The sequence below is a fragment of the Aliirhizobium sp. YIM B11859 genome (assembly GCF_057163345.1).
Genome location: NZ_JBXHAY010000004.1, coordinates 455,174 through 512,423 on the forward strand (window position 1 = coordinate 455,174; position 57,250 = coordinate 512,423).

Here is a 57,250-nt window from a genome sequence, read left to right on the forward strand (position 1 = left end):
CGGCCTTCGGTGGATGTCATCACCGGTACGATCAAGGCGAACTTCCCGACCCGTATCTCCTTCCAGGTGACGTCGAAGATCGACAGCCGCACGATCCTGGGCGAGCAGGGCGCAGAACATCTGCTCGGCCAGGGCGACATGCTGCACATGAAAGGTGGCGGGCGGATTGCCCGTGTCCACGGCCCGTTCGTTTCGGATTACGAGGTGGAGAAGGTCGTCGCGCATCTGAAGACACAAGGCCAGCCGTCCTATCTCGGTAGCGTCACCGAGGATGAGGAAGGCGAAGGTGTCGACGAGGAAGAAGACGCAGCCGTCTTCGACCAGACGTCGATGGGTGCTGAAGACAATGGCGACGATCTTTATGAACGAGCCGTCAAGATCGTCCAGCGCGACAAGAAGTGCTCGACATCCTACATCCAGCGACGCCTGTCGATCGGCTACAACCGCGCTGCCTCGCTGGTGGAACGGATGGAGCAGGAAGGTCTTGTCGGCGCACCGAACCATGTCGGAAAACGCGAGATCCTCGGCCAACAGGCGGTGCGCGCTAGCGACGAATAATGCAGGGATAGCCGCCGCTCAGGCGGCCTTCCACTTCATCAGCGATTGTTCGAGCAGTGACAGCAGATCGAAGACGATGATCGCAAGGGCGGCAACCAGAAGCGCGCCCTGCAGGATGAAGGCGAGATTATTCGACTGAAGCCCCGCGATGATTACTTCGCCAAGTGTCTTCGCAGCGACCGTCGAGCCGATCGTCGCCGTGCCGAATCCGATCACGGTGGAAATTTTTATGCCGCCGACGATCATCGGCAGGCTGAGTGGCAGTTCTATCTGACGGAAGATCTGAGAGGCGGTCATGCCGCTGCCTCTGGCCGCATCGGTAATGTTTGGCGGCACGGTCGTCAGCGCCGTCATCGTATTCTCGAAAACCGGCAGAAGAGCGTAAAGGAACAGGGCAATCAGCGTCGGTCCGTTTCCGAAACCCATCGCCGGCACTGCCAGGGCCAGCACGGCGACCGGCGGAAAGGTCTGGCCGATATTGACGATCGTACGGGCAAGCGGCAGGAATTCGGCACCGAAAGGGCGGGTGACGAGTATGGCCAGCAGCACGGCGATGATCGTGGCGAGCGCGGTCGCAAACAGCACCATGCGCACATGCAGGAGCGTTAGCGACGCCAGGCTGCCCTGGTTGTAGATCGTCGGTGCATTGGTCTGCACCAGCGGTTTGAAAGCAAAGGCGAAACTCTCGGGCGATTTAAGAAAGCCGATCAGCAGGGCCAGAAGAACAAGTCGGGGAATAAGGCGCAAGAGGTTCATTGCGGCCTGACTGCCTGACCGAGCAGGGTCTGCAGGCGCACCCGACCGAGCGGTGTGCCGTCATCGGCAACGACGGGCAGGGCGTCGCTGCCGCTCCACATCAACGCCGCCAATGCGTCCTGCAGGGTTCTGTCGCCGGTGATTGATTGTCCCTGAGCCTCCCCGGGCTCGATGACCGATGCGACCGTCCCAAGTGAAAGAAGTCGGAACGGGCGATCGAACGTGCCGACCAACCCTTCGACGAAGGGCGTCGCAGGTGCCTTGAGGAGATCGAGCGGGCGCCCGTATTGCAGAAGCTTGCCCTTGTCCATCACGGCAATGCTATCCCCGAGGTGAAAGGCCTCGTTGATATCATGCGTGACGATGACGACCGTCGTGCCGAAACGTTTCTGGATCGCGAGCAACTCGTCCTGAGCCTTGCCGCGCAGGACCGGATCAAGTGCACCAAAAGGTTCATCCATGAGGAGGATCTTCGGTTCGGCAGCGAGCGCGCGGGCAACGCCGACGCGCTGCTGCTGACCGCCGGAGAGCTGATGCGGATAGCGATTGGCGAACACCGCCGGATCAAGCTGGAAAAGGTCGAGCAGTTCCTCGACCTTGGCATCGACGCGTGCTTTTTTCCATTTTAGCAGGCGCGGCACGGTCGCGATATTGTCGGCCACGGTCCTATGGGGGAACAGACCATGCCCCTGGATGGCGTAGCCGATGCGCCGACGAAGTACGTGACCGGGAATTTGACGCGTGTCCTCGCCGGCGAGCAGGATTGTGCCCTCGTCCTGGGGAACAAGCTGATTGATCATCCGCAAAAGCGTGGTCTTTCCCGATCCGGACGTGCCGACGAGAACGGCAATCGAACCCTCCGGCACGACAAGGGAGACATTATCGACGACCGCCTTTCCGGCGTAGGATTTTGTCAGTGACTGGATGTCGATCATGTGGAAAGCGTCTCCGTGCCTGGAGAGGTGCTGAAATCAACCAACGCATCGAGGACGATGGCGGCAACGAAAGACATGGCAACGGTCGGCAACGCGCCGAGCAGAACGAGATCCATCGCCGCCTGGCCCAGACCCTGGAAAACGAAGACGCCCATACCGCCGCCGCCGATCAGGGCGGCGATGGTTGCCATGCCGATATTCTGGATGAGCACGATGCGGATTGCGGCAAGAAGGCTCGGGAAGGTCAACGGGAACTCGATCGATACAAGCCGCTGCAGATCGGTCATTCCGGCGCCGCGAGCTGCATCATTTGCCTCGCGAGGCACGCTCTCCAGTCCGGCAACGGTATTGGCGACGACCGGCAGAAGTGAATAGAGGACGAGCGCGAGAAAGGCCGGCGCGGCGCCGATCCCGGAGATGCCCAGGGCCGAGGCTCCCGGCAGATGGGTCGCGATCCAGCCGAGCGGCAGGATCAGCAGACCGAATAACGCAATCGATGGTATGGTCTGGAGAATGTTGAGCGTGCTGAGCACTGCCGCCCGCAACGGGCGAACCCGATGGCAGATGACGCCCAGCGGCAGGCCAATCACGAAAGCGGAAAACATGGAGCCGAGCGCCAGCATGGAATGCCGGGACAGTTCCGCCCAGAAAGCGTCGGATCGGTTGGCGTATTCCTTCATCACGGAGATGTCGGACAGGATGCCGGTGGCAAATATGCCGGCGATCACCGCCGAGGCGGTGAGCAGAAGCAACAATCGTCCTGTGGCCGTGGGCTTGAGCTTGGCGATCACGTCGACGGCTGCAAGCGACAAGCCGAACAGCAACAGCCAGAAGCCTGAACCGGGTGAAACGCGTGCATAGGCATTGCCGGCCGGTAGTTGCGCATGCGCCGCCCAACCGAGCGCGAGAATGCTTGTTATCAGAGCAGCCGTCGCGATTGCCAGTTTGGCAGCCGATGGAAAGCGAACGATCAGGCAGAAGGCAACGGCGAGCAGCGCTACCGTTACCACCAGGCCGGTCCCAGAGGGCAGCGCTTCCATCAGTGACCTGCCTTGGCCCTGAAGTATGCGGTTCGGCTTGACCACGACAAAGGGCAAGGCAAGCGTTGCGACGAGGATGAGGGGCGCCATCAGCACACCCGTTTTTTCCAGTCCTATCCGCAACGCTGCCGACCTTTCACATGCCGTCCATGGCTGGACCTCAAGGATTACTTGAGGAAGCCATTTTTCTTGAGGAAGTCCTCGGCGACGGCCTTGGGCGGCTCACCGCCAACCTGAACGCGGCCGTTGAGATCCTGCAGGGTCACGAGGTCGAGCTTTTCGAATACCGGTTTCAGAAGTTCCGCGATCTTCGGGTTCTTGGCCAGCGTATCCTGACGAATGATCGGTGCCGGCTGATAAACCGGCTGAACCTTCTTGTCGTCTTCCAGCACGACGAGGCCGGAGGGGGCAATTCCGCCATCTGTGCCGTAGACCATCGCCGCATTGGCGCCATTGGTCTGGTTGGCCGCAGCAGCAATCGTTGCGGCTGTGTCGCCACCCGAAAGCGTGATGAGCTGCTCAGGCTTTAGCTTGAAGCCATAGGTCGTCTGGAAGGCGGGAAGGGCTGCCGCCGAATTGACGAATTCCGAGGATGCCGCAAGCACGATCTTGCCACCGCCCGCAATGAACTTGCCGAAGTCCGACAGCGTTTTCAGATTGTCTGCCTGTGCAACGTCCTGGCGGACGGCGATGCCCCAGGTGTTGTTGGCCGGCGAGGGCGTCAGCCAGACGATCTTGTTGGCGTCGAGATCAAGCTTCTTCACCGTTTCATAGGCTTTTGCCGCATCCTTCCAGGCCGGGTCATCTGCCTTTTCGAAGAAGAATGCGCCGTTGCCTGTATATTCCGGATAGATGTCGATTTCACCGGCAGTGATCGCCTTGCGCAGAACCGGCGTGGTGCCGAGCTGGATCCGGTCGGTGGCCTCGATATTGTTGGCCTTCAGCACCGACAGGATGATGTTGCCGATAACACCGCCCTCGGTATCGATCTTCGACGAGACGACAACCTGGGCCGAGGCTGCCGTGGCGGATAGCGAAAAGGCGAGTAACAGGCCTGCAAGTTTCTTGGAGAGCGACATCAGGGTTTCCCTAGACTTGTGCCGGTCTTTTCGCCGGCGCGTGTTGGAGCGATACCGGCACAATAGGTAGTGCGAGCAGACAAAGTGTCGAGAACGTTTCAACTCACGGAAGGGCGTTTGAGGAAAAACTGTATTCCTTCGACCTTTTCAAGCCGCGGCTGAGCGCCGCAATCCGACAAGCGGCAATACACCGCTACAGCGTGTGATAGCGCCGATTGAAATAGACCAGGCCCTGGCTTTCTTCCGTCTGCCGGATTGCCTCCACCTCGCAGATCAGGATGTCATGGCTATTGCCATCGGTGACGCTGCGAATCCGGCAATCGATCGAGACAAGCGCGCCGTCGAGCGCCGGTGCCCCGGTCGCTAGCGTCGACCAGCTTGCCCCGGCAAAACGTTCATCGGCAGGCGTCTTGCCGCCGAACAGCCGGCTGAGCGGTTCATGCGCGCCGGCAAGCACGTTGATGCAGACGACGCCATTGCCGGTGACCGCGGAATGGGTCGAGGAAGATTTGTTAAGGCAGACCAGCATCGTCGGCGGGCTGTCGCTGACGCTGCAGACGGCGGTCGCGGCAAAACCTGCCCGGCCGGCCGGACCATCCGTCGTGACAATATTGACCGCCGCTCCGAGCTTCGACATCGCATCGCGAAAATCCGTGCGCACGTCCGAGGCAGCGGCTTCAGTCTTGCGAGCGTCCGCCAGGCTTGAAGGTGTGACTTGCTGGTTCATCATACGCCTCCCCGCGCGCTGTTATTCGTTGCGTTCAGATAAGGAACGACCGTCTGATTGAAGCTTTGCGGCTCCACCACGTTGACCGCATGGGCGCCGAAATCGAAGAGAGCAAGTTCTGCATTCGGCAGATGCCGTGCCAGATGTTGCGAGCGGCTATAGGGTACCAACAGATCATCCTTCGTTGCGATCACCAGCGTCGGCACGGTGATCTCGCCAAGCCTCGCATCGATATCGAATGATCTCAGCGCCTTGATCCTGCGAAGAATATTCTGCCGCCCCTGGAAATGTCGAAGGCCGTGGACTTCTTCATCGGCCAGTCTTGCGGAATTTTCTGCCATCCAGATCGCCGGATAGAGAAAAAGCGGCTGCGCCCTGATGAAAGCTTCCACTCCGGTGTTTTCCAGAAGCGCGATGCGGGTGTCGAAGCAGCGGCCGGAATGCGGATCGGCCTTGCTCCAGGCATTGATGAGGATCAGCCTGTCGATCATACCGGGGCGGCGGAGCGCGATGTCGAGCCCGATCAGGCCGCCGAGCGCGTGTCCCATGAAGCTGAAATGTTGGAGGCCGAGCTTGTCTGCGATCTCCATCACGTCATCCGCCATGGCTGAAATGCCGCCATCTTCGGGCGCTTCGCCACCGGTGCGGCCGCAGCCGCGATGGTCGTAGGTGACGATGCGGACGAAGGGAGAAAGCGCTTCTATCTGGGGTGCCCAATAGGCGCCGGATCCGCCGAGGCCGGAAGACAGGATAAGTGTCGGCGCGGCATCATCCGTCCGGCCGTGGATGTCGAAATGCATGGCTTGCCTCTGGATGGAAAGGGCAGGGGCTTTCCCCTGCCACCGTTCACTTGCCGATATGGGCGATGGTGGCAATTTCCACCAGCGCATCGGGCTTCACCAGACCGCACTGGACGCAGAAGCGGGCCGGTTTGTCACCAGGGAAATACTCCGCATAGACCGCGTTAAGAGCCTGATAATTGGCCCAGTCGGTGAGGAAGATATGGTTCATCGTGACATCCTCCATCGTGCCGCCTGCGGTCTCTATGACGGACTTGATGACCTCCAGGACGTGGCGGGTCTGGGCGGCGGCATCGCCGACATGGACGACATGATTGTTCTTGTCGAATGGCAGGGTACCAGAGACATAAAGAACGCCGTTGGCAAGCGTTCCCGGCGAATAGGGCGCGAGAGGCTTCTGGGTTCCTTCCGGCACGACGATCGACTTCGGCATTCTGGCTTCTCCTCTTTGGTGTGTGTGTGTCAGGCGTCGACGGGTGCGGCCTGGGAAATGACGGCGCAGAAATCATTGACGGTGGCGACCCAGCCGAAGAACTTCTCGACATTGTAGACAGTCGCCTGCTGGATGAAGTCGGGGCCGAGATGATGGGTGGCATCCTCCAGCATCACGCCGAAATATTCGAGGTGGAAGGCGTCGCGCAGCGAGCTTTCGACGCAGACATTGGTGGCGATACCGACGAAGACGAGGTTGCGGATGCCGCGGGCGCGCAGAACGCTGTCCATATTGGTGTTGAAAAAACCGCTATAGCGGGTCTTCGGAACCAGGATGTCGCCCGGCTGCGGCTGCAGCTCGTCGACGATCGCGTAGTCCCAGGTGCCCTTGGCGAGAAGCTTGCCCTGCATGTCCGGATTGGCACGCATGTGTTTGAGCGCATTCGACTTGTGCCAGTTGGGCGAGCCCGGGCCGCCGGCCTCGACATAATCCTTGTCCCAGCCGTTCTGGAAATAGATGACCGGCACGCCGGCGGCGCGGGCGGCATCGAGCGTCTTCTTGATATTGGCGATCGTGCCCTTGGCGCCGGAAATGTCGAAACCGGCGAGATCGACATAACCGCCTTCGGTCGAATAGGCATTTTGCATGTCAACGACGACAACCGCAGTTTCCGATGGCTTCAAGGCGATCGGTTCGGGACGGGCGGGCAGGGTGACGCTCTGCAGCTTCTCGGTCGGGCTCAGATATCCTGCAACGGCGCTCATTCGGCTGCCTCCAATGCCTGGGTTACGTGCTTTCGGCTTTTCATCAGCGGCTGGACATATTTGCCGAATTTTTCCACGCCCTCGACGAAGTCGTCGAAGGTCAGCATCACGCCGCCGGTGCCCGGAACCTCGGCCATTTCGTCGAGCATGGCCGCGACTTCTTCATAGGAGCCGATCAGCGTGCCCATGTTGATGTTGACGGCGGACACCGGGTTCGACATGTGGCGGACATTGGTGTCGGACCCGGATTTGGTATCGGCTGCACTCTGCAGGCCGAGCCATTTGATGGCTTCCTCATCGGCGCCAGCCTTGTAGTGCTCCCACTTCGCCCAGGCATCCCCGGATTTTTCTTCCGCCAGGATCATCGTCAGGACGAAGGAGCGGACGTCGCGGCCGGTCTTTTCGGTCGCGGCCATCAGTCGCTGGTTGGTGGGGGCAAACGCCGTCGGTGTGTTGATCCCGACGCCGAAGCAGAAACTGTAATCGGCAAATTGTGCCGAAAATGCCATGCCGGCATTGGACGAGCCAGCGCAGATCAGCTTCACGTCACCTTCCGGCACCGGCTTCATGCGGCAATCGTCCATCTGGAAATATTTGCCCTTGAGGTCGGACTGGCCGGTTGTCAGTAGCTCCTTGAGCACTGTCGTATATTCGGAAAGATAGGCGTAACGGTCGCCGAAATAGTCGTCGCCCGGCCAAAGGCCCATCTGGCTGTATTCGGGGCGTTGCCAGCCGGTAACGAGATTGATGCCGAAGCGGCCACCGGAAATGCTGTCGATCGTCGTTGCCATGCGGGCGACGATTGCCGGCGGCATGACCAGCGTCGCGGTGGTGCCGAACAGCTTGATCTTCGAGGTGACGGCGGCAAGCCCCGCCATCAGCGTGAAGGATTCCAGATTGTAATCCCAGAACTCGGTCTTGCCGCCGAAACCGCGCAGCTTGATCATCGAAAGCGCGAAATCAAAGCCGTATTGCTCGGCCTTCAACGTGATTTCCTTGTTGAGCTCGAAGCTCGGCTTGTATTGCGGGGCGTTCTCCGAAAGGAGCCAGCCGTTGTTCCCGATCGGAATGAAGACACCAACTTCCATGTGGACCCCCTGTTCTGTCATCGTCGCGATCTGCGGTGCAGATTTGCGTTTTGATAAGCAGAATTCGTGCCAGATGGAGTTAGGTGAACTTTTTCAATGCACTAGCGGGTTGTGGTAAGTATGACTTTTATAGAGCGGGAAAATTTTGACCATTTGATAAAATAATGCCTGCCGATTGGGCAGCCGCATGATCAAAAACTGGCGCGGTACTCGGGTTTCGAAGTCCCGCCAGAGAGCTGCTTTCTACAAAATCCGGCCACGATTGAGGATGTCCGCGGGATCGAGCATGTGCTTCATCCGCGTCATCAGCGCGATTTCTTCCGGGCGACGGCTGCGCGACAGATACGGGCGTTTCAGCACGCCGATACCGTGTTCGGCGGAAATGCTGCCTTCGGAGAGGCCTACGACGTCATAGACGGCCTTCACGGCATTGCCGAGATCGTCGTCCTTGTGCGAAGGCAGGATCGCCAGATGCAGATTGCTGTCGGCCATATGCCCATAGGCGATCAGCGTCGCGCCATTGCCATGTGCTGCGATCTGCCGCCGCATTTCGCCGATCGCATCATCCATGCGGTTCATCGGCAGGCTGATATCGAACTGGGCGCTGCCGGGAATAAGCCGGTCGAATTCGTAATTGGCCTCGCGATAGGCCCAGAATTTCTGCCGGTCCTGCAGCGACTGGGATATCAGCGCATCGGAGATCAGGCCCTCTTCCAGCAGCGCGCCGAGCGCCTCGGTAAACCTGTCCTGCGCCGCCTGATCGTCGCCGAGAGCCGCCTCGATCAGTAGCGTGAGTTCCGTCCGTGGTTCGAACGGTTCGGGCAGGGACGTGTATTGTTCGGTCACTTCCATATATTCGCGCCACATGCCCTCGAAGGTCATCAGCTGGCCGGGGAACTGGCGGTCGAGAGCCGCCAGCGCCTTTGCCGCATCGGCGACGCTCGCTGCGGCACACAGGGCCGTCTGCAGCGCCGGCGGGGCGGGGACCAGGGCCAGGCAGACGCGGGTGATGACGCCGAGCGTGCCTTCGCTGCCGATCATCATCTGCGGCCAGTCATAGCCGGTATTGTTCTTCATCAGCTTGTTGAGGCCGTTGAGAACGGTGCCATCCGAAAGGACGGCCTCTATGCCGAGGACATTGCGGCGGGTCACGCCATAACGCAGCGCCTGCACACCACCGGCATTGGTCGCCACATTGCCGCCGATCGTGCATGTACCGCGCGCCCCGAGATCGACGCCATAATGCAGACCTGCCTCCCTTGCGGCGTCTTGGACCTGATAGAGGGGCGTGCCGGCGAGAACCGTCATCGTGCGGCTGGCTATGTCTATTTCCTCGATACCCTGCAGCCGTTCCAGCGACAGGGCGATTTCGCCGGCCTGGGGATGCGCGCCACCTGCCAATCCGGTCAATCCTCCCTGAACCACGATCGGCTGCCCCGCCTTCGAGCAGAGCGCGAGAACCTTCGATATCTCCTCGGTGGAGGCGGGAATGACCAGAAGGGCCGGGCTGAGTGGCGGGATCTCGGCTGCGTCGGACCAGTAACGCTGCGCGATGGCATCGCCTTCCCGCACGAAATTGTCGCCCACCATGGCCCGCAGCTGCGCCTTCAGATTCATTCCATTCTCCTGTATTCACACCGCTCGGCGCGAAAGCGCCTTTGTCCTCCGCTTTACGACGAATGCCCGATGCAAGTCGATCGAAAGGCAGTTCGCCGCAGGCGAACCATTCGCTATCATGGGGGCGACGATTCTGGGATAATTTACGTGCCATGCGCTACAATCTTGCGGATTTGCCTATTCGCCGGCTGATCGGGCCGGTGACAAGAGCCACCGCGGTGACCACCCGCCTGGACGAGCGCGTGTCGCATTCGTCCGTTGGAGCAGGCTGGATTGAGCGTTCGCATTTCACCGACGCGGCAGCGTCGCTCTGGATCGACGGGGAACTGGTGCATCTGGAAGACCTCGTCCTGCACGATGCGGCGATGGGCATTCGTGCGCCGACCCATGAATTGACGATCGCTTACGATATCCTGCGAACCCGCCGCCGGATCATGGAATATGAGCCCGGATGGGCGCTCAGCCGGGACGGGTTGCGCCGGTTATGCGGCGTAAGAGGTGAGCCTATGCCGGACGCGGCGGTAGAGATCCCGGTGATTGAGAATGACGAGGAAACCGGTTCGGAGGGCGAACCTCAGGATCCGCTGGCCGAGTACCTGGCGGAGATCGACGCGGTAGTCGCAAGAAGCGAGGCTGCGATTTCGCGCGCCCTTGCGCCGGGTGCTGCGAGCCACAGGAAAGACCGGGAGCCGTTTCTGTACGAGCCTGACTGGGACGAGGATGAGCGTCTCGATGAATGGCTGGTGGTGCTGGACGATAGCGCCGATCTGCCGCCGGTGCTGAGGGTCGCACTTCTGATCGACGCCTGGAGCCAGCTTCAGGTTCTTCAGCACGCGCCATGGCTCGGCCGCCTGCTTGCCGCGTCGCTTCTGAGACGGGAGGGTGTCACCTCCGCTCACCTTCCGACAATCAATCTTGGCCTGAAGCAGGTCGGCCGCGAGGAGAGGGCAAGCAGGGACCGCAATACCCGCCTTGTCGCTGTCCTCGACGCAATTTCCGAAGCGGGTGAGACGGGATTGAAGGAGCATGACCGCCTCGTGCTTGCCAGACAGCAAATGCAGCACCGGATCACGGGTCGTCGGCAATCGTCGAAACTGCCGCAACTGGTCGATCTGGTCCTGTCCCGTCCGATGGTGTCGTCAGGCATGATTGCGCGGTCGCTCTCGGTGACGCCACAGGGGGCTCTGAAGATTGCATCGGAACTGCATCTGCGAGAACTGACCGGGCGCGGCAGGTTCCGCGCCTGGGGTATTATCTGACGCCGCAGATCTGTCCCCTCTCGCGTATCAGGACGAGGGTAGAAACGCGTTGGTAAAATACGTTCCGAAATCCGGTTTTGTTTCTAGCGCTGTACCACCGGGGCCCTTGAGAATACCGGATTTGTAGGCATAGGTGCCGATCGCCTCGAATTTCGATGGGTCGATCTCACCGATCTTGCCTGCGGTGCTCAGCAGATATCCGCCGTCGATCAGCGCCTGAAGCGATGCGCGGATGAATTTGCGGTCGGTGAGCGCATCGCTATTGGCGGACATCAGCAGATCGGTTGCCTCATCGGGATGCTCGACTGCATAGCGGTAACCCAGGCGGGTGGCCTGCAGGAAAGCCCTTGCATCCGTCGGGTTTTGATCGAGATACGCACGGCTTGAGCCGATCAGCGTCGTGTGCTCGTCAGGAACACCGAAATCGGCATAGCGGAAAGCGCGCTGGTTCAATCCCTCCATGTCCGCCTTGACGCCCTCCCATGTGTAGACTTCCAGTGTGAAGTCGACGGCGCCGTTCTCGAGCGCCTGATAGGCGGATGTGCCGAGCGTGACCGTTTCAAACTCTCCTTTGCCGCCGTCGTTGCGGATGATCGAGGAGATTAACGCGTTTTCCCATGCCGAACCGAACCCGCCGTAGGTCTTGCCGTCGAGATCGCGCGGTCGGTTGATATCCTTGCGACCTCCCTTGAAGACGACGCGACCGGTCTCTGTCTGCACCACTGCATAGGTGCCGACGAGATCGGCGCCGGCAGAGCGCTGGGTCAAAAGCCCGATTGAGCCGAGAATGCCGAAATTGGCAACCCCGTTGGCAACCAGGGTGCCGGCCGATGTATCCGTGTAGGGCAGGATTTCGACCTCGAGCCCGGCCTCCCGATAGAAGCCCTTGTCGCGGGCGACGAAGAGACCGATGTGATTGGTATTGGGGGTCCAGTCCAGCGCGACCGACACCTTGGAGGACGTCTCGGCACGCAGCGGCGTAATCTGCGCAGCAAGCGCGGCAAATGCCGCCAGAGTGGCGCGACGGCTCAGTAACAACGGGCTCATGGCATTTGTCCTTCCTGAAGTTGATTGGCGGGCGAGAGAAGTGTCGCGAGTATCGAAGCCTCAAGCTTGGCAGTCTCGGCGTAGGTCGTGGCCACGCCGAAGCGCGGGCGTGAAGGCGTGATGTCTACTGTGCGGACAATGCGTGCCGGGCGCGGTGAAAGAAGATGGATGCAGTCGGAGAGCATCACGGCCTCACGGACATCGTGGGTGATGAGGATCACGGTCCAGCGATGTTTCAACCACATCGCCTCGAGCCAGATTTGCATCTGGTTGCGGGTCAGCGCATCAAGTGCACCGAAGGGTTCGTCCAGCAGGAGTATCGGTCTGTCTTGCACGACGGTGCGCAGGAGCGCTGCGCGCTGGCGCATGCCGCCGGACAGCGCATGGGGATAATGTCCCTCGAAGCCATAGAGGCCGAACTCCTCAAGCAAGGGTTCGACCTTTTGCCGTGCCTGCCGGCGACCCATGCCCTGAACCTCGAGGCCAAGTGTCACATTGTCCAGAATTGATCTCCATGGCATCAGCGCATCGCGCTGCGGCATGAAGGCGAATGGGCTGGCGGCTGACGAAAGTGTCCTTCCGTCGAAGAGAACATTCCCATGCTCGGCTTTTGTCGCGCCGGTCAGGACTTTGAAGATCGTCGATTTTCCCGCGCCCGACGGACCGAGGATCGAGACAAATTCGCCAGCCACGATATTCATGGAGATCTCGGTCAGGACCTCGATGTCGCCATAGCGCAACGAAATATCTTCCAGCGAGAGAAGCGGGGGCGTCATCGTTCCTGTCTCTCCGAAGGGTCAATCCAGGGGGCGGCCAGCCGCTGGACCAGCCGGGTTGCACCGAAGAGGATCAGTGTCAGCATCGAGCTCACCAACACCGCGGCCAGCACAAGATCGGGACGGAAATTATTCTTCGCGTTCAGCATGTAGATGCCGAGACCTCTGGCGGCACCGGCATATTCGGCGAAAATGGCCGCGACCACTGCATAGGTGATCGAAATCCGCAGGCCGGCGAAGAAGTAGGGCAGAGCGGACGGCAGTCGTGCCAACCGAAAGCGTTTCCAGCGCGATGCACCCATGGATGCAAGCAGATCCTCGATCTCCCGCTCGGTTGCCGCATAACCCTCGCACAGTGCGACCAGCATCGGAAAAAACGTGACGAGCGCGACGAGCAGGATTTTGGGCAGGAGGCCGAAGCCGAACCAGAGGACGACGAGCGGTGCGATGGCGACCAGCGGCAGGGTCTGGCTGATGACCAGGATCGGAAACAGCATTCGTCGCAGGAGTGGAGAGAAGTCGACGAATATTGACAATACGAAGGCGGCGAGAATCGACAGAGAAAATCCGAGTGCCGTCGCCCGGATCGTCGGGATCGTATTGGCCCATAGCGCTTCGCGATTTGTCCAGGCTTGCAGAACAACCTGAGACGGTGCCGGCAGAGTGCCGGTGCCTATGCCCGACAGGTGGCAATAGATTTCCCACGTTGCAGCGAGACCGCAGAGCGCGATCATCGCCGGCAGAGCCCGGACTATCGGATTGCTGGACATGCGCTTGCGCATGCCGAAAGATGGTAACGACATGGATCTGTCCGGACGCTTTTGCTTAGACCCTGGACGGGCTGTTGGCCGACACGGTCAAGTCTATCGTCACGTGCCCCTGGGGTGGCCCGAACCGCACGAAAGCCTCGCCGATGGTTGCAAAAACCGGCGCTGCGTCGCCGCGCAGCTTGGTGCAGAAGTTTTTCGACCTGTCGAAGACGCCGGACGCCTTGATGAAATCGATGCAGCCATAAATCTCGTCCATATGCTGGTCGATGCCGAGCGTGTAGAGCGAAAATTGCGCGGCGGCCGGCTGGCCGGAGGATGGAATACTGGAAACTGCCGCCAGCGCCTGAGCCTTGCGCTCCTCGAGCGGCGGCATCGGGCCGTTCATCTCCGGCACCTGGCAGATAGGATCGTCAGGTTCCCCGGGGCAACCGCGCGAAAGAGTGGCATGCAGGACGCAATGCTTGCCGGTTATTGCGGCCGCAACGAACAGATCGCGCATGGCGGCAAAGACGATATCAGGCGTGCCGACAAGCAGCGTCGAGATATCGTCCGTCTCGATTCGCAGCTTTTCCCGATAGGGATCGAGTGCCGAAAGAGAGCCTAGAATGACGCCGACGAAATCGTCGGACATCGGGTAAAGAGAAATCTGCGCGCCGGAAAACATCGCTTGAACCTCGCTCCGCTGGCATTATCCAGATCAGCTTGAAGGGTCCGTGATCATGGCGATCGCATCTCAGCCCCGGCAATACGGAGCACCCCTGTTTCATTCTTGATAGACCAGAGCGGATGAGATTGGCAAGAGCTATGGTGTTGAATGTGGTGGTGAGGCGGAGTAGGACTATCGCAGTCATGCTCCTTGTTTCAAAACATTGAATTTACCCGCAATGCCCGCCAGACCCCAAATCCGCAGAAAGAATGATCCTGAGCGGACCAAGGCTGATATCCTCGATGTCGCCACGGAGGAGTTTGCAACGCGGGGCCTTGCCGGCGGTCGCATTGATGCGATTGCCGAAAAGACCCGAACCTCGAAGCGGATGATCTATTATTATTTCGGCGGCAAGGAAGATCTCTATCTGGCAGTGCTCGAGAGATCCTACCGGCAGATTCGGACGATCGAGGCAGATCTCGAACTGGATTACCTTGCGCCCGACGAGGCGTTGCGTGTGCTGATCTCTGAAACCTTCGACTACGACGAGGCGCATCCCGATTTCATCCGCCTGGTCAGCAGCGAGAACATCAATTACGCCGCACATATGCGTCGATCGGAAACGCTTCGCGACCTCAACGTGTCGATTATCAACACGCTTGCGACGATCTTAGCTCGGGGAGCGGCAGAGGGAATTTTCCGGCGCGAAGTCGACCCCATCGACGTGCATATGCTGATCAGCGCCTTCTGTTTTTTCAGGGTTTCAAACCGTCACACGTTCGGAACGATCTTCCGGCGTGACCTGTCAGAGCCGGCACTGATGGGGCTCCACAGGCGGATGATTGCTGATACCGTGCTCAGCTATCTCATGACGCCGGATGTGGTTTCGTCCGGCTCGGAGCGCTGATAGTGCGCGGGCGAACGGCTTGACACAGCTTCTTCCTGTTGCCGGGCGTTTGCCGCATTGGCGATATCCGTTGTTTTTGACGATTGCTGAATCGCCCGACCCTGCTTAAACCAAGGGGATGACAGACGGGGACAAAGCATGACAGACGGCAGATATTTTTCTTCGGTCGGCGGCCTGCCGCCGCAGACACAGCTTCTTTCCAGCAAGGCGGTTTTTACCACGTCCTATGCCGTCATTCCCGGCACGGTGATGAGCGATATCGTCACCAGTGTTCTGCCGCATTGGGAAAAGACCCGCGCCTGGATCCTCAGTCGGCCGCTCACCGGCTTTGCCGAAACCTTCTCGCAATACATCGTCGAGGTTTTGCCGGGTGGCGGCAGCACGCGGCCTGAGCCTGATGTCAGGGCCTCGGCGGCAATCTTCGTCGTCACCGGTGAATTGAGCATCGAATTCGACGGTCAGCGCCACGCGTTGCGTGAAGGCTCGTTCGCCTATCTGCCGGCCGGTTCACCCTGGACGCTGCGCGGTGAAGGTGAGGGGCCCTGCCGGTTTCACTGGGTGCGCAAGGCCTTCAAGGTCGTTGATGGGCTGGAGGCTCCGCCGGCAATCTTCACCCATGAAGACGAATGCGTGATGGACCCGATGCCGGACACCGATGGTCGGTGGGCAACGACGCGTTTCATCGATCCGTCGGACGTGCGCTACGACATGCATCTGAATATCGTCACCTTCGAACCGGGCGCAATCATCCCCTTCATGGAAACCCACATCATGGAGCACGGCCTCTACGTGCTGGAGGGCAAAGCGGTCTATCGGCTCAACCAGGATTGGGTCGAGGTCGAAGCCGGCGATTACATGTGGCTGCGCTCCTATTGCCCGCAAGCCTGTTATGCGGGTGGCCCCGGGCGTTTCCGCTACCTGTTGTACAAGGACGTCAATCGTCACGCCGATCTTTGGTAGGCAATGAAGGGCGCGGCATCCGTTGCGCCTTTTATGATCCATGTCGGGTCATAGTGGTGCCGGTTTAAGCCTTGTCTCCAACTTATAATATCTCTACGGTCGTCATGTATGACAAGGTCGGTTTACGCCGGCTATGGACGGTCCTGGGGAGGATTTATGCTGAAAAGACTGTTGCTGACGGGCGCTGCGGGTGGCGTTGGTCGGGGCATACGCCCGTTGTTGTCGCAACTGGCGGAAACGGTGGTGCTGTCGGATATCGGCGATGTGGCCGAGATCGGGCCAAGAGAGACTTTCATTCGATGCGACCTCTCCGATGCAACAGGCGTTTCCCGTCTTTTAGACGGTGTCGATGGCGTCATCCATCTCGGCGGGATTTCGGTAGAGCGCAGCTTCGATCTTATCCTGCAGGGCAATATTATCGGCCAATATAATCTTTACGAGGCGGCCCGGCATAATGGCAAACCGCGCATCGTTTTTGCCAGCTCCAACCATGTCGTCGGGTATTACCGCAGCGACGACTATATCGACAACACTGTCTATCCACGTCCGGATTCGCTCTACGGCGTGTCGAAGGTATTCGGCGAGGCAATCGCCAGCATGTATTACGATAAGTTCGGCCAGGAGACATTGTCCCTGCGCATCGGTTCCTGTTTCGAAAGGCCGCTCAATCCGCGCATGCTGTCGACATGGCTGAGCTATCGCGATTTCGTCTCGCTTTGCGGGCGGGCTTTCTCGACGCCGCAGCTGGCGCATACGATCGTTTACGGCGCCTCGGCCAACGAGAAGCGCTGGTGGGACAATAGCAATGCGGCTTTTCTCGACTGGCAACCGGAGGATAGTTCGGCGCAGTGGAGCGCCGAAATTCAGGCAGCCGCGGGTCCTCAGGACCCCACGGATCCCGCTGTCATCTACCAGGGTGGGGCGTTTGCCGGCGCTGGCCATCCGGATGATAATTGATACTGTCAAACGCCGTATACTTTCACCATCTATGTCTCGGCCGGCCGTCCGGCCGATGTGGGAAGGATTTTTCAATGACCATCCATAAAAATCTCATCGCCGGCGAATGGGTCGGCAGCAACGGCTCGGAAAACATCAATCCGTCCGATACGAACGATGTCGTCGGGCTTTACGCCGAAGCCACCGCCGACGAGGTGCGTCAGGCAATTGCCGCAGCAAAAGCTGCCTTTCCGACGTGGTCTCGCTCCGGGATCATGGAGCGCCATGCGATTCTGAAAAAGGCGTCAGACGAAATTATCGCCCGCAAGCAGGAGCTTGGCGAACTGCTCGCCCGCGAAGAGGGCAAGACGCTGGCCGAAGGCATTGGGGAGGTGACGCGGGCGGCTCAGATCTTCGATTTCTTTTCCGGCGAGACGCTACGTCTTTCGGGGGAAATGCTGCCATCGGCACGGCCGGGCATCGGTGTCGAGATTACCCGGGAGCCGCTTGGCGTCATCGGCATCATCACGCCGTGGAATTTTCCGATCGCCATTCCTGCCTGGAAGATTGCTCCGGCCCTTTGTTACGGCAATACCGTGGTGTTCAAGCCGGCCGAGCTCGTGCCCGGCTGCTCCTGGGCGATTGTCGATATTCTGCATCGTGCGGGGCTGCCCAAGGGCGTACTCAATCTGGTTATGGGGCCGGGCTCTGTCGTCGGCCAGGCGATGCTGGACAGCCCAGATCTCGCCGGCATCACCTTCACCGGTTCGACCGGCACGGGCAAGCGTGTGGCACTTTCTTCGCTTGATCATAACCGCAAGTTCCAGCTGGAAATGGGCGGCAAGAACCCGATGATCGTGCTCGACGATGCGGATCTTGATGTGGCTGTCGAAGCCGCGGCCAATTCCGGTTTCTTCTCCACCGGCCAGCGCTGCACCGCATCGTCACGGCTGATCGTCACCGAAGGCATTCACGACAAATTCGTCGCCGCCTTGACCGACAGGTTGAAAAAGGTCCGTGTCGGCCATGCGCTGCAGCCCGAGACCCATATCGGCCCGGTCGTCGATGCCCGTCAGTTGAAGCAGGATACCGATTATATCGACATCGGTGTGAAGGAAGGGGCGAAACTGGCTTTCGGCGGCGAACGGCTTGAGCTGGCGACACCGGGTTTCTACCTGCAGCCTACACTGTTCACCGAGGCGACCAACCAGATGCGCATTTCGCGCGAGGAGATTTTCGGGCCGGTTGCAAGCGTCATCCGCGTCAAGGACTATGATGAAGCGCTGTCCGTTGCCAATGATACGCCCTTCGGGCTGTCAGCGGGTATCGCCACCACCAGCCTCAAATATGCGACCCATTTCAAACGCAATTCCGAGGCGGGTATGGTTATGGTCAACCTTGCAACGGCGGGTGTCGATTTTCACGTGCCGTTCGGCGGTCGAAAGGCTTCATCCTTCGGGTCGCGGGAGCAGGGTAAATATGCCGCCGAATTTTTCACCGTGGTGAAGACAGCCTATACTCTGGCCTGATCGCATTCTGACCGTCCCTGTGAAAGCCCGAAACGCCAAGATCTGAGCTTTTGATCCGTTCATGGTCGAAAACCCGTGGACGGATCGGAAGGACGCGTTATGTGTCCATCCGATATCAGCGAAGGCAAGGCAGGGAATGGTAGTTCAGCGCGTCAGTTTTTATATCCTGCTTGTTCTGGTCACATTGGCCTTCATAGCCGTTCTGATTCCGTTTTATTCGGCGGTGTTCTGGGCGGTGGTTTTTGCGATCATATTCTTCCCGCTTTATTCACGGCTTGAGCGAATGTTGGGCGGTCGTCGCAATCTTGCCGCCGCGCTGACCGTGCTGATCTGCTTATGTCTCGTCATCCTGCCGGGTCTGGCAATCCTGAGTTCGCTGATCCAGGAGGGCGCGTCGGTCTATCAGAGGATCGCAAGCGGCGAGATCGATGTCGGCCGGATGGCCAACGAGGTGGTCGGTGCCATGCCCGCCTTCATTCAGGAACGTGTTCGCGGCTTCGAGACTTTGGGCTTCGAACAGGTACGCGAACAGTTTTCCTCGTCGCTTATGCAGGGCGGCAGTTTTTTTGCCGGCCGCGCGCTGACCTTCGGGCAAAGCACACTCGAATTCTTCGTCGCCTTCGGCCTGATGCTTTACCTGCTCTTTTTCCTGTTTCGTGACGGCCGGTCGCTGGCATCCTCGATCCGCAATGCCGCACCACTGAGCGATGATCACACGAGCCAGTTCATGGCGAAGTTTGCCTCGGTGGTTCGGGCGACGGTCAGGGGGAATATCATCATCGCCATCGCGCAGGGTGCGATCGGTGGCATCACATTCTGGTTCCTCGGTGTTCAGCCAGCCCTGCTCTGGGGCGTGCTGATGGTGATCCTGTCACTGGTGCCGGCGGTGGGAGCAGCGCTGGTGTGGGTGCCGACGGCGATTTACCTGGCCGTCACCGGCGATGTCGTGAAGGCCGCAGTGATTGTAGCGGTAGGGGTGTTCGTCATCGGGCTGATCGACAATATCCTCCGTCCGCCGCTGGTCGGCAAGGAAACGAAGCTGCCTGACTACGTCGTTCTGATCTCGACGGTCGGCGGGATTGCACTGGTCGGCGTGAACGGCTTCGTCATCGGGCCACTCATCGCAGCGCTCTTCATTTCCGCGTGGTCGCTTTTCGCCAGGGAAAGGCACGGCGGCAGCCAATTGCCGGAGTGAGAGCGGCTTGGCGAATTATGGTCGGACTATGGTCCTGCCAAGGCATTCGCAAAGGTCTTACGGCGGAACTAAGGTTGGGCTCGACGGTTGCTTGACTGTATGTTTTCCGTTGGCTCCCGCTCAGAAGGAGGCTGCCATTCATTCCCGTCGACCGATCGCTACCGCATCCGCCCTGGCCTTCATCGGCGTGGTTGCCGTATTTGCGGTTTCTCCGGCGACCGCGCGCAATGGTGGCCATGGCGGTCGTGGCGGGTCGGACAGTGGCGACAACGGTGGACGGAACAGCAAGGCGGAGCCGACGGGCCGAAATATGACGCCGTCGAATGCCGGTGGCGGAACAAGGCATCAACGTCGGACGGCAGATAAGTTCGGTGTCGATAGCGGTGCGATCACTGTCAGGCATCAAAACGGTATTGCCGAGGAGGTCAATGCCAGAGGTCGCTACGTGATGCGTGACCCACAGGGCAGGACGATCGTCAATCGGGTTGCCACCGCTGCCGATGTCGATCGTCTGAAATCCCTGGCCGATTAAAGCAGGCGGCACGGCGATCTTTACGCGACGGGGCGGATGGAGCCTTTTCTGACGGCGTCGTTCCAGGCGATGGCGGCGGCCGTTCTGTTGCTGACATCGAGCTTGGCGAAAATTCGCGTCATGTGATGTTTCACGGTCTTTTCATGCAGGTCGAGTTCGACAGCGATCGATTTGTTGCTCAGCCCGGCGGCGGCAAGCTCCAAGACCTCGCGTTCGCGCGTCGTCAGATCGCGCATGCCGGCGATCTGTTCCGAAACTTCTGGGGTTGCCGGTTCTGACAGCAGCTTGGCCGATAACGAAGGGGCGACATAACCTTCGCCGGCTGCAATCGAATGAAGGATCTCGGCTAGCGATGTGGAGCCGATACCCTTCAGTACGTAGCCCTTGGCGCCATCCTGCAGGGCACGTCGAATGTCGTCGCTGGTCTCCGACACCGTGAGCATGACGATATTCTGGCTGGGGCGCTCGGTAAGAATCGGAGCAATGGCGTCCAACCCGCCGCCCGGCATCGAGATGTCCATCAACAGGATATCGGGCTGATGGCGCTGGACGATGCTGATTGCATCGTCGCGGCTTCCGCCTTCAGCAACGATGTCGAAACCAAGTTCGGTGAGCGTACGCGTCACACCCTCCCTGAATAATGGGTGATCGTCACATACGGCGACCCGCAGATCATTCATCAAGATTTCTCCGTTTCACTCATCCTGAGCGACATCGTCACCTTCGTACCTGCCGTGTTTGACAGGATTGCAAATTCGCCGCCAAGGCTTTCGATCCGCTCGCGCAGTCCGGCAATACCGAGGCTTGTGGGCTTTACGGAGGCAGGGTCGAAACCTGGCCCTCTGTCGACGACGCAGACGGCCACGCAACCGTCTTCCAAACGTTGCGAGACCTGCTGACCAGCCCCAGCAGCGTGTTTGAAACCGTTGTTCAAGGTTTCCTGTACGAACCTGTAGATACAGATTTTTTCGGCCGTGGACGGCTGCCAGTCCGTCGTCGACAATGACAGATCAACCTTGATGCCGGTTTGGTCCCGGTAGCGGTGTACGGCCAGCAAGATGATCTCATTCAGGGCTGCCGTTTCGATTTCGGGAAGGATCAGGTCATTGCAGATGCTGCGGATCTCGCGCATGGCCTCCTGCAGGCTCATCTTGATGGAGGCGACTTCCGCCTCGCGTTTTTCCGGAAAAGATCTGGCGCCGAGCATGGCCGGGCTATCTATCCGCAATGATGCATAAGCGATGAGCTGAGCCGGACCATCATGGAGGTCGGCACCGAGCCGCCTCAGGAAACGTTCGTTGAGTGCCGCCGTTCGCTGGCTCGCCTTGTGGGCGCGTTCGTGCAGCGTCCGGTTCTGTTTGAGAAGCTGGGACAGTTCGCCGACCCGGGTATTGAGCTGGCCTCGTTGAAGCTCGATCAGGCGGCTGCCCCGCAGGACGACAAGCCAGAGCAGCGCGAAGATCGCGGCGATTACCGCAGCAACGGCAAGCCAGGCACGAAGCCTGGCGCTATGAAGGCTGCGTTCGAAATCTGTCGCCACTTCGTAGAATTCCGAAACGGCCACTACCTCGCCTGACCAGGGCTGCAATATCGGATTGTAGATTTCAAGAAGCGGCGGCGGAGCATCGCCCAAGGCTGCAGCTTCCTCCGGGTCGATCTGGTTGAACTCCGATACCATATGGCCGGCAAAAGCCGTCTTGAGGTTTTCGCTCGGCGGTCGTTTTCGGCCCATCAGCCTTTTATCGTTGGCGTAGAGGATGGTTCCGTCCTTGCGCCACAGACGGAAAGAGACGAGACGACGGCCAAGGGCGCCCTGGGAGAGCGTTTCGTCGAGCGCCCGTTCGATCGATCCGTCGAGCTTCTCGGTGGTCGTCATGTCCGGCAGGATCGGGGCGATTATGCTGTCGACGTAAAGTGCCGTCGAGGCGGCGGAATTTCGGGTGACGGCTTCTTCGATCAGGCTCGCGACGAAGGCACCCACAAGCATCGTGGCGATGATCGACACGAGCCCGCCGGCCAGCAGAAACTGCCGGGCGAGCGACTGTCCGTTCCAATGGGCAACAAGGTTGGGCAGGCGCACGAAAGCCTCGGTGGGTGCAATAGACGTATGTAATTAAGGCTCGGCTTCAAAGCGTCAATGGCAATTTCCGGCCTATCCAGAGGTCAATTGGCAGGGGAGGCTTTTTACTGCGGAGACAATGCCGATGTTCGACCGCGGGGTGATAAACCTTGCACGATTTCAAAAAAAAAGCATCCGGAGCGACCCGGACGCTTTTTCTGTTGCGGCATTCAGACTGTACGCGCTGCCGTATAGCGGTTCACGGGCGTCGATAGGCCGAGGTTTTCTCGTAGTGTTGATCCCTCGTATTCTTCGCGGAAAAGCCCGCGCCGACGCAATTCCGGCACGACCAGTTCGACGAAATCGGTGAGGCTTGCCGGAAGCGTCGGGAACATCAGGATGAACCCGTCCGCCGCACGCGCCTCGAACCACTCCTCCATGAAATCGGCAATTTCTTTCGGTGTGCCGGTGATCCCGTTGCCGGTGCTCTTTTCCGCGTAGTGGCGGATCAGGTGGCCGAGCGTATGCCCCTGCCGGATAAAATCGGTCAACTCTTCGAACAACGCCTTGGAACCCTTGGGCTGCTGCGGCAGGCGCTCCATGGGAAAAGGCGCGTCGAGTGCGGCGCCGGAGAGATCTGTTTCGAGAAATTCGCCAAGCATCCAGCGACCAACATCAGGGTGCAGGTTGTCGATGAGGAAATCGACCTTGGCCTGCGCCTCGGCCCTGGTCTCGCCGACATTGATGACGATCCCCGGCATCATCTTCAGATCATCCTGCCTGCGGCCGTATTTCTCCATCCGCCCTTTGACGTTGCGGTAGAACGCGCCGTTGCGCTCGATGCTGGAGGCGAGGCTGAAGACGATCTCGGAGGTCCGGGCTGCGAGCTCCATCCCCGCTTCCGAGCCGCCGGCCTGGGCAATGACGGGACGGCCCTGCGGCGTCGAAGCGATGTTCAGCGGGCCGCGAACCTGAAAATGCTTGCCCTTGTGATCGAGCGTATGCAGCTTGTCCTTGTCGTAATAGATGCCGCTTTGGCGATCGAGCAACAAAGCATCCTGTTCGAAACTATCCCACAGGCCGAAGACGACGTCGACAAACTCCTCGCCGCGCTCGTAGCGGATAGCATGGGGATCAAGTCCCTGGCGATTGAAATTGTAGCCGGTTTCGTCATGATCGGAAGTGACGACGTTCCAGCAGGCGCGGCCACCGCTCAGGTGATCGATCGACGAGAAGATGCGGGCAATATTGAAGGGTTCGTAATAGCTGGTGGACGCGGTGGCGACGAAGCCCAGCTTTTCCGTCATCGCCGCCAGTGCGGTAATGAGTGTCAGCGGTTCAAATCGGTTCATCTTGGTCGGGGACCGGGAAAGAGCTTCCGCGTCGCCGATCGCGGCCGCCGGAGAATCCGCCACGAACATGAAGTCGAGTTTTGCCGCTTCTGAGACGCGGGCGACGTTGAGAAGATGGTCTATTCGGTTGGCGCCGTTGACGTCTGCGGCGGGATGAAGCCAGCTCGCCGGATTGAATCCGAATGTATAGACGAAGGTTCCAAGCTTCAGTTTGTCTTCGCGGGCCATGGCCTGCCGCCTCCTCTGTGTTTCGTCGTTCAGCTTGCCTGTGAGGGCGTGAAGCGGGCGGTGAGTGTATGGCTTCCACCGGGATAGGTCAGGCGCACCGTTGTGACGGACTGGTCGAGCCGCCAGGTCTGCCGTTCGACAACCATCACCGGGCTCCCAGGCGCGATCTGCAGATGAGATGCCTCGGTCGTGTCGGCGCCGCGCGCGTCGATACGATGCTCGGCGGCGCTCCAGGGCACGTGATCAAGCAACCATGGACCCGGCGACAGAATTTCGAATGTTTCGGCCTCGGCTTCGGGCACGACATCGAGATTGATCAGCCGTTGCTCGATGCAGAAAGGTGTGTCGTCGGCATAATGCAGGCAGGTGACATCGGCGATGGTCTTCTTGCGGGAAAGGCCTAGCCGTTCGGCTTCCTGCCGGTCCGCCGACCTGATATTTCGCGCCAGAATGCAATGGCTATATGTTTTGCCTGCGGTCTTGACCTCCTCGCGGATGTCGTAAATTTCGAGAATGGCGCTTTGTGCCTTCTGCGGCAGTACCACGCTACCGATCTTGCGCCGGCGCTGTACAAGGCCGGCACGCGCCAGTTGCGTCACCACTTTGTTGACGGTCATGCGGGAGCATTCGTATTGCAGGGCCAGCAACTGCTCGGACGGCACCTTATGGCCCGGAGGCCAGCGGCCGGTCAGGATGTTCTGCTCAATCTCGGAGAGGATCCGCTGATGAAGCGAGACCGGTGCCTCCGATGCACTGCTGACCGTGACCGCTGCCTCACTCATGCGAGCATGCTGGCTCCCCTGTCGAGATAGGTATCGAGGAACTGCTCCAGCCGCGGAGGGCGCGGCTTGGCGAAAAGCTCTGCCGGCGGACCGGAAAACAGCAACCGGCCATGATCAAGAAAGCTGATCTGCTGGCCGACACTTGCGGCAAAACCAATCTCGTGGGTAACGACCACCATGGTCATGCCTTCGGAAGCCAGGTCGCGCATGACGTTCAGAACTTCGCCGGTCAATTCCGGGTCGAGCGCCGATGTCGGTTCGTCGAACAGCATGATCTTCGGTTCGAGTGCCAGTGCGCGGGCGATCGCCACACGTTGCTGCTGGCCGCCGGAAAGCTGGGAGGGGTAGTGGCCTGCGCGGTTTTCCAGACCAACCTTCTTCAACTGCGCCATGGCGCGGTCCTCTGCCTCAGCCTTCGGCACCTTGCGAACGATCTTCAGCGCCTCTGCGACATTGCCGAGCGCCGTCATATGTGGCCACAGATTGAACTGCTGGAAGACCATGCCGGTCTTGGCGCGCACGGCGCGGACCTGTGCTGCCGGCAATCGTTCACGACGTCCGTCCGCATCCTCGAAAAAGCCGAGTGCCTCGCCGTTGATGGTGATCATGCCGCTGGTCGATTCCTCGAGATAGGCAAGGCAACGCAACAGCGTGCTCTTGCCGGAGCCGGAAGGACCGATCAGGCAGGAAACCTTGCCTTCGGGAATATCGAGATTGATGTCCTGCAGCACGGTGGTTTCCCCGAACCGCTTGACGAGTTTGCGGATGGCGATAGCGGGTAGGGTCATGCTTTTGAAAACCTCAATCGGGAAAGACGCTTCTCGGCCTTGCGGCCAAGCCGGTCGGTCAATTCAACGATGATCCAATAGGTGACGGCGAGCACGAAGATCGCCTCCAGGAAGGCGTATTGCTGCGAGCCGATGGCGCTGACCGTGGCGGTCAGTTCCGGCACGGTGATGATCGACAGCACGGCGGACTCCTTCAACAGGATGATGGCGAGATTGACCGCGGGCGGCAGGACGATCAGCGCCATTTCCGGGATCTGGATGCGGCCGATGGTCTGCAACCGTGTCATGCCGAGGCATTCGGCGGCTTCCACATGGCCGACCGGTACCGATCCGTAACCGGCCCGGAAAACCTCGCTGTAATAGGCGGCGCTGTAGACCGTTAGGCCGATCAGGCCGCACGGTATGGGGTCCAGCATAAGACCGACGAACGGGCCGCCGTAATAAAGAAGGAAGATCTGGATCAGGAACGGCGTGCCACGCAATACTTCCACGACAGTGCCGAGCGTTGCGTTGACGATCGTTCCGCCGAACCGGCGGGCTGTCGCCACGATGAACCCGACGAACACGCCGGCAATTACACCGGCGACCCAAAGCCAAAGGGTGACGAAGAGGCCGCTGCCGATTTCCGGCAATTTGTCGATGATGACCTGCGGATCGAACATCATGCCATTGTTCCCTTCAGGGACTTTTCGGCATAACGGCCGGCAAGCGCGATCGCGGAATTGATGACGAAGTAGATGAGCGCGGCACTGGCAAAAATCGGGATCGGCTGGTAGGTGCTGGAGGATAGATCCTGGGCCATCTTGGTAATCTCGATGATGCCGACGACGGATACGAGTGATGATGACTTGAGGATCATGATCGCCTCGTTGACCAGTGCCGGAAACGTCAGCCTGAGGGCAATCGGTATGCGGATGCGGATAAACGTCTGGACACCGTTGAATCCGGCCACATCTGCAGCCTCGATCAGGCCGCGCGGGACGCTTTCGAAGCCGCCACGCAGATTTTCTGCCTGATAGGCGGCAGTGCAGAGCGACAGGCCGACGATGGCTGCGACGATGCCTGGGACATTAATGCCGATCACGGGCAGAAGCGTGTAGATCAAAAGAAGCTGGACCAGTAGCGGAACGCCGCGGAAAAAGCTGATGAACAGCCGCGCAGGAAGGATGTAGATCGACTTTCCGGATTGAAGCGCGGCCGATAGCAGCATGGCGATCAGGAAGCCGATCGCGATCGACACGAGGCTGATGCCAAGCGTCGAGAGTGCTGCCTCAAGCAGAAGCGTAAAAAGTTTCAGCGTCATCGGCTACGCATCACGTGTCATCGGCGCTCGGTAACCGGCGCCATGAAGGAGGAAGGGGATGCGCCCTGCGCACCCCCGGCGTGACGAACAGGCTCAGAATGCCGGATCAGGGACGGAGTCCGGCGTGTCGAAGGCGGTGCCGAACCACTTTTCCTGCAGCTTGGCCAGCCGACCATCCTTCTTCATCGCGATGACCTCATTGTCGATATAATCGACAAGCGTCTTGTGATCGTCGTCCTTGGTGCCGATGAAGCCGAAATAGGTCTTCTTGCCGAAGGCCGGGGTTACCACTTCGAAGGCGCCGTTGCGCTGCTTGGCAACGAAAGCGATGTTCGGCAGCGAGTTGGCGACGGCAACAACGCGACCGGCGGCGAGGTCCGCATAGGCATCGTTGAAGGACACGTATTCGCGGACATTGACCTTTTCCGGCAGCGTTGCCGAATATTCCTGAAGCTGCGCGAGCTGTGCGGTCGCCTTGCCGACGCCGACGGCCTTTCCGGCAATGTCGGCGGGCTTGGTGATCGAGCTGTCACCGGCCTTTTTGAGGATCGCGACTGAAGCTTCGGCGATCGGGGCTGTCATGCGGTAACGCGCGATACGGGCCTTGGTGATCGTCGCCGGACCGGCGACGACATCGAACTTGCCAGCTTCAAGGCTCGGCAGAACGCTGTCCCACGGCAGTTCGACCCATTCGATCTTGACGCCAAGATCCTTGCCGAGCGCTTCGAAGAAGTCGACGTTGAGCCCCTTGTGCTCACCGGCATCGATGAAATCGAAGGGAGCGAAGGCGGTTTCCGTTCCGACCTTGAGAACGCCGGCTGCCTTGACCTTGGCAAGCACGTCTTCGGCATGGGCCGAGAGCGATGTCGTCAACAGCATGGCGCCGACGGCCGCGGCCTTCATCAGTTGTCTCTTGAGCATTGGTGATTTCTCCGCTTTGTACTATTCTGTTATCCGCAATGCGGCTGTTCCCATTCATGCGTCGGCAGGTTTGTCCTGCCCTTCTCATTTTGACTATACAAATTACCTATGTTCTTTGCTTGGTCAACTAGGGGGCACTGGTGATTTTTTAATCGCATCGAAGGCACGTGGGGCTGGATGTGCGGATTATTCGGGTCTGCGAGCGAATTAATCGTGTCCGAGGATTTCCCCGACCGTTTTTGCTACTTTATCCAGGGACGCTTCCCGTCTCCAGGCCAATGCAAGTGGCATATCATAACGAGGCGGCAGCGGAAGGGAGGCGACATGCGCTTCCATTCCAAGGATCGCCGAGCGCGGCAAGAGCGACAGATAACCGTGATCGACCACCAGATTGGCGATGACCGGTATCGAATCGATTTCCACCACATTGAGGCCGGCGCGCTGCTCGACTGTCAGCAGATCATCGGCAAGCATGCCGAATTTCTGTCTCAAGCCGCTCTTGAGGCTTGGCAGGGCGAGACGTGCAGAGACGAGCAGCTTGCCGATATCGCCATGACAGGCCTGTACGATATCCGGCGATCCGACGAGAGCAAGCGGCGACCGTGAGATGATGTTCCGGGCGAGCGGATCTGGGATTTCCTCGGTATCGAGCAAGACCAGATCATGCTGGCGCCGGTCGAGACCGGTCAGCAGTTCGTCGGCGCTGCTGCTCGATATATAGAGCGCCGAGCGCGGCTGGAGCCGAGGCCATTCGGCCGCCAGTGCGGCCAGATCGACGGCAATCTGGCTCTCCCATCCCAGCGGCGTGACGGCACCCAGCCGGATGCGGCGGCCCGTCTGGCGAAAACGTTCGTCCGATTGCTCCGACATATGCCGCCAGAGGGTGCAGAGTTTCTGCGAAACGACCAGGGCGACCGCCCCCTCTTTGGTGAAGGTCACACCGGATGCCGATCTTTCGAGAAGCGTGGTGCCGATCTGTTTCTCCAGTGCATTGATCTGACGGGTCAATTGCGGCTGCCCCATGCCCAGTTCATTGGCAGCCGCGCGTATGCTGCCGGTACGCCCCACGATGGTGAAACGGGACAATGCGAGCAGCGACGCGGCGGGCATGGATGTTGCTGTCCGTTTTCCGAGACCGGCCAGTTGATCCACCAGATCGGCTGCGTCTTTCAGTTGGTGATTGATGCGGCGCCCTTCCAGTGTCGGCATCAGTCGGCTGCCGGCCTTGCTGGTGAGCGGGATCGCCAGATGTGTCTGGACACGTGACAACGCACCCGAAACGGTTGCTGCAGGCCGTTGAAGCACACGCGCGGCCTGTCTGACATTGCCGAGCGACAGAACGTGATGAACGATGACCAGCGTCGCAGTATCCAAGGGAGATCTTTCACATTCCGTGCGACCGCCAGCGGATGACGATCGTTCGAGATATGGGATATCCCGGACAACGGTAAAATTCCATACAGTCGCTGAAGAAGCGGAAGCTTGGCAAACGGCAGGAGGGAAGGCATGTCGGATTTCGACCTTGTTCTCAAAGGCACGCTGGTTCTGCCGGATCGTATGGTCCCAGGCGGTTTCGTTGCCGTCCGCGACGGGTTGGTTGCCGAGATCGGACAGGGCGCGATCCCATCGGCAAGGGAGAGCCACGATCTGGGCGCCTCGCTTATTTTGCCTGGTGCGATCGACGCGCAGGTGCACTCGCTGTCGCAGAAAAACCAGGAGGACTTCATCTGGTCGACGCGCTCGGCGGCGGCAGGTGGCGTTACAACGATCGTCGACATGCCCTATGACGAGGGCAATCTCGTCTGTTCTGCACAAGCCGTGCGCAGCAAGATCGCCCACGCAGGCGAGCAGGCGCGCGTTGACTTCGCGCTCTACGGGACTGTCGATCCGCAGGAAGGCGCAAGGCGTATTCTCGAACAGGTCGAAGCCGGTGTTGCCGCCTTCAAGTTCTCGACTTTCGGTACCGATCCCAAACGCTTTCCGCGCATTTTCGCACCATTGATGGCCGAATGTTTTGCGACGATCGCGCCGACCGGACTGACGGCCGGCGTGCACAACGAGAACGACGAATATGTCCGCTGGGCGATGGAGAAGGTGAAGGCGTCGGGCATTACCGATTACCGCGCCCATGAAATGTCGCGTCCGCCGCTGACCGAACTTCTTGCGATGACCGAGATCTATGAGATCGGTGCAGCAACGGGCTGCCCGGCACATGTGGTCCATTGTTCGCTCGGCCGCGGTTACGAAATCGCTGCTGGCTATAGGGCGCAGGGGCATCGGGCGACTGTGGAATGCCTGATCCACTATCTGACACTGGATTGCGATACCGATGCGAAGCGGCTCGGCGGACGCTCGAAATGCAACCCACCCATTCGTCCGCGGGCCGAAGTGGAAAAGCTCTGGCGACATCTGGTGGCCGGCAATGTCACGCTGCTCTCCACCGATCACGTCAGCTGGTCGCTCGACCGCAAGACCAACCCGGACATGCTGGCCAATGCATCCGGCCTGCCGGGGCTTGAGGCGATGATGCCGTTATTCGTCAAGGGTGCGCTGGAACGCGGCGTGCCGCTCACATGGGCGGCGAAGCTGATGGCCCGCAATCCTGCCCGGCATTTCCGGATTGACCATATCAAGGGCGCGCTCGAAGTGGGCAAACATGCCGATATTGCCGTGCTGACAAGGGAGGAGCATGTCTTTGACGCGTCGAAGACCGGCAACAATGTCGTCGGCTGGTCGCCCTATGACGGAATGATCTTGCCTTACAAGGTGGCTGGAACCTATCTTCGCGGGGTACTCGCCTATGACGGATCGAAAGTGCTTTCCGAGCCCGGCTCCGGCCGCTTCGTCCGTCCTCCCGCCAGCCATTCGTTGCAGGACAATACCGTATGAAATCCAATATTGCCGTCAATGCCGATCGGATCGCCGCTGACATCGACGCCCTTGCCGCCATTACCGAACCCGACAAGCCCTGGACGCGCCGCGCCTTTACCCCGATGTTTCTGAAGGGGCGCGCCTATGTCGAGAGAGTTTTTCGCGAGGCGGGCCTGGAAACCCGTATCGATGCTGCTGGAAACCTGATCGGTCACCGCAAGGGCAGCGTCGACGGCAAGGGCACGCTGATGCTCGGCTCGCATAGCGACACTGTGCCGAATGGTGGACGTTTCGACGGAATTGCCGGTGTCATCGCGGGGCTGGAAGTGGCGCGGGCATTGCGTGATGCCGGCATTGAATTGCAGCACGATCTGGAAATCACCGATTTCCTTGCAGAGGAAGTGTCGATCTTCGGGGTCTCCTGTATCGGCAGCCGTGGCATGATCGGCGTGCGCCCAGACGAATGGCTGGAGCGCATGGCCGACGCAGGTGAAGGGCGGATCGATCTTGCGGAAGGTATCCGCAGCGTCGGCGGTGACCCGGCGCAGGCGGGCGGCCGAACCGATATCAAGGCCTTCCTTGAACTTCATATCGAACAGGGAACGGTGCTGGAAAGCGAAAAAGTCGATATCGGCATCGTCGGTGCGATCACCGGCATTTCCCGCTTCGAGATATTGATCGAGGGGCGTGCCGACCATGCCGGGACAACACCAATGAATTCCCGTTACGACGCGCTGGGGGCGGCGTCCTGCGTCGTGCTCGGGATCGAACGAATTGCCAGGAAATTGGCGCTTGGTCCGAGCTATTTTGCCGGCACGGTCGGCGAATTCTCGATGGAGCCGAACGCGGCCAATGTTGTGCCCTCGCATGTCCGCATGCTGATCGATGCCCGTGCGGTCGATCCAAGCGTTATGGACGAATTCGTCGCTTCGGTTTCTGTCTTGTGCGCCGAGACGGCCGCCGAGCGGCGCGTGACAATCGCCGAACCGCGCAGGGTATCCAATGCCGCGCCGACGCCAATGTCCGAGATGATGACCGATCTTCTTACATCATGTGCTGCCCGTATTGGCGCGACCACCCGTCCGATGGTGTCGGGCGCTGGCCATGACGCCGCCTTCCTGTCCAAGGTTGCGCCGGCAGCGATGATCTTCATCGCCAGCAAGGATGGCCGCAGTCACGCTGCGGAGGAATGGTCGGAGAATGACGCGATCACGCTCGGCGCAGCCGTTCTTTACGAGACGGTTCTCGATCTGGACCAGAAATAGGGAGAAACAGCATGGGCCGCATATTGACGGAAAAGGATGTCGAGGCTGCGGTCCTTGGAGGATCGGTTTACGCCGCTGGCGGCGGCGGATGGTCGGATCATGGCCGCATGCTGGGATATGCGGCTGTCTCGATCGGTAAACCTGAACTGATCAGCATCGACGAACTCGATGACAATGACTGGGTTGCGACAGCCGCCGCAATCGGCGCACCGGCCTCGACCACCGCCTGGGAAATGCAGGGCGTCGATTACGTAAAGGCAGTGCAGCTTTTGCAGGACGCGTTGGGAGAAAAGGTCTCGGCGCTGATGATCGGCCAGAACGGCAAGTCGTCGACGCTGAATGGCTGGCTGCCGTCTGCCATCCTCGGCACCAAGGTGCTGGATGCGGTGGGGGACGTCCGCGCCCATCCAACCGGTGACATGGGATCGATCGGCATGGCAAATTCGCCGGAGCAGATGATCCAGACTGCGGTCGGCGGCAATCGCGCCGAAAACAGCTATATCGAACTGGTCATCCGCGGTGCGACAGCCAAGGTCTCGCCGGTGCTGCGCACGGCATCCGATATGTCCGGCGGCTTCATTGCCTCCTGCCGCAATCCGCTCCGCGCCTCCTATGTTCGGCGGCATGCGGCGCTTGGCGGAATCAGCCTGGCGCTGACGCTCGGGGAAGCGATCATCCAGGCTGAAGCGAAGGGTGGTCACGCGATCATCGATGCAATCGTCAAGGTCACGGGCGGCGCAATCATTGCCGAGGGCGAGGTGACCGCCAAGACGGTCGTCTATACCAAGGAAGCTTTCGACGTCGGCACGCTGACGGTCGGGCGTGGCGACAAGGCGGTGACCATGCATGTGATGAATGAATATATGGCCGTGGACGACGCCAGTGGAAACCGGCTCGCCACTTTCCCCGACATTATCGCGACGCTGTCACCCGAAGGAGAGCCGATGAGTGTCGGCCAGCTTAAGGTCGGCATGTCAGTGTTTCTCTTGCATGTGCCGAAGACGATCATTCCGTTGTCGTCGAGCGTCAAGGACCCGTCCGTCTATCCGATCTGCGAGAAAGCGCTCGGGATCAGCATCGCCGATTACGCGCTGGCCTGAGGAGAGCCGTTATGCCGAAGCCCAATCCGCGTCATCCGAACTTTCCGATCCCCGGCGGGCCAGAATTGCGTGCCAGAGGGTGGCGGCAGGAGGCACTTCTCAGGCTTCTCGAAAACGTCCTTTCGGTCGGCGAGGACCCGGATAACCTCATCGTCTATGCCGCGCTCGGCAAGGCTGCGCGAAACTGGGCGGCACATCAGGCGATCGTCAAGGCGCTGAAGACGATGGACGAGGACCAGACACTGATCATCCAGTCCGGCAAGCCGGTAGGACTGCTCAGGACCCATGCCAGGGCGCCGCTCGTCATCATGGCCAACTGCAACATCGTCGGCCAATGGGCGAAGGCGGAATATTTCTACGATCTTCAGGAAAAGGGGCTGATCTGCTGGGGCGGGCTGACGGCCGGTGCCTGGCAGTATATCGGCAGCCAGGGGGTCATCCAGGGCACCTATGAGATCTTCATGCGGATAGCCGCAAAACGTTTCGGCGGCACGCTTGCCGGTCGTTTTGTTCTGACTGCGGGTCTCGGAGGCATGGGCGGAGCACAACCGCTAGCCGGCCGGATGGCGGGGGCCGCCATCCTCGTGGTCGATATCGATCCCGAGCGGGTGACCAAGCGCAAGGCGATCGGCTTTCTCGACGAGGTGGCACCGGATCTCGATGCCGCACTTGCCATGATCGATGCGGCAGTGACCGAAAAACGTGCGGTCTCGATAGGTCTCGTCGGGAATGCTGCGGATATCTATCCGCAGATCGTCAAACGCGGCATCGTCCCGGATATCGTCTCCGACCAGACTTCAGCGCATGATCTCGTCTACGGCTATGTGCCGAAGGGCATGAGCCTTGAAGAGGTCCGCCGGTTGCGCAAGGAAGGGCAGGGACAGTTGATGGCGGCAAGCCGTGCCTCGATAGCCGATCATGTCCGCGCGATGCTGACCCTGCAGGAAAAGGGCGCCGAGGTGTTCGATAATGGCAATCTGATCCGCACGCAGGCCAAGCAAGGTGGCGTTGAAAACGCCTTCGATATCCCGATCTTCACCGAAGCCTATCTGCGACCGTTATTCTGCCAGGCGATCGGTCCGTTCCGCTGGATGGCCTTGTCCGGTGAAGAGAGCGATATCACCCGGATCGATGATCTCGTGCTCGATCTTTTTCCGGATAATTACATCGTTACCAATTGGATTAGGCTGGCGCGGGAGAATGTACCCTTCGAAGGGCTTCCGGCGCGTATCGCCTGGCTCGGCCATGGGGAGCGCACGAAGTTGGCGCTCGCGGTCAACGAGCTGGTGGCGAAGGGTGAACTCAAGGGACCTGTCGCCTTCTCGCGTGATCACCTCGATGCTGGCGCGATGGCGCATCCAAACATCATGACAGAGAATATGAAGGATGGATCTGATGCCATTGCAGACTGGCCGTTGATCGATGCCATGACGCTCTGCGCGTCGATGGCCGATCTCGTCGTCATCCATTCGGGTGGCGGCGGGTATGCCGGTTATATGACGAGCGCCGGCGTGACGATCATTGCCGATGGTACGGAAGCTGCCGCCGAGCGGCTCGAAATGGCGATCACCAACGATACGTCGCTCGGCATCATTCGTTATGCCGATGCAGGTTATGACGAGGCGGTTGCTGCGGCCGAACAAGGCGCGGTCCCGCACATCAAATTGAGCTGAGGCTGCCGTCAGGCAGCCTCATTCTCGTCATGCCTTTTTCAGTGCGGAATAGGCGACAGCCATTTTGGCGGCGAGCATCGCGTTGTTCTTCACCAGCTCGATATTGGCTTTGAGGCTTTCGCCCTTGGAAAGCTCGTTGATGCGGGCAAGCAGGAACGGCGTCAGCTCCTTGCGGCCTATACCGCGCTCTTCGGCTTCCCGTACCGCATCGGTAATCGTCCCGTCGATGAATTCCGGTGTCAGTGCTGCAGCCTCCGGAATGGGATTGGCAATCAGCAGGCCGGTACCGGTGCCGAACTGGTGATGCAGCCACATCGCCTTGGCGATTTCTGCGGCGCTATCCAGGCGGTGGTCGGCCTTGTAGCCGCTCTTGCGGGTGAAGAAAGCCGGGAAATCCTCGGTGCCATAGGCGATCACAGGCACGCGTTGGGTTTCCAGATATTCCAGCGTCTTGGCAATATCGAGGATGGACTTTACCCCGGCACAGACAACGGCCGTTTTCGTCCGGCCGAGTTCTGTCAGGTCAGCGGAAATATCGAAAGTGTGTTCCGCGCCGCGATGTACGCCGCCGACGCCGCCGGTGGCGAAGATCTCAATGCCGGCAAGCTCGGCAAGCAGCATGGTCGCCGAGACGGTCGTGCCGGCGGTCTGGCCGCGCACCATGGCGACGGCGAGGTCACGGCCGGAAGCCTTGACGACATTTTTCGCCTGGGCGAGCGTTTCGAGTTCTTCGGGCTCAAGGCCGGCCCGCAACTCGCCGTCGATCACAGCAATGGTTGCCGGCACCGCGCCATTGGCGCGCACGACATCTTCGACTGCCTTTGCCGTCGCAAGATTGGCGGGATAGGGCATGCCATGGGTGATGATCGTTGACTCGAGCGCAACGACCGGGCCGCCTTTGGTAATTGCGTGGGAGACTTCATTGTTGAGCTTGGGCTTCAGGAACTGCATGTCGGGGTATCCTTTCCAATGGCGAACCTGTGCCGGTTGGCCTCTATCAGTTCGGCAGACAGGCCGGGATGCACGCTTGATGCGCATTCCGTGGTGAGTGTGGCTGCAAGCGCGCCAATCCGCGCCGCATCGAAAACGTCGTCGCCTTCGAGAAGGCGATGGAGGGTCGCCGCAATCATCGCGTCGCCGGCGCCCGTCATGTCGATCGGCTCTGCCTTTACAGCCGAGACGAAAGCGGTGCCTTCAACCCCGGCGACCGCCATGCCATGCGCGCCGGAGGAAACCACGGCCATGCCCGCGCCGGCGTGTTTTAAAGCCACCGCGGCTTTGACAGCCTGATCCGGCGTGTGTGCAAAGGACTGGCCGAGCAGCGCATTGGCCTCGTCAATGTTCATGAAAAGGAGGTCGATGCCGCTCAGATCTTTCGGCAGGCGTGCCGCCTTGTGGGTTGAGACGGTGTCGATTGCCAGCCGGCAGGTAGCACCTTTCCGCCGATTGATCAGCGTCGAAAGAGCCTCGGTGGAGAGGTTGCAGTCGGCGAAAATCCAGCTGGCGGCGGCAAGATGTGGCCAGGCCCGCTCGATATGATCCGGCTGGAAGAGGTCAAAAATGCTCATGTCCGCTATGCCGAGGACGAGGTCCCCCGATGCATCGAGGATGGCCGCATATTCGGCCGTCGGCCGCTCAGACGACGTCACGACCTGGCTGACGTCGACCCCGAGTTCGCGCATGTATTTGAGAAGGGCATGGCCACCATCATCGTCGCCGACGATCGAGATGAAGCCGGTCGAGGAGCCCAGCCGAGCCAGGTTTTCGGCAACGTTGCGAGCCACGCCACCGAGGCTGCGGTTGCTGTCTACCGGATTGGACGTTTCGAGCACGATCTTGGCACGGGCATGATATTTGCGGTCCAGCACTGCTCCGCCGATGCAGATAGCGCGGGCTTCAGACGCCAGCAGATAACCGCGGCCAAGCACATGCCCCTTGCCCATCAACTGGACGATATGAGCTGCAACCGTAGATCTGGCCAGGCCGAGCGCCGTAGCGATCTCCTGCTGCCCGACAAACGGGTTGTTGCGGATCAGCGCAAGGACGGCGGCTTCCTGCGGCGCAAGTGGTTGTGTCATTTGCATGGGCTCCTGATGAACCCATGCAAACTTTTGACTATTGTGTCAACAAAAGTTTATAGCGCTACTTGGCGTGTGGTTTTTCGATGTGACCGCCGAACGCCTTGCGCATCGCCGACAGCATCTTGTTGGCGTAATCGGCGTTGCCCTGGCTATCAAAGCGGCTGAACACGGCAGCCGAGAGAACCGGCACCGGGACGCCCATGTCGATCGCCGCCTTCATCGTCCAGCGGCCTTCGCCCGAATCCGACACCCGACCACCGAAGCTGCTGAGCGACGGGTCTTCTTTTACCGCTTCGGCTGTCAGATCCAGGAGCCACGAGCCGATGACGCTGCCGTGGCGCCAGACTTCGCTGATGGCCTCGATATCCATGTCGAACTGGTAATAATGAGCGTCAGGGAAGGGAGCCGTTTCGGCATCGGCTTCGCGCTTGGTGCGGCCAATGCCGGCCTGCTTCAACACGTTGAAGCCTTCAGCATAGGCCTGCATCATGCCGTATTCTATGCCATTATGGACCATCTTGACGAAGTGGCCGGCGCCGCTCGGACCGCAATGGAGATAACCGCGTTCCGCTGGGCGAAGCGAGGGATCGAGATCGGCGCCGGGGGCCAGCGCCGCAAAGATCGGATCAAGATGCTGGACGGCATTGTCAGGCCCGCCGATCATCAGGCAAAAGCCGCGGTCGAGACCCCAGACGCCGCCGCTCGTGCCGACGTCGACATAGGCAATGCCCTGTTCGGCAAGCTTGTCGCTGTGGTCGACCGCATCACGATAGTTGGAGTTTCCGCCGTCGATGATGATGTCGCCCGGCTGCATGAAAGCGGCCAGTTTCTCGACGATGGCAGGCGTGATCGCAGCCGGCAGCATGATCCAGACGGCGCGCGGAGGCGTCAATTTGTCGAGAAACTGTTCGATCGATGAAATCCCGATCGCACCTTCGTCGACAAGCGTCTGAACCGCCGCTGGGTTGACGTCATAGGCAATGCATTCATGGCCCGCGCGCATCAGCCGCCTTGCCATATTGCCGCCCATGCGGCCCAGTCCCATCATTCCGATCTGCATATTCAAGCCTCTCGACGCAGTTGAGAATCGTCAGGAAACTAGGACGATGTGTCGCAGGCCTCAAGTTCTTTAAATCGATTTATTTTTCATAGCCGGGGAATGTCCCATCGTGTCGCTGGAATGTGAACGATTATGACGGGTATGTGGCAATTTTTCCGCCGGTTTGCGCTGTCGCAACACCGGTTGTCGTCGGAAAACTGATCGGCAATCCTCGTAATGAGCGCACCGCAAGGAAGGCGAAACACTCGGCCTCGACGGCATCTCCACGCCAGCCGAACATATCGGCCGAGACCGCTTCCACCCGTGCCCGGCTTGCCAGCATCTTCATGATTGTGGGGTTGTGCCGGCCGCCGCCGCTGACGATCAATCGCGTCGGTCGCCGTGGCAGAAGATCGAGCGCCTTGCCGACCGCAGAGGCGGTGAAGGCCGAAAGGGTTGCCGCCCCATCGGCGGCAGGAAGACCTTCGGCCATGGTGGAAGTGAAATCGAAACGGTCCAGAGACTTCGGGTAGGACGCGGTCAGATAGGGATGTTGCAGCAGGCGTTCGAGCCGCTGCTCGTCAACGGTGCCCGAAGCGCCAAGTGTCCCGTCGCGGTCCATCTCGCCAAGGCCGCGCTCCTTGATGAAGTCATTGAGCGGGGCGTTTGCCGGCCCGGTATCGAACGCGACCAGGACATCCTTGCCGTCCCACCACGTAATGTTACCGACGCCGCCGAGATTGAGGATTGCGCTGTCGCCGCTCGGATCGACCCCGTGCAGCAGTGCTGCGTGATAGATGGCAGCAAGCGGCGCGCCTTGGCCGCCGGCACGCACATCGGCAGTGCGAAAGTCATACGCAACTTTGGCGCCAAGGATGTCGGCCATCAGCTGCCCATCTCCTAGCTGCCGCGTATTGCCCAACCTTTCACGTGTCGGTGCCCGATGTAGGACGGTTTGTCCGTGGAAGCCGACAATGCCGATATCGTTCATCGACAACCCGGCCTCAGCGACGAGTTGCTGTACTGCACTGGCTTGGCCACGGGTGAGAGCTTCTTCGGCTTCGACGAATATGGTGGGTTCCGGTCCTTCGAAGTTCCATATCCGGGCTTGCTGGAGGGTCTCTTCCAGCAGACGACGGGTTTCCGCCGGATAGGGGACCAACCTGTAGGGGCCGAACATGTCGACTCTCTCGCCATCAGTCTTCAGCAGTGCGACGTCGATATTGCCGTCGAGTACGGTCCCGGTCATCAGGCCGACTGCCCAGATTGGCTCCATTTCATTATCTCCCATACCGCAAGCCCAACGAATCAAATGCATGGCTATACTGTCTCCGATGCAGCGGAGGGAGCAACGCTGGCCAGGCATTCAGTTTCCTGAACGCCGTTAATGGCCGTTTTCTGGCCATTGTCGCCTGCCGGCGGGCAGGTCTAGAGAAATCCCTTGACGCGACTCGCACATCCGTTCAGTTTTGTAACGGTTATAAGCGGATATCTTGCTTTTCGGCGTAACCAAGTCGTCCCGATGTTAATTCGGTTCCGGGGCGTATGGGGCTGGCAATTTCGCTTTGTCTGTCAATGTTCTTTCGCATCCGCGGTCCATGATCGCGGTCGCTAAAGTCGCGTGGACGGGCATCAAGGAGAGAACGGGAATGGCCGCATCGGCTAACAAATCGAATTCGCCGAAGGGCGGAGGCCTTCCAGAGGCGCGGCAGCTCGCCGACGAGGCGATCGCGCGGGATGCGCGTGCCCTTTCGGAGCAGCTGAAAGCGATGCGGGAACGGTTGTTTCCGCCGCTTTCCAGCAAGACCCTGCGTAGCTTTTCGTCCGGCGAAGCCGCCAAGCTTATCGGTGTCTCCGACGGTTATCTGCGGCAGCTTTCGCTTGCCGGCGAAGGACCGCAACCGGAGACAGGCGCTGGCGGGCGGCGGTTCTATTCGCTGACTGATATCAATGCCCTGCGCACGCACCTGGCGGATCAGGCTGTCGCAAAGGGTAACCTGAGCAAGGCGCAGTCCTATTTGCCCCGACGTGATGCTGCACGAAACGAACATATGCAGGTCATCTCTGTCACCAATTTCAAGGGTGGATCAGGCAAGACGACCTCGGCGGCCCACCTGGCGCAATATCTCGCGCTGACAGGGCACCGCGTACTTGCCATCGACCTCGATCCGCAGGCCTCGCTTTCGGCGCTCTTTGGTTATCAGCCGGAACTGGATCTGACCGGCAACGACACGCTTTATGGCGCAATCCGGTACGACGACGAACAGCGTGCGCTCTCGGATGTCATTCGCGGCAGCTATTTCCCCGGACTGGATCTCGTTCCCGGTAATATCGAATTGCAGGAGTTCGAGCATGTGACGCCGCAGGCACTCGCCAACCGGCAGAGCGGAAAGGATAGCGGCCCGCTGTTCTTCGCCCGGATCCAGGCAGTTCTGGCCACGGTGGAACAGGATTACGACGTCGTGGTCATCGATTGCCCACCGCAGCTCGGCTATCTGACGCTGTCGGCTCTCTGCGCATCGACGTCGGTCATTGTCACCGTGCATCCGCAGATGCTGGACGTCGCCTCGATGAACCAGTTCCTGTTCATGACGTCGGACCTTCTGTCCGTGGTGCGTGAGGCGGGCGGCACGCTGAATTTCGACTTTCTGCGTTATCTGGTCACCCGCTTTGAGCCTAATGACGGGCCGCAGGCTCAGATCGTCGGTTTCATGCGATCGCTGTTCGGTGATCGTGTTTTGACTGCGCCGATGCTGAAGTCCACCGCAGTCTCGGATGCGGGTCTGACGAAGCAGACGCTCTATGAAGTCGGCCGGGAGAATTTCACCCGTTCGACCTATGACCGTGCTCTTGAGGCGATGAATGCCGTCAACAGCGAAATTGAAACTCTGATCCATTCGGCCTGGGGCCGATAACCGGGAAGGAGGGCTTCACAAAATGGCAGGCAGCCGGAAAAACGAGTTGAGAGCGCTTTTTGGAGGCGGGCTTGCGCCCGGAGCCGAACCCGCGTCCGAAACGAAGTCGGTGCCAGTTGTTGCGGAAGCCCCCATCCCGCCGCCTGTCTCCACCAATACTATGGGACGGAGTTCTTCCGGCGCGGTCAAAGCCATGGGCCTGTCGCTCAATGCGATGAGCCGCGAGGTTGAAGAAGCCCGAATCCTGCGTCAGGCGATGAGCGAAGGCGAGCAGATCGTTACGATCCATACCGACAGGATTGATTCCTCGTTTGTCGAGGATCGCTTGCGGCTGGACGACGAAGACGACGAAGATCTCGCGACGCTGATCGACAGCATACGGGACAGTGGCCAGCAGGTGCCGGTGCTGTTGCGCCATCACCCGGAAAAGCCTGGCCATTTCCAGACGGCCTATGGCCACCGCCGGATTCGTGCCGCATCGCGGCTCGGCATCGAGGTGAAGGCGATTGTTCGCACACTTTCGAATGACGAGCTTGTTCTGGCGCAAGGCAAGGAAAATGCCGAGCGCCGCAACCTCTCCTTCATTGAGCGAGCGGTGTTTGCCAAGAACCTTGCAACGCATGGTTTCGACCGCAAGGTTATCGGTGATGCGCTGTCTGTGCAGAAGAGCGAACTGTCCCGTCTGTTGCAGGTGGTCGAGACCGTGCCGGACGCAATCATCCGGGCGATCGGTGCGGCTCCGAAGGCCGGACGAGATCGCTGGATGAAACTTGGCGATCTGCTCGCTGCGGCGAATGCCCAGGCATCTGCCGACGAGGAGACGAAAAGCGACGCGTTTCGGATGGCCGGCAGCGACGAGCGCTTCCAACGTGTATTCGATCGGCTTTCGAAGCCGCAAAGAACGACGCGTGCGGAGCCTATGGCGCTAACGGACCGGAATGGCAACGCCTTTGCCCAGATGCGTATCGACGGCAAGACAAGGCGGATCGAATTTGCCGCCGCTGTCGACGCCAATTTCGTCGACGAGGCCGCCAAGGCACTCGTTCAGCAATATAACGCGTTTCTCGTCAAGCCGTCGCGGAAGCGCGGCTAGCAGATGAAAAACGCAGATCAACCGAGCAATAAGGAAAACTGAGAGAGCAAGAAAAAAGGCCCCCAAAACGTCACCGTCCTGGAAGCCCTCTTCAATCTAAGCAGTTCAAGAGAATCACTTCCGATGTCCAAAGTCAAGAGTCGACAGCCATAACGCTGTTTTCGATGCGTTGATTTATGGGTGACGGTGCGCTCCAAAGGCACTTGCCTCCTAATGGAGACGCATATGGTCGAACGAATGGCAACGACGCCTTTTGGCGGCGCGCGATTTTCTGCGCGAAATTTCGCTCTCCAGGCCGAAGTCGAACGCCGGCAGGAAAGCCTGCGCAGTGGCGAAGCGGGAAATTTCAGCGGCAAGGCTGAGAAGTGGCAGCTGATAAGAGCCCTCACGGAGGCACGCGCGCACTACGGTCTTTCCGATCGTTCGATCGTCGTGCTCGAGGCGCTGACGAGCTTTCACCAAGACCGTGAACTGGATGGCAGCACGCCGATCATCGTTTTTCCGTCGAATGTCGAACTCTCGATCCGCTCGCGTGGTATGTCACCGGCAACGCTGCGCAGACACCTTGCCGCTTTGGTCGACGAAGGGTTCATCTTCAGGCGTGACAGCGCCAACGGCAAGCGGTTTTGCCGACGTGACGGCAATGGGCAGGTAGAGGATGCATTCGGTTTCGACCTCGCGCCTTTCGCGCTGCGTGCCGAAGAAATCCTGGCCAGCGCTGAAAAGGCAAGAGAAGAGGCCAAGCGTCTTTCGGTGCTGAGAGCCGAGATAACTGTCCATTTCCGTGATGTTGCGAAGATCATCGAGGCAGCTCTTCATGAGGGGCGTGGAGGGGACTGGATGGAATTCCACGAGCGGCTGGCCGCCCTATCCGTCAAACGTCTGCGTCAGATGCCCCAAACGGATATGGAGCCGTTGTTGGCGCGGCTGGTACGCCTGCGCGCCGAGGTGGAAAACACATATCTCAACGCCTTATCTGAACAAGAAATGAGCGCCAATGAGGTGTTTTCTGAGCGCCATATTCAGAATTCAAAAACAGACCAAAATATTGAATTAAACGGCCGGGATCAAAGTAAGGCGGAGGCAGGCAACGGATCAACAAAGCAGAGGCCTCGAGAGGAGGCGATATCGCTGGACGAGTTCCTCCGTCTATGCCCGCAGATAAGCGAATACGTGAAAGGTGGCATCCATGATTGGCGGGATGTGCTTTCAACTGCGGATCTGGTTCGCTCAATGCTTGGCGTCAGCCCGAGTGCCTGGATTGATGCCCGCCAAGCCATGGGGGATCGCACGGCGGCGATCGTGATTGCGGCAATGCTGGAGAAAGCCGATAGCATCCGGTCCGCAGGTGGTTATCTGCGCGAATTGACCCGCAAGGCTCAAACCGGGCGCTTCTCGGCAAGGCCAATGCTGAATGCCCTGCGAAATTGAGGGAAAGTCGAGCACCCACCTTGTTCAGGTCAAAGGGGGCAGGCAAGAATGAGATGCGGCCCTTCAGGCATTCACAACGGACCTTCTCGGCCATTATGTTGATCGCGGGGCCGAGGGCAGGATGGCTCTCGGGGATAGCCGATGTTTTTCGCTCCAACCCAGACAGAGAAAACAGATGACAGTGCATGGCGACGGGCAGGGGACATCTACTCTTATCATTGGCAGCTACACACATTCCCTGCCGCATGTCCTAGCGAAAGGGAATGGGATCTCGATCCTGAAAATCGACGGTTCATCGGGCCGGATCGAGGCAATCGAAACAGTCTCGGATGTCTGCAATCCCACATATCTGACCATGTCGCGCGACGGTCGCACGATTTATAGTGTCGAGGAACGGGACGAGGCAGATGGCGCCGGCGCTGCCATTCTCCAGCGGGAGGGTGCAGCAAACAAATTGTCGGTCGTCGATCGCTTACCCGTTTTCGGTGACGCACCCTGCCATGTCTCTCTCGACGAAGACGGCAGGTGGTTATTCATCTCCAACTACCAATCTGGAAATCTCGTTGCCTATCCGCTCGGCGTCGATGGCCGGCCAGCGGGTGAGGGCATCGATATTCGTAGAAGCGGCAGCGGGCCGAATGCCGAGCGGCAACAAGGTCCGCATGTTCACCAGGCAACGGTTTCGCCGGATGGCCGTCATGTTGTGATCTGTGATGCGGGCACAGACGAGATCGTTCGTTACTCCATTTCCGAAGGCTTCGTCGAAAAACGTCCGGATTCTGTGGCTCAAGCAACGCCCGGTGCATTGCCCCGGCATCTGGTCTTTTCCAGAGATGGAAGGCATGTCTTCGTCCTGAACGAGCTGGGCTGCACGGTTGCAAGTTATGCCTATGGGCATGGCTCGATGAATCCGATCGCTGAGGTCTCGACTTTGCCCGCCGATTTTGCCGGCACGTCAAGCGGCGCCGCTATCCGTCTGCATCCGCAGGGACGCTTTCTTTATGTCTCCAATCGTGGCCATGACAGCATCACCGCATTCAAGGTCGAAGAGAGTAACGGCTCGCTTGAGCCGATCGGCTGGTATGAAACGAGGGGAAAGACACCCCGCGATTTTGCGATAGATCCTGACGGCACTTTCCTCGTAGTTGCCAATCAGGACAGTTCGTCACTCGCCGTCTTCTCCATCGATCCGACGACCGGCGTCCTTGCGCCATTGGGAGATATCTACGAGATCGGAACACCGGTCTGTGTTCTCTTCGCCAAGGAGTAGAGGAGGGGCTCCACAACGTGATCAGAATTTCCGGAAATGGGAGCATGTCGGAACTGAAGCTGAGTGTGAGTTTGGCATAAAGATCGCATAAGATAGCTTATGGAACTTGTGAGACTGGTGACAATTCCTGGAAGAAGCATTCTGTGCAGACGTGATGATCCTTGCCTGCATATCTGCTGATGACCTGAGCTTTCCGCAGCCTCGATATCGCAGCCTTCGGACACCGGGATTCGAGCGGGTGCGGATTGCGTCATGGCTGACAAATCGTGTTAGGACTGTCGTTCGTTTTTGAGGCTGGCTTTGGAGGAGGTTGGCGTGCAACTCCGTCATCAGATTATTGCGCTTGCGATCGTGCCTCTTATCGTCGCCATCCTGACGGTGACGGCCTTTATCACCCGGCAGTCTACCATACTGGCTCAGAGCAGCATCGACACTTTTGAGCGAAACCTGCTCAAGGCCAAGGAAACGGAACTGCTCAACCTGACGAACCTTGCCTTGTCGGCGATCGGGGACGTGTATGCGCATGCCGGTACCAATGATGAAGCGGCCAAGGAGAAGGTCCGGGCTATACTGACCTCGCTTGATTACGGCAAGGACGGCTATTTCTTCGTTTACGACTATGACGGCAACAACATCGTCCATCCTCGCCAGGCATTCAGGCCTGGCCATAACTGGCTGGGTCTCATGGATCCCGATGGCGACCAGGTGATTGCCAATCTGATTGCCAAGGCCAGGGAAGGAGGCGGGCTGCATCAGTATAAATGGGAAAAGCCTTCCTCGGGAGAAATGGCCGACAAGCTGTCTTTTGCCGCCGGACTGGATAAATGGCATTGGATGGTGGGTACCGGCGTCTATCTTGACGACGTCTTCGCTCAGACGGCCGCCACCAAGGCCGGCATGCGTGAGAATATTCGTCGCACATTCACGACCGTCGCGTCGATTGCAGTACCCGCCGTGCTGGTCGTTTTTGCGACCTGCATGTTCATCACCCTGCATGAGAGGCGCCTGGCCGACCGGAGACTGGCGGCCCTCGCCCAACGTGTGATCGATGCGCAGGAGGAGGAACGCACGAGGCTCGCACGCGAACTGCATGATGGCATCTCGCAAAGTTTGATCGGCGTCAGATATTCAATCGATCTTGCCAGTCGTAAGGTGAAAAGCCACGCCGATGACGCGTCGGTGGCCATTGAGAAAGGTGCTGATGCGCTGAATGCGGCGATCAAGGAGGTCCGTCGGCTTTCTCATGAGCTTCGCCCCAGGATTCTCGACGATCTCGGTCTGGCGCCAGCGATCAAGTCGCTTGCAGAAAATTTCGCTGAGAGAACGGGCATCAGCGTTGTCGTCGAGGTGGAGACGCCCGACGTGCTGAAGCCGGAGGCGAGTACCGCAATCTACCGGATCACACAGGAAGCTTTGACGAATGTCGAACGGCATGCCGGTGCTGGCCGGGTTGATATCAGACTGTGGAGCGAGCGCGGGCGAATGCGGATGACGATCACCGACAATGGTCATGGGTTTGATGGATCGCCGGCCGGGCTGCCGCCCGGCTCAGTTGGTGGTCTTGGCCTAAGGAACATGCAGGAACGCATGGCCCATTTCGGCGGGATACTGATCATCAGGTCGTCCGAAACCGGAACGACCTTGACCGCAATGCTGCCGAAATCCGCCAACAGTCGCCTGCGCGAAATGCGGGAGGCGGCCTGATGCCGGATCGGATCAAGGTCGTTCTGGTCGACAATCACCCGCTTGTCCTTGATGGCCTGAAGGCGCTGCTCGAGACCTACTCCCATATCGCCGTCGTCGGCACGGCAGTCCAGGCCGCGGCGGGTATCGAGGAGGCGCGGCGCAGCCGGCCGGATGTCGTGCTGATGGACATCAACATGCCGAAGATGAACGGTATCGAAGCGATCGGACTTTTTAAGAAGGAAGTGCCTGAAACTCAGGTCTTGATGCTCTCCATGCATGATAGCCGAGAATATATTTCGGCATCCGTGCTGCGCGGGGCTGCCGGCTACATCCTGAAAGATGTACCGACCGAGGAAATTGTTGCCGCGATAGAAATGGTCGCCGCCGGTGGTCGTTATTTCTCGGCTGGTGTGTCCGAGGTGCTGATGTCGGGCAAGGCGCTTGCCTCCGGAGACATCCTGACGGCACGGGAGCGCGATATTCTGGCAAAGCTTGCTTGCGGGAAAAGCAACCGAGACATCGCGGAGGCACTGGTGATATCGCCGGCAACGGTCGAGACCCATCGCAAGAACATCAAGAAGAAGCTGGGTATCGCGACGACAGCCGGCCTTACCCGCTACGTGATGGAAAACGGGATATCCTTGCCCGAGGCGAGATGAAACTTACCCATTAGTGGGTAGTTGCCTGCCTTTCTTCTGCCCCTCCCCTTGTTCTGCCAAAATGCCGCACGTAGAAATTGCACCATACCCCGTTCATGACGGGGTTTGGGAGGAATATCATGTCCGGTCTACTGGCGCTGTCGCGTATCATCGACGCGGCAAACACATTTATTGGCAAAGCCGTTTCCTGGCTGATCCTGCTGGCGATCGTCATCAGTGCGGTCAATGCCACAACCCGCAAGCTGTTTAACCTCAGTTCAAATGCCTGGCTTGAAGCGCAGTGGTATCTGTTTTCTGCAGGCTTCCTTGTTGCGGCGGGCTACACTCTGCTCAACAATGAACATGTTAAGGTCGATCTTGTTTACGGTCGCCTCTCGCGCCGGACCCAGATCTGGATCGAGATTTTTGGCACGCTTTTCTTTCTTTTCCCGTTCTGCCTGATCACCATCTACCTGTCCTGGCCGCGTGTGGTCTCCAAGTTCATCAGCGGCGAGATTTCCAACAATACCGGTGGCCTCATTCTCTGGCCGGTCTGGGCGTTGATCCCGCTGGGCTTCGGATTGCTGGCCCTGCAGGGTCTTTCCGAGCTGATCAAGCGCGTCGCCATCCTGCGCGGGCAATTGCCGGACGCGATCGCCATGGCTGATGCAGAAGCACAGACCCTCTAAGGACGGATAACGGCCATGTTTGCATTTTTTGCGGAAAATCTCGCGCCGATCATGTTCGGCTCCCTCATAATCATTCTTCTTCTCGGCTATCCGGTTGCTTTTGCACTTGCCTTCGTCGGCTTCGGCTTCGGTTTTGTCGGCATCGAGATGGAGCTTCTCCCGGTCAATCTTTTCGGTGCCATTCCGGATCGCATCTTCGGGCAGATGTCGAACGAAACCCTGCTGGCGATCCCGTTCTTCACCTTCATGGGCCTGATACTCGAACGAAGTGGCATGGCCGAAGAATTGCTTGATACGATCGGGCAGCTGTTCGGGCCTGTCCGCGGCGGTCTTGCCTTTGCAGTCATCTTTGTCGGTGCAATCCTTGCGGCGACGACCGGTGTGGTGGCTGCCTCGGTCATTTCGATGGGCCTGATCTCGCTACCGATCATGCTGCGCTACGGTTACGATCGCCGCGTCGCGGCAGGCACGATTGCAGCGTCGGGAACGCTGGCACAGATCATCCCGCCAAGTCTTGTCCTGATCGTTTTGGCTGACCAGCTCGGTCGTTCCGTCGGCGATATGTACAAGGGTGCGATGGTCCCCGGCCTTATGCTGGTGGTTGCCTATGCCTTGTACATCATCGTCATGTCGTTTCTTCAGCCGAAAAGTGTGCCGGCATTGCCGATTGAGGCGCGATCGTTGCGAGGCTGGAAGCTGTTCCAGAAGGTTGTCACGTCGCTGGTTCCGCCGCTCGTGCTGATTTTCTTGGTGCTTGGAACGATCTTCATCGGGCTTGCGACCCCGACGGAAGGTGGTGCGATGGGTGCCGTCGGCTCACTCGCGCTTGCTGCCATGAACCGCCGTTTGAATCTCGATATCGTCAAATCCGCGCTTTATGCCACGGTCAAACTGTCGTCCTTTGTCATCTTCATTTTGCTCGGTGCCCGCGTTTTCTCCCTCACCTTCTATGGCGTGAACGGCCACTTGTGGGTGGAGCATCTGATGACCTCCGTTCCGGGCGGTGAGGTCGGCTTCCTGATCGTCGCAAACCTGCTGGTGTTCTTCCTGGCATTCTTTCTCGATTATTTCGAGCTTGCCTTCATCATCGTGCCGCTTCTCGCTCCCGTGGCCGATAGCCTCGGCATCGATCTGGTCTGGTTCGGCGTGATGCTGGCGATCAACATGCAGACCTCGTTCATGCATCCGCCTTTCGGCTTTTCATTATTCTATCTTCGTTCGGTGGCGCCGACGCGCGCCTACAAGGACCGGATCACCGGCGCAACGATCCAGCCCGTAACCTCGGGACAGATCTATATGGGCTCGATTCCGTATCTCCTGATCCAGCTTGTAATGGTCATCGTCGTCGTTACCTTCCCCGGGCTCGTCATGCACTACAAGTCCGCCGCTTCAATGGTGGATCCGAACACGATCCAGATCAATATTCCGATGCCGGGCGGGGATGGCCTCAATCCATTCGGAAGCCCTTCGGCCCCTTTCGGAGCGCCCGGGTCTTCGTCCGAGGGCACGCCCCCGGCACCAAGTTTCGGTGCTCCGCCGCCAAGCTTTGGCGCTCCGGCGCCCACGACCAGCGAGCCGGCGCCACCGAGTTTCGGCGCACCGCCGCCAAATACGGGAACGGCCAATCCGTAAACTAGTCCCGGCGCCGCGGGCGCCGTTTACCGACAGATCAATTGAGGAGGATTGAAATGGAAAAGGACGTAAGCCGTCGCAGTTTCATGACGAAAGGTGCGCTTGCCGGTGCAGCAACGGCAGCCGGTGCGTCACTCGCTGCCCCGGCAGTGGCTCAGAGCCAGCCTTCGATACGCTGGCGGCTGACCTCGGGCTTCCCGAACAATCTCGATACCATCTATGGCGGCGCAGTGGTCATGGCCGATGCACTTTCCACGATCACCGAGGGCAAGTTTCAGATTCAGGTGTTCCAGGCTGGTGAAATCGTTCCCGGCGCCCAGGCAATCGACGCGGTGAAGGAAAACACGGTCGAAATCGCCCATACATGCGGCTATTACTTCACCGGCAAGGATCCGACCTTCGCCATTGGTTCTACCATCCCGTTCGGATTGAACGGCCGGCAGCAGAACGCCTGGCTCTATCATGGTGGCGGGAACGAAGCCTATAACGAGTTCCTGTCGAATTACGGCGTCGTCGGTATTCCTGGTGGTGCGACCGGCGCCCAGATGGGTGGCTGGTTCCGCAAGGAAATCAAGACTGTCGCCGATCTTCAGGGCATCAAGATGCGCATTGCGGGCGTCGCCGGACAGGTCATGGCTCGTCTCGGCGTGGTGCCACAGCAGCTTCCGGGTGGCGACATCTATCCCGCGCTGGAACGCGGCACGATCGATGCGGCCGAGTGGATCGGTCCCTATGACGACGAACGCCTTGGTTTCTACCAGATCGCCAAGAATTATTACTATCCGGCCTATTGGGAAGGCGGGCTGACGATCCACTTCTTCGTCAATCAGGCCCAGTATGCGGGGCTGCCGGATAGCTATAAGGCGGCGCTCGATACGGCCTGCAAGGCCGCCAACATCAACATGCAGGCGTTGTACGACGTCAAGAATACCTCGGCGATCAGATCGCTGGTGGGCAAGGGCGTGCAATTGCGTCCGCTGCCTCGCGACGTAATGGATGCAGCCTATAAGGCTTCCTTCGAACTTTATGCGGAATATAGCCAGAAACATCCGACCTGGGCGAAGATCTACCCTGGCTGGAAGAAGTTCCGCGACGAGAGCTTCGAATGGTTCCGTGTCGCGGAATACAGCTATGACAGCTACATGTATGCTGCCCAGGCTTCGGGGCGGTGAAACGCAGATCACCGCGATCGCTTTGGCTGTCGCGGTGCCATCTTGCGATACGGATCAATTCGCAGTCACGATTTCAGGTCGTTGGCATGCGCCATCATGCCAAGCATGTGTTTTGAAGAGTGGCGGTGCCGCGCGCCATTGCGCTTATCGGCCCGCAAAAGTGCGGCTCTGTTCTATTTCAATTTAATGGGAGAATCGAAAAAGCCTGCCGCGGGAGGAGGTGCAGCAGGCTTTTCGAAATCAATTGAACAGCGACTGGGAGGAGGAGTGCCGCCGTTCCTTCAGGCTTCCCTTGGGAGGAGGAGTGGGGCGCCTGAAACACGAAGCTCTGCGGGAGGAGGTGCATCGCTTCGTTGGAATGATTTATACAGCATTCCCGAACACCAGTTAGTGCCTCTGTCGCAGTACAGCCATGCATGCGCTGCATTGGTGAGGTGAGGCGTGCCTAAATTTGTGCCTTCGGCTTACCAAATGATCGAAACTGCTTTGGGACGATCCATGCAGTGTCCATATCGGTCCGTCACCGTTTCACCCACTGTTGCCGACCGCGCGATTTCCGCACTACCACCGCTAATTGGTCCTCTTCATATAGGCGCCGCCGCCGTCTTGCGATATGACGGATGAAGGCCGGCCCTTGCCGGCTTTGTAAATGGAGAATTGTTTTTGTCGCGTCAGCCCGTCAAGCATGGACATGCCCACATTGATGAGACAGAGATTTCCGCGCGCAGCAAGTCGCCGAGCGGTACGCAGACGCTGCTTCGAGGCCTGTCCCTGCTGGAGCAGGTCGCCCAGGGTGTTTGCGATGTCAAGGGGCTGTCGGAACGTCTCGGCATGCCGCGCAGCACAACCCATAGGGTGTTGAGCAATCTGGTGGCAGAAGGCTACCTTCATCATGTTCCCTACCAGGGCTACACGCTCGGTTACAAACTCATCTATCTCGGCACCCGTGCCCGCGAACAACGTCCCCTCGCCCAACTCGCCCGCCCCTTTCTCGAGAAATTGGCAGAGTTTTGCGGCGATACCATCCATCTGGGACAGATCGAGGGACCGCATGTGCTCTATCTCGACAAGTTGTCGGGGCAACGCGGCCTTGAAATGCGCTCGCGTATCGGCCAGCGCATGCCGCTTGCCTCAACCGGCGTCGGTCGTGCGCTGATGCTCGGCATGTCGGAAGAGCGATGGCTGGAAGTCTATGACGAAGCGGTCCTGCTGCGTGAGCGGACGGTGAGTGAACGCCCTCCCCTTCCGCCCTGGTCCGAATATCTCGCAACCATGCGTGATTATCGCCAGCAGGGCTGGGTGATGGAGTTCGAGGAAAATGAAGTCGGCATCCGTTGTGTGGGTGCACCCGTGCGCGACGTAAATGGTGAAGTGGTCGCTGCCGTCAGCATAGCCAGTGCCAGCTTTCATATGTCGGAGGCACGCATGCTTGAACTGGGGCCGGTTGTGGCGGCGACTGCCCAGTCGATCTCCACCGCGCTCGGAGAGGCGCCCGCTGAAGTCTGTCCGGTTCCGGTGTCGGGACGCAGGTGATGGAGGCAAGGCCCCGCGCCGGACTGTGGATCTGGCGCGAGGCGGTTGAAAATTCGTCAGTCAGTGTCGGCAACGGTTGCGCGGCCGACGCCGCTTTGCCTCAATAGGGATTGACCGGGGTCTTTAGTGGCTGACCGGAAAAATGGGCGGCGATATTTTCAAAAACGAGATCGCCCATGGCCTTTCGCGTCGCATGGGTGGCGCTTGCCATATGCGGCGTGATCACCACGTTCGGGCGCCCATGCAGTGCTGCCGGCACTTCGGGCTCGCATTCGAAAACGTCGAGGCCGGCACCTGCAATAGATCCCGCATCCAGGGCTGCGATCAGGGCCGTCTCGTCGACCACCGTGCCGCGTGCGATATTGATAAGAATACCTTCCGGGCCGAGCGCCTGCAAAATCTCGGCATCGACCAACGCGCGTGTCTTGTCGCCTCCGTTGACGCAGATGACAAGGAAGTCGACATTGCTGGCAAGCGTCTTGAGATCTGCAGCGAAAGCATAGGGCAAACCCGCAATCGGTTGCCGATCCGTATAGCTGATCTCCATGTCGAAGCCTGCAGCCCGGCGGGCAATCGCCTGGCCGATGCGGCCCATGCCGGCAATCCCGAGCTTGCCTCCGGACACTTTACGGGTCCAGGTGAAGCCGCCGTTTGCCCAATCTCCGCGCTCGACGAAGCGTTGTGCTTCGACGATCTGGCGAGAGGTCGCAAGCAACAGGCCCATGGCCATGTCGGCGACGTCGTCGGTCAGCACGCCCGGCGTATTGGTGACGGCGATGCCGCGCGCCTTGGCGGCCGCGACATCGATGCCATCGTAACCGACGCCGAAATCGGCGATCAGTTCCAACTTGGGAAACTGGGCGATGAATTCGGCGGTTATCACCGATTCACCGTTGACGGCGAGAACCCGGGCGTTGTCGGCCGCCGTCTGGCGCTCCGTATCGTTCAGGGTTTCCCAGTCGGAGAGCGTGCAGGTTTCGTCGATGCGCTTTGCCAGTGCCGGAGGCAGGAAGGCAGCTTTGACGACCATTGCCTTGGTCTTGTCGAACATCATGATTTCTCCCTCATTCACCACTCAGCGACCGAGCCATCGGCCAGCCGCCATACCGGGTTGCGCCAGTCAGGCGCGTCTTTCGAGCGTTCGATAACCAGTTCCTCGTTGACCTCGACGCCGAGACCGGGCCGTTTGTTGGGGTAGAACCAGCCATCTTCGATACGGAAGTCATCCCTATTGGCGACGTAGTCGAACAACTCGGCACCCTTGTTATAGTGGATGCCCATGCTCTGTTCCTGGAACACGGCGTTGTGGGAAACGAAGTCGACGGCGAGGCAGGATGCCAGAGCCAGCGGCCCGAGCGGGCAATGGGGTGCGAGCGCCACATCATAGGCTTCGGCCATTGCGGCGATGCGGAAGCATTCCGAAATGCCGCCGGCGTGGCTGAGATCGGGTTGCAGGATGGAGATGCCGCCGCCTTCGAGCACGCGCTTGAAGTCGAAGCGCGAGAACATCCGCTCGCCGGCGGCAATCGGGATGTGGGTTTGAGCGGCAAGACGCGGGTAATATTCTGCCTGTTCAGCCAGCACCGGTTCCTCAATGAAGAGCGGCCGGAACGGCTCCAGCTCGTGGATCAGCACTTTCGCCATGGGTGCCGCGACACGGCCATGGAAGTCGAGGCCGAATTCGATCGTGTTGCCGAAGGCCTCGCGTATTTCGGCAACGACGGCGACAGCGGCATCGATCTTGGCCGAGCTGTCGATCATGCCCATTTCCTCGCAGCCGTTCAGCTTGAAGGTGTCGAAGCCAATGCCCTGCAAGGTGCGAATATTGGCAATAACGTCGGCTGGCCGATCACCTCCGACCCAGGAATAGGCCTTGATGCGGTCGCGAACGAGGCCGCCAAGCAATTCGTAGACCGGCGCGTCGAGCACCTTGCCCTTGATGTCCCACAGCGCCTGGTCGATGCCGGCAATGGCACTCATCAGGATCGGGCCGCCGCGATAGAAGCCGGCGCGATAAAGCACCTGCCAGAGATCGTTGATCCGGGCGGGGTCCTTGCCGATCAGATATTCGCCGAGTTCATGGACGGCCGCCTCGACGCTGCGGGCGCGGCCTTCGATGACCGGTTCACCCCAACCGGTGACGCCTTCATCGGTCTCTATCTTCAGAAACATCCAGCGCGGCGGAAGGCGATAGGTCGTGAGTTTGGTGATCTTCATTGAAAATGACTCCAGATTGGAAAATGGCCGGCGCGATCACGCGCCGGCTCGTCCGGCTGCAAAGGCCGCCACGAAGCGGCGGGCCTCGGCGGTCAATTCCTGCCAGTTTCCGGCCGCGATCAGGTCGCGGCGGACAAGATTGCTGCCGACGCCGGCGGCATAAGCGCCGGCGCGGGCGAATGCCTCGAGATTGTCCAGACCGACACCGCCAACCGGGATGAGAGCCGCTTCGGCGAATGGTCCCCTGATATCCTTGATATAGCCGGGACCGAGGCTGCCGGCCGGAAACAGCTTCAAGAGGTCGCAACCGAGCCGGTAAGCCTTCACCACTTCAGTTGGTGTGGTGACCGACGGGATCATCAGGCGCTGCCGCTCGTGGACGGCGGCGATCACGTCCGGCTCGAAATTCGGAGCGAGAACAAAATCGGCGCCGGCATCGAGCGCCAGCGTGGCGGATACCGGATTGACGACGGTACCGGCTCCAATCCGCATCCGGTCTCCGAGCGCTGACTTCAGCGCCCGGATGCCCTCGTAGACGGAGGGGCTGTTGCAGGTGATCTCGAACACCTTGACGCCGCCTTCCAGCAGCGCCTGGGCCGTCGGCACCACGTCTGCGGGGGAGAGCCCGCGGGCGATGGCAATGATGCCGCTTTCCCGGATGGTGGCGATAACCTCTTGTTTCAGCATTGGATCAACCTTTCGGAATGTTGATGTTTATGCCTCTGCTTCGATCGGCTTGCGGACGATGAACCAGTAGCAAATGGCCGAGCATGCGGCGATGAAACCACCGCTGATGAAGGCGAGCGCATAGGAGCCGGTGGCGTCGGCGATCATGCCGGTGACCAGCGGTGACAGCGACCCGGCGAAATAACCGCCGAAATTCTGGATGCTGCCGACCGAGCCGACCATCGAGTTCGGAGCGACGTCGCCGGGCAGAGCCCAGCCGTTGGCCGAAAGCGACGACAGCATGGCCATGCCGATGGTCAGCAATGCGAGCGTTCCGCCGAGGCTGGTGAAGAAAGGTGCGATCATCAGCGCAAGGCCGCCGAGCAGAGCCGAAACGGAGATGACGGCACGCTTTGCGTTGAGCGGCGAGGCGACATTTTTGTCGACCAGCCACTTGGAGACGTAGCCGCCGAGGAAGGCGCCGGCGATGCCGCCGAAGAAGGGCACAGAAGCGAGGAAACCCATCGACTTCATGTCGAGGTTCTGCGTCTTCAAAAGATAAAGCGGCACAAAATAGGTGAGGATGTTGAACATCCAGATGTAGCAGAACCAGCCGAGGATCATGCCCCAAACGGTGCGATAGCGAAAGAGATCGCGCCAGCGGATCGGGTTCTGGCCCGCACCCATCACGTCTGGTGTGCCGCCGCCATCGGACTTGATGTAGTCAAGCTCGTCCTTCGACAGCCAGCTCGTCTTTTCCGGCTGGTGATAGGCAAGGATAAGCAAAAGGCCGAACAGGATGCCGAAACCGCCGGCAATATAGAAGAGTTCGCGCCAGCCGAAGCTTACCATCAGATAGACCAGCAGCGGGGGTGCCAGTGCCGGCCCCCATTTGGAAGCGGCATCCCATATGCCGGTGGCGAGCGCCCTCTCCTTCTTCGGAAACCAGGCGGCGGTGATCTTAGCAGCGCTCGGCCAGCATGGCGCCTCGGTGATCCCGAGAACGCCTCGGGCCGCGATCAGGCCGACTTTGGACGAGCAGACACCGGTCAGCGCCGTTGCACCGCTCCAAAGGATGACTGCTCCCGTATAGACGCGCTTGGCGCCGAACTTGTCGATTAGCCAGCCGGCCGGAAGCTGGAACAGGGCGTAGATCAGTGAGAAAATCGTGCCGAGCAGGCCGATATCGGAGTTGCTCAGCTGCAGTTCCTTCATCATTTCCGGTGCTGCGACTGAGAGCGCCGTGCGGTCGATGAAGTTGACCATTCCACCGACCAGAAGGATGGCGACGATGATCCATCTGCGATTGCCGGTACTTTTGGCCGGCGCCGCAGTGTGTTGAATAGACATTTTTCTCTTCCCTTTACTTCTTCTGAATTCCTCAAATCAGTCCGCGGACGCGCGCAATCTCCATGGCGCCCAAGGCAGAAATAGAATGTATTCCATCCGGCACGGCCTCGATCGGGCCGGTGAAATGTGGATCGGCATCCAACAGTGCCATCAGCGCATCACGCAGCCCCGCCTTGCCGGCAACGATGATCCGGCTTTCCGGTGCAACCTTCAGTGAGTGGCTGCTCTTCAGCGCGGCGAGATCGCTCGCAAGCACGGCACCGAGCAGGAAGCTGGCGCGCCCGTCGCGGTCCATATCGCCGAACAGGTCGAGAAGCCGGACGATGAAGGCGGATCTGCCCACGCCCAGACGGGCGCCAAGTTCGGCGCCCTTGAGGAGCGCCCTGCGATCGACCTGCTCGGCAAAACCGTGATCGACCGAGCCGGCGATCAGCGTGTGACGGCTGATGACGTCGAGCAATTCTCCGGAAATAGTGGTGATCGAGCCGGCAATACGGCCGGCATCGTCGATGCCGACGAATTTCGCATGCGATCCGGGCAGGATCAGCACCGCGGGGCCGGTGACGCCAAGAGTGTGCAGCACGCCGATAGCCTCTGTTTCCTCGCCGCGCATGATGTCCATGTCATCGCAATCGTCGATGGAGATCGTGCCAGCCCGGTTTTTGACGCCGGGGATGAGCCAGATCGGTCGGTCGGTAACGCCGGGAAGCTCGACCGACTGCATGCCGGCCGCAAGTTCGGCCTTGCCGGCTGGTGCCGGCAGATGCGGTATCTCGCGCAGACCGTTGTTGGAGGTGATCATACCGGAAGCGAGATAGAGGCATTCCTCGTCCGGGGAAACGTTTGCAGCCGAAAGAGCTTCCGACAAAGCGTCGCCGACGGCGGCTTTCAGCTTGTCGGTGCTGCCTGTGATGGCGGTGTCGCGAACGCCGACCGGCCGACCGGCTTCTCCAACGGGAGAACCGTCGCGCCATGCGACCACGCGCGTGTTGGTGGTGCCCGTATCTAAGGTGGCAATCAGCATAGAGAACCCCTCCCGTGGTTCGAATATAAGACTTGAAGCGCGTCGCGTGTGGGCAATGAACCACAATCGCAAGGCTGTTTGACGGACGCTCTATTGTCTCAAATATTGAGATATGCAT

Annotated in this window: 53 protein-coding genes, 1 pseudogene and 1 riboswitch (1 of these 55 only partly in view); of the genes and pseudogenes, 22 read left to right on the forward strand and 32 right to left on the reverse strand. The window is 59.6% G+C overall.

Annotated features, from left to right (window positions below; genetic code table 11):
* On the forward strand, positions 1-558 hold the final stretch of the coding sequence (locus tag AC2GXZ_RS18575) for a DNA translocase FtsK (RefSeq protein ID WP_483760667.1). It extends 2,001 nt beyond the left edge of the window; 558 of the gene's 2,559 nt are visible here — the last part of the coding sequence; its start codon lies off the left edge, out of view; its stop codon occupies positions 556-558.
* 18 nt (positions 559-576) lie between these two features.
* Here the strand turns inward: AC2GXZ_RS18575 and AC2GXZ_RS18580 are convergent, their stop codons facing one another.
* The 10 genes from AC2GXZ_RS18580 to AC2GXZ_RS18625 all read right to left on the reverse strand — a co-directional run bounded on the left by AC2GXZ_RS18580 (position 577) and on the right by AC2GXZ_RS18625 (position 9,797).
* Positions 577-1,314 carry an ABC transporter permease gene (locus AC2GXZ_RS18580; protein WP_483760668.1) on the reverse strand — a complete coding sequence of 246 codons (738 nt, stop codon included), beginning with the start codon at positions 1,312-1,314 and terminating at the stop codon, positions 577-579.
* Positions 1,311-2,249: an ABC transporter ATP-binding protein gene (locus AC2GXZ_RS18585; RefSeq protein ID WP_483760669.1), complete on the reverse strand. Its 939-nt coding sequence runs from the start codon at positions 2,247-2,249 to the stop codon at positions 1,311-1,313. The genes AC2GXZ_RS18580 and AC2GXZ_RS18585 overlap by 4 nt, the downstream gene beginning before the upstream one ends.
* Positions 2,246-3,379: an ABC transporter permease gene (locus tag AC2GXZ_RS18590; RefSeq protein ID WP_483760670.1), complete on the reverse strand. Its 1,134-nt coding sequence runs from the start codon at positions 3,377-3,379 to the stop codon at positions 2,246-2,248. The genes AC2GXZ_RS18585 and AC2GXZ_RS18590 overlap by 4 nt, the downstream gene beginning before the upstream one ends.
* A gap of 77 nt (positions 3,380-3,456) precedes the next feature.
* On the reverse strand, positions 3,457-4,368 hold the full coding sequence (gene osmF / locus AC2GXZ_RS18595; protein WP_483760671.1) for a glycine betaine ABC transporter substrate-binding protein OsmF: 912 nt from the start codon (positions 4,366-4,368) through the stop codon (positions 3,457-3,459).
* 193 nt (positions 4,369-4,561) lie between these two features.
* Positions 4,562-5,095 (reverse strand): flavin reductase, encoded by a 534-nt coding sequence (locus tag AC2GXZ_RS18600; RefSeq protein WP_483760672.1) that lies wholly within the window; start codon positions 5,093-5,095, stop codon positions 4,562-4,564.
* Positions 5,095-5,895 carry a pyrimidine utilization protein D gene (rutD, locus tag AC2GXZ_RS18605; RefSeq protein ID WP_483760673.1) on the reverse strand — a complete coding sequence of 267 codons (801 nt, stop codon included), beginning with the start codon at positions 5,893-5,895 and terminating at the stop codon, positions 5,095-5,097. Before rutD ends, AC2GXZ_RS18600 begins: the two co-directional genes overlap by 1 nt.
* Positions 5,896-5,941: 46 nt before the next feature.
* Positions 5,942-6,328, reverse strand: coding sequence for a pyrimidine utilization protein C (gene rutC / locus AC2GXZ_RS18610; protein ID WP_483760674.1), 387 nt, complete (start codon positions 6,326-6,328; stop codon positions 5,942-5,944).
* A gap of 29 nt (positions 6,329-6,357) precedes the next feature.
* The gene (gene rutB / locus AC2GXZ_RS18615; RefSeq protein ID WP_483760675.1) at positions 6,358-7,092 is read right to left on the reverse strand and encodes a pyrimidine utilization protein B; all 735 of its coding nucleotides are present in this window, start codon (positions 7,090-7,092) and stop codon (positions 6,358-6,360) included.
* A complete protein-coding gene (gene rutA, locus AC2GXZ_RS18620; protein ID WP_483760676.1) occupies positions 7,089-8,180 on the reverse strand; it encodes a pyrimidine utilization protein A in 1,092 nt (363 codons plus the stop codon). The genes rutB and rutA overlap by 4 nt, the downstream gene beginning before the upstream one ends.
* 243 nt (positions 8,181-8,423) lie before the next feature.
* Positions 8,424-9,797, reverse strand: a complete 1,374-nt coding sequence (locus AC2GXZ_RS18625; RefSeq protein WP_483760677.1) for an FAD-binding oxidoreductase — start codon at positions 9,795-9,797, stop codon at positions 8,424-8,426.
* Between the two features lie 152 nt (positions 9,798-9,949).
* On the opposite strand from AC2GXZ_RS18625, the gene AC2GXZ_RS18630 reads away from it, so the two are divergent.
* Positions 9,950-11,056 (forward strand): RHE_PE00001 family protein, encoded by a 1,107-nt coding sequence (locus tag AC2GXZ_RS18630; protein WP_483760678.1) that lies wholly within the window; start codon positions 9,950-9,952, stop codon positions 11,054-11,056.
* Positions 11,057-11,083: 27 nt separating this feature from the next.
* Here the strand turns inward: AC2GXZ_RS18630 and AC2GXZ_RS18635 are convergent, their stop codons facing one another.
* The 4 genes from AC2GXZ_RS18635 to AC2GXZ_RS18650 all read right to left on the reverse strand — a co-directional run bounded on the left by AC2GXZ_RS18635 (position 11,084) and on the right by AC2GXZ_RS18650 (position 14,313).
* Positions 11,084-12,103, reverse strand: a complete 1,020-nt coding sequence (locus tag AC2GXZ_RS18635; RefSeq protein WP_483760679.1) for an ABC transporter substrate-binding protein — start codon at positions 12,101-12,103, stop codon at positions 11,084-11,086.
* Complete coding sequence (locus AC2GXZ_RS18640) at positions 12,100-12,879, reverse strand: ABC transporter ATP-binding protein (RefSeq protein ID WP_483760680.1); 780 nt, start codon at positions 12,877-12,879, stop codon at positions 12,100-12,102. Before AC2GXZ_RS18640 ends, AC2GXZ_RS18635 begins: the two co-directional genes overlap by 4 nt.
* A complete protein-coding gene (locus AC2GXZ_RS18645; protein ID WP_483760681.1) occupies positions 12,876-13,682 on the reverse strand; it encodes an ABC transporter permease in 807 nt (268 codons plus the stop codon). Before AC2GXZ_RS18645 ends, AC2GXZ_RS18640 begins: the two co-directional genes overlap by 4 nt.
* Before the next feature lie 22 nt (positions 13,683-13,704).
* A complete protein-coding gene (locus AC2GXZ_RS18650) occupies positions 13,705-14,313 on the reverse strand; it encodes a YkoF family thiamine/hydroxymethylpyrimidine-binding protein (RefSeq protein WP_483760682.1) in 609 nt (202 codons plus the stop codon).
* Positions 14,307-14,419: riboswitch (TPP riboswitch) on the reverse strand. It overlaps the preceding gene by 7 nt.
* A 114-nt stretch (positions 14,420-14,533) precedes the next feature.
* On the opposite strand from AC2GXZ_RS18650, the gene AC2GXZ_RS18655 reads away from it, so the two are divergent.
* From AC2GXZ_RS18655 to AC2GXZ_RS18680, 6 genes are all read left to right on the forward strand, one after another.
* The gene (locus tag AC2GXZ_RS18655; protein ID WP_483760683.1) at positions 14,534-15,202 is read left to right on the forward strand and encodes a TetR/AcrR family transcriptional regulator; all 669 of its coding nucleotides are present in this window, start codon (positions 14,534-14,536) and stop codon (positions 15,200-15,202) included.
* 138 nt (positions 15,203-15,340) lie between these two features.
* Positions 15,341-16,162, forward strand: a complete 822-nt coding sequence (locus AC2GXZ_RS18660; protein WP_483760684.1) for a bifunctional allantoicase/(S)-ureidoglycine aminohydrolase — start codon at positions 15,341-15,343, stop codon at positions 16,160-16,162.
* A gap of 156 nt (positions 16,163-16,318) precedes the next feature.
* Positions 16,319-17,119 (forward strand): NAD-dependent epimerase/dehydratase family protein, encoded by an 801-nt coding sequence (locus tag AC2GXZ_RS18665; protein ID WP_483760685.1) that lies wholly within the window; start codon positions 16,319-16,321, stop codon positions 17,117-17,119.
* Positions 17,120-17,193: 74 nt separating this feature from the next.
* Positions 17,194-18,627: an aldehyde dehydrogenase family protein gene (locus tag AC2GXZ_RS18670; protein WP_483760686.1), complete on the forward strand. Its 1,434-nt coding sequence runs from the start codon at positions 17,194-17,196 to the stop codon at positions 18,625-18,627.
* Positions 18,628-18,763: 136 nt separating this feature from the next.
* Positions 18,764-19,822, forward strand: a complete 1,059-nt coding sequence (locus AC2GXZ_RS18675) for an AI-2E family transporter (protein WP_483760687.1) — start codon at positions 18,764-18,766, stop codon at positions 19,820-19,822.
* 109 nt (positions 19,823-19,931) lie between these two features.
* Positions 19,932-20,354, forward strand: coding sequence for a hypothetical protein (locus AC2GXZ_RS18680; protein ID WP_483760688.1), 423 nt, complete (start codon positions 19,932-19,934; stop codon positions 20,352-20,354).
* 20 nt (positions 20,355-20,374) lie between these two features.
* Here AC2GXZ_RS18680 and AC2GXZ_RS18685 read toward each other — a convergent pair whose 3' ends face one another.
* From AC2GXZ_RS18685 to AC2GXZ_RS18725, 9 genes are all read right to left on the reverse strand, one after another.
* Complete coding sequence (locus AC2GXZ_RS18685; RefSeq protein ID WP_483760689.1) at positions 20,375-21,037, reverse strand: response regulator; 663 nt, start codon at positions 21,035-21,037, stop codon at positions 20,375-20,377.
* The gene (locus AC2GXZ_RS18690) at positions 21,034-22,434 is read right to left on the reverse strand and encodes a sensor histidine kinase (RefSeq protein ID WP_483760690.1); all 1,401 of its coding nucleotides are present in this window, start codon (positions 22,432-22,434) and stop codon (positions 21,034-21,036) included. Before AC2GXZ_RS18690 ends, AC2GXZ_RS18685 begins: the two co-directional genes overlap by 4 nt.
* Positions 22,435-22,643: 209 nt before the next feature.
* Positions 22,644-23,993, reverse strand: coding sequence for an LLM class flavin-dependent oxidoreductase (locus AC2GXZ_RS18695; RefSeq protein ID WP_483760691.1), 1,350 nt, complete (start codon positions 23,991-23,993; stop codon positions 22,644-22,646).
* 29 nt (positions 23,994-24,022) lie between these two features.
* Positions 24,023-24,775: a histidine utilization repressor gene (hutC, locus tag AC2GXZ_RS18700; protein ID WP_483760692.1), complete on the reverse strand. Its 753-nt coding sequence runs from the start codon at positions 24,773-24,775 to the stop codon at positions 24,023-24,025.
* Entirely contained in the window at positions 24,772-25,563 is a 792-nt protein-coding gene (locus AC2GXZ_RS18705) for an amino acid ABC transporter ATP-binding protein (RefSeq protein ID WP_483760693.1), read from the reverse strand. Before AC2GXZ_RS18705 ends, hutC begins: the two co-directional genes overlap by 4 nt.
* A complete protein-coding gene (locus tag AC2GXZ_RS18710; protein ID WP_483760694.1) occupies positions 25,560-26,228 on the reverse strand; it encodes an amino acid ABC transporter permease in 669 nt (222 codons plus the stop codon). The genes AC2GXZ_RS18705 and AC2GXZ_RS18710 overlap by 4 nt, the downstream gene beginning before the upstream one ends.
* Complete coding sequence (locus AC2GXZ_RS18715) at positions 26,225-26,866, reverse strand: amino acid ABC transporter permease (RefSeq protein WP_483760695.1); 642 nt, start codon at positions 26,864-26,866, stop codon at positions 26,225-26,227. Before AC2GXZ_RS18715 ends, AC2GXZ_RS18710 begins: the two co-directional genes overlap by 4 nt.
* Before the next feature lie 93 nt (positions 26,867-26,959).
* On the reverse strand, positions 26,960-27,787 hold the full coding sequence (locus AC2GXZ_RS18720; protein WP_483760696.1) for a transporter substrate-binding domain-containing protein: 828 nt from the start codon (positions 27,785-27,787) through the stop codon (positions 26,960-26,962).
* 207 nt (positions 27,788-27,994) lie between these two features.
* A complete protein-coding gene (locus AC2GXZ_RS18725) occupies positions 27,995-29,161 on the reverse strand; it encodes a LysR family transcriptional regulator (RefSeq protein ID WP_483760697.1) in 1,167 nt (388 codons plus the stop codon).
* A gap of 132 nt (positions 29,162-29,293) precedes the next feature.
* Here AC2GXZ_RS18725 and AC2GXZ_RS18730 point away from each other — a divergent pair, with 132 nt between their 5' ends.
* From AC2GXZ_RS18730 to AC2GXZ_RS18745, 4 genes are read left to right on the forward strand one after another with little or no spacing between them, the layout of a single operon-like run.
* On the forward strand, positions 29,294-30,676 hold the full coding sequence (locus AC2GXZ_RS18730; RefSeq protein ID WP_483760698.1) for a dihydroorotase: 1,383 nt from the start codon (positions 29,294-29,296) through the stop codon (positions 30,674-30,676).
* Entirely contained in the window at positions 30,673-31,923 is a 1,251-nt protein-coding gene (locus tag AC2GXZ_RS18735) for a Zn-dependent hydrolase (RefSeq protein ID WP_483760699.1), read from the forward strand. The genes AC2GXZ_RS18730 and AC2GXZ_RS18735 overlap by 4 nt, the downstream gene beginning before the upstream one ends.
* An 11-nt stretch (positions 31,924-31,934) precedes the next feature.
* On the forward strand, positions 31,935-33,023 hold the full coding sequence (locus AC2GXZ_RS18740; protein WP_483760700.1) for a DUF917 domain-containing protein: 1,089 nt from the start codon (positions 31,935-31,937) through the stop codon (positions 33,021-33,023).
* A gap of 11 nt (positions 33,024-33,034) precedes the next feature.
* A complete protein-coding gene (locus AC2GXZ_RS18745; RefSeq protein ID WP_483760701.1) occupies positions 33,035-34,696 on the forward strand; it encodes a urocanate hydratase in 1,662 nt (553 codons plus the stop codon).
* Positions 34,697-34,723: 27 nt separating this feature from the next.
* Here the strand turns inward: AC2GXZ_RS18745 and AC2GXZ_RS18750 are convergent, their stop codons facing one another.
* From AC2GXZ_RS18750 to AC2GXZ_RS18765, 4 genes are all read right to left on the reverse strand, one after another.
* On the reverse strand, positions 34,724-35,647 hold the full coding sequence (locus tag AC2GXZ_RS18750) for a pseudouridine-5'-phosphate glycosidase (protein ID WP_483760702.1): 924 nt from the start codon (positions 35,645-35,647) through the stop codon (positions 34,724-34,726).
* Complete coding sequence (locus AC2GXZ_RS18755; RefSeq protein WP_483760703.1) at positions 35,635-36,774, reverse strand: carbohydrate kinase family protein; 1,140 nt, start codon at positions 36,772-36,774, stop codon at positions 35,635-35,637. Before AC2GXZ_RS18755 ends, AC2GXZ_RS18750 begins: the two co-directional genes overlap by 13 nt.
* 64 nt (positions 36,775-36,838) lie before the next feature.
* Complete coding sequence (gnd, locus tag AC2GXZ_RS18760; protein WP_483760704.1) at positions 36,839-37,837, reverse strand: phosphogluconate dehydrogenase (NAD(+)-dependent, decarboxylating); 999 nt, start codon at positions 37,835-37,837, stop codon at positions 36,839-36,841.
* Positions 37,838-37,967: 130 nt separating this feature from the next.
* A complete protein-coding gene (locus AC2GXZ_RS18765) occupies positions 37,968-39,092 on the reverse strand; it encodes an anhydro-N-acetylmuramic acid kinase (RefSeq protein ID WP_483760705.1) in 1,125 nt (374 codons plus the stop codon).
* A gap of 373 nt (positions 39,093-39,465) precedes the next feature.
* Between AC2GXZ_RS18765 and repA the strand changes: the two genes are divergently transcribed.
* The 10 genes from repA to AC2GXZ_RS18815 all read left to right on the forward strand — a co-directional run bounded on the left by repA (position 39,466) and on the right by AC2GXZ_RS18815 (position 51,875).
* Positions 39,466-40,731, forward strand: coding sequence for a plasmid partitioning protein RepA (gene repA / locus AC2GXZ_RS18770; protein ID WP_483760706.1), 1,266 nt, complete (start codon positions 39,466-39,468; stop codon positions 40,729-40,731).
* Positions 40,732-40,753: 22 nt separating this feature from the next.
* Positions 40,754-41,824, forward strand: coding sequence for a plasmid partitioning protein RepB (gene repB, locus AC2GXZ_RS18775; protein ID WP_483760707.1), 1,071 nt, complete (start codon positions 40,754-40,756; stop codon positions 41,822-41,824).
* Between the two features lie 225 nt (positions 41,825-42,049).
* Complete coding sequence (repC, locus tag AC2GXZ_RS18780) at positions 42,050-43,255, forward strand: plasmid replication protein RepC (RefSeq protein ID WP_483760708.1); 1,206 nt, start codon at positions 42,050-42,052, stop codon at positions 43,253-43,255.
* A gap of 175 nt (positions 43,256-43,430) precedes the next feature.
* On the forward strand, positions 43,431-44,525 hold the full coding sequence (locus AC2GXZ_RS18785) for a lactonase family protein (protein ID WP_483760709.1): 1,095 nt from the start codon (positions 43,431-43,433) through the stop codon (positions 44,523-44,525).
* A gap of 315 nt (positions 44,526-44,840) precedes the next feature.
* A complete protein-coding gene (gene mctS / locus AC2GXZ_RS18790; protein WP_483760710.1) occupies positions 44,841-46,229 on the forward strand; it encodes a two-component system sensor histidine kinase MctS in 1,389 nt (462 codons plus the stop codon).
* Positions 46,229-46,870, forward strand: a complete 642-nt coding sequence (gene mctR / locus AC2GXZ_RS18795; protein WP_483760711.1) for a two-component system response regulator MctR — start codon at positions 46,229-46,231, stop codon at positions 46,868-46,870. The genes mctS and mctR overlap by 1 nt, the downstream gene beginning before the upstream one ends.
* Before the next feature lie 119 nt (positions 46,871-46,989).
* Positions 46,990-47,538: a TRAP transporter small permease subunit gene (locus AC2GXZ_RS18800; protein ID WP_483760712.1), complete on the forward strand. Its 549-nt coding sequence runs from the start codon at positions 46,990-46,992 to the stop codon at positions 47,536-47,538.
* Between the two features lie 15 nt (positions 47,539-47,553).
* Positions 47,554-49,170 carry a TRAP transporter large permease gene (locus AC2GXZ_RS18805; protein WP_483760713.1) on the forward strand — a complete coding sequence of 539 codons (1,617 nt, stop codon included), beginning with the start codon at positions 47,554-47,556 and terminating at the stop codon, positions 49,168-49,170.
* Between the two features lie 56 nt (positions 49,171-49,226).
* The gene (locus tag AC2GXZ_RS18810; protein ID WP_483760714.1) at positions 49,227-50,342 is read left to right on the forward strand and encodes a TRAP transporter substrate-binding protein; all 1,116 of its coding nucleotides are present in this window, start codon (positions 49,227-49,229) and stop codon (positions 50,340-50,342) included.
* 663 nt (positions 50,343-51,005) lie between these two features.
* On the forward strand, positions 51,006-51,875 hold the full coding sequence (locus AC2GXZ_RS18815) for an IclR family transcriptional regulator (protein ID WP_483760715.1): 870 nt from the start codon (positions 51,006-51,008) through the stop codon (positions 51,873-51,875).
* 100 nt (positions 51,876-51,975) lie between these two features.
* On the opposite strand, the gene AC2GXZ_RS18820 is transcribed toward AC2GXZ_RS18815, so the two are convergent.
* The 5 genes and pseudogenes from AC2GXZ_RS18820 to AC2GXZ_RS18840 all read right to left on the reverse strand — a co-directional run bounded on the left by AC2GXZ_RS18820 (position 51,976) and on the right by AC2GXZ_RS18840 (position 57,132).
* A complete protein-coding gene (locus AC2GXZ_RS18820) occupies positions 51,976-52,929 on the reverse strand; it encodes a 2-hydroxyacid dehydrogenase (protein ID WP_483760716.1) in 954 nt (317 codons plus the stop codon).
* Positions 52,930-52,943: 14 nt separating this feature from the next.
* Positions 52,944-54,092, reverse strand: coding sequence for a galactonate dehydratase (dgoD, locus tag AC2GXZ_RS18825; RefSeq protein WP_483760717.1), 1,149 nt, complete (start codon positions 54,090-54,092; stop codon positions 52,944-52,946).
* A 36-nt stretch (positions 54,093-54,128) separates the two neighbouring features.
* Positions 54,129-54,779 (reverse strand): bifunctional 4-hydroxy-2-oxoglutarate aldolase/2-dehydro-3-deoxy-phosphogluconate aldolase, encoded by a 651-nt coding sequence (locus AC2GXZ_RS18830; RefSeq protein ID WP_483760718.1) that lies wholly within the window; start codon positions 54,777-54,779, stop codon positions 54,129-54,131.
* A gap of 27 nt (positions 54,780-54,806) precedes the next feature.
* Positions 54,807-56,120, reverse strand: a pseudogene (locus tag AC2GXZ_RS18835) (MFS transporter); the annotation flags it as partial.
* A 19-nt stretch (positions 56,121-56,139) separates the two neighbouring features.
* Positions 56,140-57,132: a 2-dehydro-3-deoxygalactonokinase gene (locus AC2GXZ_RS18840; RefSeq protein ID WP_483760719.1), complete on the reverse strand. Its 993-nt coding sequence runs from the start codon at positions 57,130-57,132 to the stop codon at positions 56,140-56,142.
* Positions 57,133-57,250 lie beyond the last annotated feature (118 nt).

Coding starts and splice junctions, on each gene's coding strand:
- rutB (WP_483760675.1), bottom strand. CDS start 7,092: ATGAGCGCCGTTGCAGGATATCTGAGCCCGACCGAGAAGCTGCAGAGC.
- repB (WP_483760707.1), top strand. CDS start 40,754: ATGGCAGGCAGCCGGAAAAACGAGTTGAGAGCGCTTTTTGGAGGCGGG.
- AC2GXZ_RS18660 (WP_483760684.1), top strand. CDS start 15,341: ATGACAGACGGCAGATATTTTTCTTCGGTCGGCGGCCTGCCGCCGCAG.
- AC2GXZ_RS18665 (WP_483760685.1), top strand. CDS start 16,319: ATGCTGAAAAGACTGTTGCTGACGGGCGCTGCGGGTGGCGTTGGTCGG.
- AC2GXZ_RS18785 (WP_483760709.1), top strand. CDS start 43,431: ATGACAGTGCATGGCGACGGGCAGGGGACATCTACTCTTATCATTGGC.
- AC2GXZ_RS18670 (WP_483760686.1), top strand. CDS start 17,194: ATGACCATCCATAAAAATCTCATCGCCGGCGAATGGGTCGGCAGCAAC.
- gnd (WP_483760704.1), bottom strand. CDS start 37,837: ATGCAGATCGGAATGATGGGACTGGGCCGCATGGGCGGCAATATGGCA.
- AC2GXZ_RS18645 (WP_483760681.1), bottom strand. CDS start 13,682: ATGTCGTTACCATCTTTCGGCATGCGCAAGCGCATGTCCAGCAATCCG.
- AC2GXZ_RS18630 (WP_483760678.1), top strand. CDS start 9,950: ATGCGCTACAATCTTGCGGATTTGCCTATTCGCCGGCTGATCGGGCCG.
- AC2GXZ_RS18600 (WP_483760672.1), bottom strand. CDS start 5,095: ATGAACCAGCAAGTCACACCTTCAAGCCTGGCGGACGCTCGCAAGACT.
- AC2GXZ_RS18590 (WP_483760670.1), bottom strand. CDS start 3,379: ATGGCGCCCCTCATCCTCGTCGCAACGCTTGCCTTGCCCTTTGTCGTG.
- mctR (WP_483760711.1), top strand. CDS start 46,229: ATGCCGGATCGGATCAAGGTCGTTCTGGTCGACAATCACCCGCTTGTC.
- AC2GXZ_RS18675 (WP_483760687.1), top strand. CDS start 18,764: ATGGTAGTTCAGCGCGTCAGTTTTTATATCCTGCTTGTTCTGGTCACA.
- AC2GXZ_RS18720 (WP_483760696.1), bottom strand. CDS start 27,787: ATGCTCAAGAGACAACTGATGAAGGCCGCGGCCGTCGGCGCCATGCTG.
- rutC (WP_483760674.1), bottom strand. CDS start 6,328: ATGCCGAAGTCGATCGTCGTGCCGGAAGGAACCCAGAAGCCTCTCGCG.
- AC2GXZ_RS18820 (WP_483760716.1), bottom strand. CDS start 52,929: ATGATGTTCGACAAGACCAAGGCAATGGTCGTCAAAGCTGCCTTCCTG.
- AC2GXZ_RS18810 (WP_483760714.1), top strand. CDS start 49,227: ATGGAAAAGGACGTAAGCCGTCGCAGTTTCATGACGAAAGGTGCGCTT.
- AC2GXZ_RS18625 (WP_483760677.1), bottom strand. CDS start 9,797: ATGAATCTGAAGGCGCAGCTGCGGGCCATGGTGGGCGACAATTTCGTG.
- AC2GXZ_RS18640 (WP_483760680.1), bottom strand. CDS start 12,879: ATGACGCCCCCGCTTCTCTCGCTGGAAGATATTTCGTTGCGCTATGGC.
- AC2GXZ_RS18755 (WP_483760703.1), bottom strand. CDS start 36,774: ATGACACAACCACTTGCGCCGCAGGAAGCCGCCGTCCTTGCGCTGATC.
- dgoD (WP_483760717.1), bottom strand. CDS start 54,092: ATGAAGATCACCAAACTCACGACCTATCGCCTTCCGCCGCGCTGGATG.
- AC2GXZ_RS18705 (WP_483760693.1), bottom strand. CDS start 25,563: ATGACCCTACCCGCTATCGCCATCCGCAAACTCGTCAAGCGGTTCGGG.
- AC2GXZ_RS18805 (WP_483760713.1), top strand. CDS start 47,554: ATGTTTGCATTTTTTGCGGAAAATCTCGCGCCGATCATGTTCGGCTCC.
- AC2GXZ_RS18740 (WP_483760700.1), top strand. CDS start 31,935: ATGGGCCGCATATTGACGGAAAAGGATGTCGAGGCTGCGGTCCTTGGA.
- repA (WP_483760706.1), top strand. CDS start 39,466: ATGGCCGCATCGGCTAACAAATCGAATTCGCCGAAGGGCGGAGGCCTT.
- AC2GXZ_RS18840 (WP_483760719.1), bottom strand. CDS start 57,132: ATGCTGATTGCCACCTTAGATACGGGCACCACCAACACGCGCGTGGTC.
- AC2GXZ_RS18830 (WP_483760718.1), bottom strand. CDS start 54,779: ATGCTGAAACAAGAGGTTATCGCCACCATCCGGGAAAGCGGCATCATT.
- AC2GXZ_RS18745 (WP_483760701.1), top strand. CDS start 33,035: ATGCCGAAGCCCAATCCGCGTCATCCGAACTTTCCGATCCCCGGCGGG.
- AC2GXZ_RS18585 (WP_483760669.1), bottom strand. CDS start 2,249: ATGATCGACATCCAGTCACTGACAAAATCCTACGCCGGAAAGGCGGTC.
- AC2GXZ_RS18735 (WP_483760699.1), top strand. CDS start 30,673: ATGAAATCCAATATTGCCGTCAATGCCGATCGGATCGCCGCTGACATC.
- rutA (WP_483760676.1), bottom strand. CDS start 8,180: ATGGAAGTTGGTGTCTTCATTCCGATCGGGAACAACGGCTGGCTCCTT.
- osmF (WP_483760671.1), bottom strand. CDS start 4,368: ATGTCGCTCTCCAAGAAACTTGCAGGCCTGTTACTCGCCTTTTCGCTA.
- AC2GXZ_RS18695 (WP_483760691.1), bottom strand. CDS start 23,993: ATGGCCCGCGAAGACAAACTGAAGCTTGGAACCTTCGTCTATACATTC.
- AC2GXZ_RS18655 (WP_483760683.1), top strand. CDS start 14,534: ATGCCCGCCAGACCCCAAATCCGCAGAAAGAATGATCCTGAGCGGACC.
- AC2GXZ_RS18580 (WP_483760668.1), bottom strand. CDS start 1,314: ATGAACCTCTTGCGCCTTATTCCCCGACTTGTTCTTCTGGCCCTGCTG.
- AC2GXZ_RS18650 (WP_483760682.1), bottom strand. CDS start 14,313: ATGTTTTCCGGCGCGCAGATTTCTCTTTACCCGATGTCCGACGATTTC.
- repC (WP_483760708.1), top strand. CDS start 42,050: ATGGTCGAACGAATGGCAACGACGCCTTTTGGCGGCGCGCGATTTTCT.
- AC2GXZ_RS18800 (WP_483760712.1), top strand. CDS start 46,990: ATGTCCGGTCTACTGGCGCTGTCGCGTATCATCGACGCGGCAAACACA.
- AC2GXZ_RS18710 (WP_483760694.1), bottom strand. CDS start 26,228: ATGATGTTCGATCCGCAGGTCATCATCGACAAATTGCCGGAAATCGGC.
- AC2GXZ_RS18730 (WP_483760698.1), top strand. CDS start 29,294: ATGTCGGATTTCGACCTTGTTCTCAAAGGCACGCTGGTTCTGCCGGAT.
- rutD (WP_483760673.1), bottom strand. CDS start 5,895: ATGCATTTCGACATCCACGGCCGGACGGATGATGCCGCGCCGACACTT.
- hutC (WP_483760692.1), bottom strand. CDS start 24,775: ATGAGTGAGGCAGCGGTCACGGTCAGCAGTGCATCGGAGGCACCGGTC.
- AC2GXZ_RS18715 (WP_483760695.1), bottom strand. CDS start 26,866: ATGACGCTGAAACTTTTTACGCTTCTGCTTGAGGCAGCACTCTCGACG.
- AC2GXZ_RS18635 (WP_483760679.1), bottom strand. CDS start 12,103: ATGAGCCCGTTGTTACTGAGCCGTCGCGCCACTCTGGCGGCATTTGCC.
- AC2GXZ_RS18750 (WP_483760702.1), bottom strand. CDS start 35,647: ATGCAGTTCCTGAAGCCCAAGCTCAACAATGAAGTCTCCCACGCAATT.
- AC2GXZ_RS18765 (WP_483760705.1), bottom strand. CDS start 39,092: ATGGAGCCAATCTGGGCAGTCGGCCTGATGACCGGGACCGTACTCGAC.